At 60.2% G+C, this 54652-nt stretch carries 62 protein-coding genes and 2 tRNA genes (2 of these 64 cut by a window edge); 9 read left to right on the forward strand and 55 right to left on the reverse strand.

Translation table 11 applies throughout. From position 1 onward, the window contains the following. Both AC1DX3_RS04100 and AC1DX3_RS04105 read right to left on the reverse strand, forming a co-directional pair. Positions 1–524 carry the beginning of a glycoside hydrolase family 3 C-terminal domain-containing protein gene (locus AC1DX3_RS04100; protein ID WP_476987956.1) on the reverse strand. 1750 nt of this gene lie to the left of the window's left edge, so only the first 524 of its 2274 coding nucleotides appear in the window; the start codon lies at positions 522–524; its stop codon lies beyond the left edge, outside the window. A 71-nt stretch (positions 525–595) separates the two neighbouring features. Further along, the gene (locus AC1DX3_RS04105; RefSeq protein WP_476987957.1) at positions 596–2338 is read right to left on the reverse strand and encodes a beta-L-arabinofuranosidase domain-containing protein; all 1743 of its coding nucleotides are present in this window, start codon (positions 2336–2338) and stop codon (positions 596–598) included. A gap of 309 nt (positions 2339–2647) precedes the next feature. Here AC1DX3_RS04105 and AC1DX3_RS04110 point away from each other — a divergent pair, with 309 nt between their 5' ends. Beyond that, positions 2648–5494: a TIM-barrel domain-containing protein gene (locus tag AC1DX3_RS04110; RefSeq protein ID WP_476987958.1), complete on the forward strand. Its 2847-nt coding sequence runs from the start codon at positions 2648–2650 to the stop codon at positions 5492–5494. A 119-nt stretch (positions 5495–5613) separates the two neighbouring features. After that, on the forward strand, positions 5614–7629 hold the full coding sequence (locus AC1DX3_RS04115) for a Sip1-related alpha-galactosidase (RefSeq protein WP_476987959.1): 2016 nt from the start codon (positions 5614–5616) through the stop codon (positions 7627–7629). Between the two features lie 379 nt (positions 7630–8008). Here AC1DX3_RS04115 and AC1DX3_RS04120 read toward each other — a convergent pair whose 3' ends face one another. Further along, complete coding sequence (locus AC1DX3_RS04120; RefSeq protein WP_476987960.1) at positions 8009–8605, reverse strand: YdeI/OmpD-associated family protein; 597 nt, start codon at positions 8603–8605, stop codon at positions 8009–8011. A 33-nt stretch (positions 8606–8638) separates the two neighbouring features. Further along, positions 8639–10174, reverse strand: a complete 1536-nt coding sequence (locus AC1DX3_RS04125; RefSeq protein WP_476987961.1) for an alpha/beta hydrolase family protein — start codon at positions 10172–10174, stop codon at positions 8639–8641. 155 nt (positions 10175–10329) lie between these two features. Here AC1DX3_RS04125 and AC1DX3_RS04130 point away from each other — a divergent pair, with 155 nt between their 5' ends. After that, positions 10330–11097, forward strand: coding sequence for a MerR family transcriptional regulator (locus AC1DX3_RS04130; RefSeq protein WP_476987962.1), 768 nt, complete (start codon positions 10330–10332; stop codon positions 11095–11097). 138 nt (positions 11098–11235) lie between these two features. Here AC1DX3_RS04130 and AC1DX3_RS04135 read toward each other — a convergent pair. The 3 genes from AC1DX3_RS04135 to AC1DX3_RS04145 all read right to left on the reverse strand — a co-directional run bounded on the left by AC1DX3_RS04135 (position 11236) and on the right by AC1DX3_RS04145 (position 13618). Next, positions 11236–11323, reverse strand: a tRNA-Leu gene (locus AC1DX3_RS04135). A gap of 59 nt (positions 11324–11382) precedes the next feature. Then, positions 11383–12816 (reverse strand): M20/M25/M40 family metallo-hydrolase, encoded by a 1434-nt coding sequence (locus tag AC1DX3_RS04140; RefSeq protein ID WP_476987963.1) that lies wholly within the window; start codon positions 12814–12816, stop codon positions 11383–11385. Positions 12817–12823: 7 nt separating this feature from the next. After that, positions 12824–13618 carry a competence/damage-inducible protein A gene (locus AC1DX3_RS04145; RefSeq protein ID WP_476987964.1) on the reverse strand — a complete coding sequence of 265 codons (795 nt, stop codon included), beginning with the start codon at positions 13616–13618 and terminating at the stop codon, positions 12824–12826. 12 nt (positions 13619–13630) lie between these two features. Here AC1DX3_RS04145 and sfsA point away from each other — a divergent pair, with 12 nt between their 5' ends. Beyond that, positions 13631–14338 (forward strand): DNA/RNA nuclease SfsA, encoded by a 708-nt coding sequence (gene sfsA, locus AC1DX3_RS04150; protein ID WP_476987965.1) that lies wholly within the window; start codon positions 13631–13633, stop codon positions 14336–14338. Here the strand turns inward: sfsA and AC1DX3_RS04155 are convergent. Beyond that, positions 14335–15042 (reverse strand): SPOR domain-containing protein, encoded by a 708-nt coding sequence (locus AC1DX3_RS04155; protein WP_476987966.1) that lies wholly within the window; start codon positions 15040–15042, stop codon positions 14335–14337. The genes sfsA and AC1DX3_RS04155 overlap by 4 nt on opposite strands. A 66-nt stretch (positions 15043–15108) precedes the next feature. Here AC1DX3_RS04155 and panC point away from each other — a divergent pair, with 66 nt between their 5' ends. Continuing rightward, positions 15109–15975 (forward strand): pantoate--beta-alanine ligase, encoded by an 867-nt coding sequence (gene panC, locus AC1DX3_RS04160; RefSeq protein ID WP_476987967.1) that lies wholly within the window; start codon positions 15109–15111, stop codon positions 15973–15975. Positions 15976–16224: 249 nt separating this feature from the next. Here the strand turns inward: panC and AC1DX3_RS04165 are convergent, their stop codons facing one another. Then, complete coding sequence (locus tag AC1DX3_RS04165) at positions 16225–16608, reverse strand: DUF1489 family protein (protein WP_476987968.1); 384 nt, start codon at positions 16606–16608, stop codon at positions 16225–16227. A 141-nt stretch (positions 16609–16749) separates the two neighbouring features. On the opposite strand from AC1DX3_RS04165, the gene AC1DX3_RS04170 reads away from it, so the two are divergent. Continuing rightward, positions 16750–18579, forward strand: a complete 1830-nt coding sequence (locus AC1DX3_RS04170; RefSeq protein WP_476987969.1) for a patatin-like phospholipase family protein — start codon at positions 16750–16752, stop codon at positions 18577–18579. Positions 18580–18601: 22 nt separating this feature from the next. Here the strand turns inward: AC1DX3_RS04170 and AC1DX3_RS04175 are convergent, their stop codons facing one another. The 4 genes from AC1DX3_RS04175 to AC1DX3_RS04190 form a co-directional block, all read right to left on the reverse strand. Further along, positions 18602–21052, reverse strand: coding sequence for a lysozyme (locus tag AC1DX3_RS04175; protein WP_476987970.1), 2451 nt, complete (start codon positions 21050–21052; stop codon positions 18602–18604). 120 nt (positions 21053–21172) lie between these two features. Further along, positions 21173–22699, reverse strand: coding sequence for a magnesium transporter (gene mgtE, locus AC1DX3_RS04180; RefSeq protein WP_476987971.1), 1527 nt, complete (start codon positions 22697–22699; stop codon positions 21173–21175). Positions 22700–22786: 87 nt separating this feature from the next. Beyond that, a tRNA-Leu gene (locus AC1DX3_RS04185) sits at positions 22787–22871 on the reverse strand. Positions 22872–22925: 54 nt separating this feature from the next. Further along, positions 22926–23183, reverse strand: a complete 258-nt coding sequence (locus AC1DX3_RS04190; protein WP_476987972.1) for a FliM/FliN family flagellar motor switch protein — start codon at positions 23181–23183, stop codon at positions 22926–22928. Between the two features lie 123 nt (positions 23184–23306). Between AC1DX3_RS04190 and lipB the strand changes: the two genes are divergently transcribed. Next, positions 23307–24011 (forward strand): lipoyl(octanoyl) transferase LipB, encoded by a 705-nt coding sequence (lipB, locus tag AC1DX3_RS04195; RefSeq protein WP_476987973.1) that lies wholly within the window; start codon positions 23307–23309, stop codon positions 24009–24011. On the opposite strand, the gene AC1DX3_RS04200 is transcribed toward lipB, so the two are convergent. The 15 genes from AC1DX3_RS04200 to AC1DX3_RS04270 form a co-directional block, all read right to left on the reverse strand. Beyond that, positions 24008–24415, reverse strand: coding sequence for a DUF805 domain-containing protein (locus AC1DX3_RS04200; protein WP_476987974.1), 408 nt, complete (start codon positions 24413–24415; stop codon positions 24008–24010). The two genes, lipB and AC1DX3_RS04200, sit on opposite strands and share 4 nt — an antisense overlap. Positions 24416–24520: 105 nt before the next feature. After that, positions 24521–25753 (reverse strand): vWA domain-containing protein, encoded by a 1233-nt coding sequence (locus AC1DX3_RS04205; RefSeq protein ID WP_476987975.1) that lies wholly within the window; start codon positions 25751–25753, stop codon positions 24521–24523. Positions 25754–26153: 400 nt separating this feature from the next. Beyond that, entirely contained in the window at positions 26154–27857 is a 1704-nt protein-coding gene (locus AC1DX3_RS04210) for a pilus assembly protein TadG-related protein (RefSeq protein WP_476987976.1), read from the reverse strand. 253 nt (positions 27858–28110) lie between these two features. Further along, on the reverse strand, positions 28111–28941 hold the full coding sequence (locus AC1DX3_RS04215) for an RluA family pseudouridine synthase (protein ID WP_476987977.1): 831 nt from the start codon (positions 28939–28941) through the stop codon (positions 28111–28113). 39 nt (positions 28942–28980) lie between these two features. Then, positions 28981–29481, reverse strand: a complete 501-nt coding sequence (locus AC1DX3_RS04220) for a DUF805 domain-containing protein (RefSeq protein WP_476987978.1) — start codon at positions 29479–29481, stop codon at positions 28981–28983. 15 nt (positions 29482–29496) lie between these two features. Further along, a complete protein-coding gene (locus AC1DX3_RS04225) occupies positions 29497–30783 on the reverse strand; it encodes a replication-associated recombination protein A (protein WP_476988033.1) in 1287 nt (428 codons plus the stop codon). A 95-nt stretch (positions 30784–30878) separates the two neighbouring features. Then, positions 30879–31520: a TlpA disulfide reductase family protein gene (locus AC1DX3_RS04230; protein WP_476987979.1), complete on the reverse strand. Its 642-nt coding sequence runs from the start codon at positions 31518–31520 to the stop codon at positions 30879–30881. 117 nt (positions 31521–31637) lie between these two features. Then, complete coding sequence (locus tag AC1DX3_RS04235; protein ID WP_476987980.1) at positions 31638–32234, reverse strand: hypothetical protein; 597 nt, start codon at positions 32232–32234, stop codon at positions 31638–31640. Continuing rightward, the gene (locus AC1DX3_RS04240) at positions 32180–33613 is read right to left on the reverse strand and encodes a Do family serine endopeptidase (protein WP_476987981.1); all 1434 of its coding nucleotides are present in this window, start codon (positions 33611–33613) and stop codon (positions 32180–32182) included. Before AC1DX3_RS04240 ends, AC1DX3_RS04235 begins: the two co-directional genes overlap by 55 nt. A 117-nt stretch (positions 33614–33730) precedes the next feature. Further along, a complete protein-coding gene (locus tag AC1DX3_RS04245) occupies positions 33731–34105 on the reverse strand; it encodes a DUF1801 domain-containing protein (RefSeq protein WP_476987982.1) in 375 nt (124 codons plus the stop codon). Continuing rightward, a complete protein-coding gene (locus AC1DX3_RS04250; protein ID WP_476987983.1) occupies positions 34083–35390 on the reverse strand; it encodes a TCR/Tet family MFS transporter in 1308 nt (435 codons plus the stop codon). The genes AC1DX3_RS04245 and AC1DX3_RS04250 overlap by 23 nt, the downstream gene beginning before the upstream one ends. A gap of 129 nt (positions 35391–35519) precedes the next feature. Further along, positions 35520–36155, reverse strand: a complete 636-nt coding sequence (locus tag AC1DX3_RS04255) for a LysE family translocator (RefSeq protein ID WP_476987984.1) — start codon at positions 36153–36155, stop codon at positions 35520–35522. Positions 36156–36205: 50 nt separating this feature from the next. Then, entirely contained in the window at positions 36206–36628 is a 423-nt protein-coding gene (locus AC1DX3_RS04260; RefSeq protein WP_476987985.1) for an SgcJ/EcaC family oxidoreductase, read from the reverse strand. Between the two features lie 56 nt (positions 36629–36684). After that, a complete protein-coding gene (locus AC1DX3_RS04265) occupies positions 36685–37974 on the reverse strand; it encodes an alkaline phosphatase family protein (protein ID WP_476987986.1) in 1290 nt (429 codons plus the stop codon). Between the two features lie 114 nt (positions 37975–38088). After that, the gene (locus tag AC1DX3_RS04270; RefSeq protein ID WP_476987987.1) at positions 38089–38238 is read right to left on the reverse strand and encodes a hypothetical protein; all 150 of its coding nucleotides are present in this window, start codon (positions 38236–38238) and stop codon (positions 38089–38091) included. 247 nt (positions 38239–38485) lie between these two features. On the opposite strand from AC1DX3_RS04270, the gene AC1DX3_RS04275 reads away from it, so the two are divergent. Continuing rightward, positions 38486–39373, forward strand: a complete 888-nt coding sequence (locus AC1DX3_RS04275; protein WP_476987988.1) for a class I SAM-dependent methyltransferase — start codon at positions 38486–38488, stop codon at positions 39371–39373. Positions 39374–39485: 112 nt separating this feature from the next. Here AC1DX3_RS04275 and rplQ read toward each other — a convergent pair whose 3' ends face one another. The 27 genes from rplQ to rpsJ all read right to left on the reverse strand — a co-directional run bounded on the left by rplQ (position 39486) and on the right by rpsJ (position 54011). Beyond that, positions 39486–39902 (reverse strand): 50S ribosomal protein L17, encoded by a 417-nt coding sequence (rplQ, locus tag AC1DX3_RS04280; RefSeq protein ID WP_476987989.1) that lies wholly within the window; start codon positions 39900–39902, stop codon positions 39486–39488. Positions 39903–40147: 245 nt separating this feature from the next. Next, positions 40148–41164 carry a DNA-directed RNA polymerase subunit alpha gene (locus AC1DX3_RS04285; protein ID WP_476987990.1) on the reverse strand — a complete coding sequence of 339 codons (1017 nt, stop codon included), beginning with the start codon at positions 41162–41164 and terminating at the stop codon, positions 40148–40150. A gap of 71 nt (positions 41165–41235) precedes the next feature. Next, on the reverse strand, positions 41236–41625 hold the full coding sequence (gene rpsK / locus AC1DX3_RS04290) for a 30S ribosomal protein S11 (protein ID WP_476987991.1): 390 nt from the start codon (positions 41623–41625) through the stop codon (positions 41236–41238). 15 nt (positions 41626–41640) lie between these two features. Continuing rightward, positions 41641–42009 carry a 30S ribosomal protein S13 gene (gene rpsM / locus AC1DX3_RS04295; RefSeq protein ID WP_476987992.1) on the reverse strand — a complete coding sequence of 123 codons (369 nt, stop codon included), beginning with the start codon at positions 42007–42009 and terminating at the stop codon, positions 41641–41643. A gap of 336 nt (positions 42010–42345) precedes the next feature. Next, entirely contained in the window at positions 42346–42906 is a 561-nt protein-coding gene (locus AC1DX3_RS04300; protein ID WP_476987993.1) for an adenylate kinase, read from the reverse strand. After that, positions 42903–44288, reverse strand: coding sequence for a preprotein translocase subunit SecY (gene secY / locus AC1DX3_RS04305; RefSeq protein WP_476987994.1), 1386 nt, complete (start codon positions 44286–44288; stop codon positions 42903–42905). The genes AC1DX3_RS04300 and secY overlap by 4 nt, the downstream gene beginning before the upstream one ends. 192 nt (positions 44289–44480) lie before the next feature. Further along, entirely contained in the window at positions 44481–44966 is a 486-nt protein-coding gene (gene rplO / locus AC1DX3_RS04310) for a 50S ribosomal protein L15 (RefSeq protein WP_476987995.1), read from the reverse strand. 130 nt (positions 44967–45096) lie between these two features. Continuing rightward, positions 45097–45300: a 50S ribosomal protein L30 gene (rpmD, locus tag AC1DX3_RS04315; protein ID WP_476987996.1), complete on the reverse strand. Its 204-nt coding sequence runs from the start codon at positions 45298–45300 to the stop codon at positions 45097–45099. 3 nt (positions 45301–45303) lie between these two features. Next, a complete protein-coding gene (gene rpsE / locus AC1DX3_RS04320; protein ID WP_476987997.1) occupies positions 45304–45873 on the reverse strand; it encodes a 30S ribosomal protein S5 in 570 nt (189 codons plus the stop codon). Between the two features lie 11 nt (positions 45874–45884). Then, positions 45885–46238 carry a 50S ribosomal protein L18 gene (gene rplR / locus AC1DX3_RS04325; RefSeq protein ID WP_476987998.1) on the reverse strand — a complete coding sequence of 118 codons (354 nt, stop codon included), beginning with the start codon at positions 46236–46238 and terminating at the stop codon, positions 45885–45887. A gap of 3 nt (positions 46239–46241) precedes the next feature. Further along, positions 46242–46775, reverse strand: coding sequence for a 50S ribosomal protein L6 (gene rplF / locus AC1DX3_RS04330; RefSeq protein ID WP_476987999.1), 534 nt, complete (start codon positions 46773–46775; stop codon positions 46242–46244). A gap of 39 nt (positions 46776–46814) precedes the next feature. Then, positions 46815–47213 (reverse strand): 30S ribosomal protein S8, encoded by a 399-nt coding sequence (rpsH, locus tag AC1DX3_RS04335; RefSeq protein ID WP_090650561.1) that lies wholly within the window; start codon positions 47211–47213, stop codon positions 46815–46817. Positions 47214–47229: 16 nt separating this feature from the next. Continuing rightward, entirely contained in the window at positions 47230–47535 is a 306-nt protein-coding gene (rpsN, locus tag AC1DX3_RS04340) for a 30S ribosomal protein S14 (protein ID WP_476988000.1), read from the reverse strand. An 18-nt stretch (positions 47536–47553) separates the two neighbouring features. Beyond that, entirely contained in the window at positions 47554–48117 is a 564-nt protein-coding gene (gene rplE, locus AC1DX3_RS04345) for a 50S ribosomal protein L5 (RefSeq protein ID WP_476988001.1), read from the reverse strand. Further along, positions 48110–48433: a 50S ribosomal protein L24 gene (gene rplX / locus AC1DX3_RS04350; protein WP_476988002.1), complete on the reverse strand. Its 324-nt coding sequence runs from the start codon at positions 48431–48433 to the stop codon at positions 48110–48112. Before rplX ends, rplE begins: the two co-directional genes overlap by 8 nt. Next, entirely contained in the window at positions 48434–48802 is a 369-nt protein-coding gene (rplN, locus tag AC1DX3_RS04355) for a 50S ribosomal protein L14 (RefSeq protein WP_006273901.1), read from the reverse strand. A gap of 14 nt (positions 48803–48816) precedes the next feature. Continuing rightward, positions 48817–49056 carry a 30S ribosomal protein S17 gene (rpsQ, locus tag AC1DX3_RS04360; protein ID WP_476988003.1) on the reverse strand — a complete coding sequence of 80 codons (240 nt, stop codon included), beginning with the start codon at positions 49054–49056 and terminating at the stop codon, positions 48817–48819. An 11-nt stretch (positions 49057–49067) separates the two neighbouring features. Further along, the gene (rpmC, locus tag AC1DX3_RS04365) at positions 49068–49277 is read right to left on the reverse strand and encodes a 50S ribosomal protein L29 (RefSeq protein ID WP_476988004.1); all 210 of its coding nucleotides are present in this window, start codon (positions 49275–49277) and stop codon (positions 49068–49070) included. A 5-nt stretch (positions 49278–49282) separates the two neighbouring features. Next, positions 49283–49717, reverse strand: a complete 435-nt coding sequence (gene rplP / locus AC1DX3_RS04370; protein ID WP_018083969.1) for a 50S ribosomal protein L16 — start codon at positions 49715–49717, stop codon at positions 49283–49285. Between the two features lie 5 nt (positions 49718–49722). Beyond that, positions 49723–50478 (reverse strand): 30S ribosomal protein S3, encoded by a 756-nt coding sequence (gene rpsC / locus AC1DX3_RS04375; RefSeq protein ID WP_476988005.1) that lies wholly within the window; start codon positions 50476–50478, stop codon positions 49723–49725. Further along, positions 50478–50861, reverse strand: a complete 384-nt coding sequence (rplV, locus tag AC1DX3_RS04380) for a 50S ribosomal protein L22 (protein WP_476988006.1) — start codon at positions 50859–50861, stop codon at positions 50478–50480. Before rplV ends, rpsC begins: the two co-directional genes overlap by 1 nt. 2 nt (positions 50862–50863) lie before the next feature. Beyond that, complete coding sequence (rpsS, locus tag AC1DX3_RS04385) at positions 50864–51142, reverse strand: 30S ribosomal protein S19 (protein ID WP_476988007.1); 279 nt, start codon at positions 51140–51142, stop codon at positions 50864–50866. Between the two features lie 3 nt (positions 51143–51145). Next, the gene (gene rplB, locus AC1DX3_RS04390) at positions 51146–51982 is read right to left on the reverse strand and encodes a 50S ribosomal protein L2 (RefSeq protein WP_476988008.1); all 837 of its coding nucleotides are present in this window, start codon (positions 51980–51982) and stop codon (positions 51146–51148) included. A 15-nt stretch (positions 51983–51997) separates the two neighbouring features. Continuing rightward, complete coding sequence (locus AC1DX3_RS04395) at positions 51998–52294, reverse strand: 50S ribosomal protein L23 (RefSeq protein WP_476988009.1); 297 nt, start codon at positions 52292–52294, stop codon at positions 51998–52000. Between the two features lie 4 nt (positions 52295–52298). After that, positions 52299–52931 carry a 50S ribosomal protein L4 gene (rplD, locus tag AC1DX3_RS04400; RefSeq protein ID WP_476988010.1) on the reverse strand — a complete coding sequence of 211 codons (633 nt, stop codon included), beginning with the start codon at positions 52929–52931 and terminating at the stop codon, positions 52299–52301. A 2-nt stretch (positions 52932–52933) separates the two neighbouring features. Continuing rightward, entirely contained in the window at positions 52934–53692 is a 759-nt protein-coding gene (gene rplC / locus AC1DX3_RS04405; protein ID WP_476988011.1) for a 50S ribosomal protein L3, read from the reverse strand. 10 nt (positions 53693–53702) lie between these two features. Continuing rightward, complete coding sequence (gene rpsJ, locus AC1DX3_RS04410; protein ID WP_006273890.1) at positions 53703–54011, reverse strand: 30S ribosomal protein S10; 309 nt, start codon at positions 54009–54011, stop codon at positions 53703–53705. A 386-nt stretch (positions 54012–54397) separates the two neighbouring features. On the opposite strand from rpsJ, the gene AC1DX3_RS04415 reads away from it, so the two are divergent. Further along, positions 54398–54652, forward strand: the 5' portion of a protein-coding gene (locus tag AC1DX3_RS04415; protein WP_476988012.1) for an META domain-containing protein. Its footprint extends 168 nt past the window's final position; the window shows 255 of its 423 coding nt (coding positions 1–255); the start codon lies at positions 54398–54400; its stop codon lies off the right edge, out of view.

Below are 54652 nucleotides of genomic sequence, written 5' to 3' on the forward strand. Positions count from 1 at the left end.
AGCAGATTGACCCCACCCGCCAACATCACATTGAAACCGGACAGGCGTGCTTCCGAGCCGATCATCCTGCCCCCGGCTTCGGTCACCTTCGGGTCCCAGGAAGCCGCCGTGGCCAATGACGATGGTAGCGATGTTCGCTCAAGATTGGGATTGCGCACGCCCATGGAGGCGTCCGTCTGGAACTGGGCTGGTATGCCTAGCCTTTTTACGCCCGGGACATAGCCGGCCGAACCGGGTATAACCTTGGCCACGATTTCCTTGGAATTAATGCCGGGAATGACCGTCGGATCGATTTGAGTCAACTGGTCGCCCGAGGCATAGCCGAAGACCATCAGCAACTTTTCGTCCTCTGTCATCGCGTTCAGCAGCAACCCGGCGCGCTGGTCCGAAGACAGGGCGGTATCCATCCAAGGCGATCTAGCCGGAGTCGCGCCCACGGCCGGAACCGTGACAAGAAAGGCGATCGCCGCAACCGCCAGCCCGCTGCGCAAAGCGCTTTTGAGGCCGGATAGGGGTTTGGTCATGGTCGTCGCTCCTTTTTTGTCGTTGGCCTCACCAACGACATTGCGTTAGCCTCAATCCGGCTTTCTAAGATTCAGGACTGTAATTCGGTATAGAGCCGATACGGCTCGTCTTCGATGTGCATAAACGGCTTCAGCACGAGGTCCCCGCTCCGCCATTCGTCCGCGCCGTGACGCTTCGCTGCCATCAGGTTCTCGCGACTGAGGCTGGTATTTCCTCCGATCGGCATCAGGACCAGCGGCCCTGTCATCAGCGCCACGACATCCGGATGCGCGGCGTTCAGCGCCTCAAGACGCAGGTCCATGTCGAACGAGACCTCGACCACATCGCCATCGCGCCACGTCCGGCGCAGCTTAAGGAATGTGCCCGGCGTCACGGCGCCCGTATGGGCACGTCCATTGATCGTGATGCGGGTTGCTTTACCGGCCCATGCCGGAATGCGCAGTTGCAAGCCGAAGGCCGTAGGCTTTTTGACATTCAAAGCTAGGCGACTGGTGTTCTCCAACGGATAAGCGGTCGTCTGCGCAAGCGTCACGGCCTGCCCGGAAAACTCCGCGGACACCGTCGAGGGAATGTACAGGTTGACGTACAGATCGCGGCTGTCCAGCATATAGGCCGAGGTACCGTAGTCGGCCGTCAACTGAATAAAGGTGCCCGAACAGCACGGCCATTTTTCGTCACGGAAAAATTTGTGCGCCGCCATGTTGTAGTCGGAATAATAAAAGGTGCTGCCATCCGGCAGGGTCGGCTTCGCACCGAGGATGGTGTTGTAGAGCACTCTTTCCATGCTGTCGCCATAGCGGCTATCCCTGGTCAGGCAGAGCAGATGGCGCGCGACTTTGAAGTGGCCATAGGCGCCACACGGCGTCTCGAACGACCGGTGCGTCTCCGTCAGCATCTTGTAGAGTGTTTCGGTGTCGTCCGCCGCCACCAGTTCTTCATTCGGCCCCCAGCCTCCGGTCGCGTAGGATTGCGCCAATACGAAATCGAAGCCGTTTTTGGCGGCCGCCAGATATTTGGCGTCACCCGTCACATAATAGGCCTCGATGGCGGAATTGAGCGCGTTGACATGGCTGTAGGCATGCTTGCCCTTGAAGGGACTTATTCCCTTGGCGAGTGGATCGAACAGCGCCTCGTCCTGCATGTAGCGCAGGGCCAATGCCTTGTAGCGTTCCCCCATGCCGAGTTGCCAGGCCAGGAACAGGTTTTCCGGCAAGGTATAGGGCTCATCCCATATGTCGGCCTCACTGGTATAGGGCCTTGCACGGCGCTCTTCGCGGGTCAGGGCCTTTTCCGGCAGAAACGGCAGCACGGCGTCCGTCAACTGGTCGAGCACGTCCACGGCCTCGTTGAGGCCGGCATACCGGTAGGCGTCGATCAGCCCGATCGCCAGCTTGTCGTAGGTATAGGCCGGCAGGTAATAGCCCTTGAAGAAATCCGGTCCGACGGTGGGCGCATAGGCGCTGACCAGTCCCCTTACCTTTTGGGCCAAAGCCGGATCGCCGGTGACAGCATAGCCGCGCGCCAGTCCGGAGATATATTGCCCGAAGCTGTGGCCGGGAATATAGCCGTGCCAGTTGGCGGTGCTCCAGTCGTTCGGATCGACATGGAAATCGCGCGAGTCGTCGTACCAGCCGCCCATATCCTCGCCCGGCGCCGGCAGCCCGGCCCGCAGACGAAAAGGTTTCAGCAGCTTGTCATCGTCAAGGTTCAGGAAGAGGTCGCGCTGATACTCGAACTGGTCCAGCAACGGCCCCGCGCCCAACTGCACCTGAGACCGTTCGAACAGACGCAAGTCGGGCTTGGCGACCGGCATGTTCAGCCCGGCGCCATGCGCGGACCCGCAAACACAGAGCGCCGCCCCGCTACCCGCCAAAAACGTTCGTCGTGAAAAAGAAGCCATGTCCGCCCAGATTTCTTATTTGCTTTTTATTTAATCAGGAAAGCAGGTTTGTCAGACAATTTCAAGGCCTTTAAACCCGCGATGCCCATCATTGCCTGCGCAATTGGCGGCCCTATTGTGGCGAAGGGGAATTATCACCCAAGCTCGCTTGTGATTTAAATATTTTTGTTTTACTTATTCCTTAAGGGTCGCCTCGAGAGCTGACGTACAGGGAAACGCAAAATGATATCCAAAATTCGTCCAAGCCGCCGCATGGTGGTTTCCGCCGGAATTGTCGTACCTTTGACGGCAACGGCCGCCGAAGCGAAAACGACGCGGAAAAAGCATAAACTCATCACGTTCGGCGACCTGAAGGCGGTTAATGGCGGGGCGAGCTTCACCGCCGGCGACCTGACGGTCGACATTCTGTTTGCCGCCTCGGGCACGGTCAGTATCGTCAAATATGCCACGGGCAGTTCTCCGGACAGAGCGGGCTTTTTTCTGTCCCCGGAATCGCTGGCCGAGAATGTCAAACTGTCGCAAACCGCCGCCGGCGCCAGCCTGCTAAGCGACGACCTTGAGGTCCGCATCAACAAGCGGACAATGAATATTGGATTTTATCGCGCCGGCATACCTTACCTCAGCGATACCTCTTCACGGCTCGACACGCAGACCTTCGACCTCCCCGCCGCCAGCGATCTCTATGGCCTGGGGCAGTTTCGCGATGCTATGCCCAATTACCGCGATAAGGCCATCTACCTGGCGCAGGCCAATATGGACGCGGTCAACCCGTTCCTGTTCAGCCCGAACGGCCTCGGCCTTCTGTGGGATACCCACACGGATACCCACCTGAAAAACGCCGGTACAGGCTTGACCTACTCCAACACGGCGCCCCTGATCCGATACCACGTCTGTCTTGGCAAGGATGCCGACGCCGTTATCGCCGGCTACCGCCGTCTCACGGGTCATGCGCCACTCCTGGGCAAATGGGCTTACGGTTTCTGGCAATCCCAGGAGCGCTATAATTCCCAGGCGGAACTGACCGGTATTCTAGACGGCTATCGCGACAGAAAGCTGCCCATCGACGTCATCGTGCAGGATTGGCACTATTGGGGCGACGATGCTTATTTCAGCGGCATGGTGTGGGACAAGGTGAGTTTCGCCGATCCCAAAGGCATGTGCGATCACGTCCATGCACAACACGCCCACGTCATCGCTTCGGTCTGGCCCGCCTTCGGTCCCGCCAGCGAGGTGTTCAAGGACCTCGACGCCGAGGGCCTGCTCTTCAAGGGAGCGCATTGGAGCGGCGGCAAGGTACTCGACATCACCTCGCCGCGGGCGCGCGACATCTACTGGAAGCATGTCAATGATGGCCTCTTGTCGGTCGGGCTTGACGGGTTGTGGACCGACGGCAATGAGCCGGAATTCATGGCGACCGGCAGCCGGTACGTTACCGCCAAATCCTATGCCGAAAACGGCGACTGCGCGGCGGGTCCGATCAAGGATCACCTTCTGACCTTCAGCTACTATCAAACACGGCTGTTCTACCAGAACCAGCGGACCCAGACCGATGCGAAGCGGCCACTGACACTGACCCGCAAGGTCTATGCCGGCCAGCAGGCCTTCGGCACGGTGAGTTGGTCAGGCGATATCTTTGCCGGCTGGCAAACCCTGAACTACCAGATCGTTGCGGCCCAGCAAATCGCCCTGTCCGGCCTGCCCTACTGGACCAATGATATCGGCGGCTTCCTTGTTACCCACCGTTTCCCTGGTGGTCTGGACAACAAGGCCTATCGTGAACTCTACGTCCGCTGGTTCCAGTTCGGCGCCTTCATGCCGGTCTTCCGGGCGCACGGTACCCAAATTCGCCGTGAGCTCTGGGCGATGGGCTCCGACGGCGATCCGCACTATGAAGCCCTAAAAAAGGCGCTCAATCTACGCTACACGCTGATGCCCTATATCTATAGCCAGGCAGCGGCAGTGACCTACAGAAACGAAAGTTTCCTGCGGCCGCTGGTCATGGACTATGCCGCTGATGGCAACATTGCTGACTATCCAAATCAGTATATGTTTGGCCGCAACCTTCTCGTGGCCGTGGTCAATACCCCCCTGGAAGCGGAGCAGGAGAACTATTTCGAGTTCATTCCGAACTATGCCGCCGTGGGTATCGACGGACCGGCCCCTGAAATCACCTTCTACGAAGGCGCCAATTTCGAGAAACGGGTCGACACGCGTCACGGTGACGATCTGAAGATGAGCTGGTTCGGCGATATTCCGTTCAGCCTGAGAGGAAAACCTTACAGCGCGCGTTGGAAAGGCAAGATCATTGCCCAGGAATCAGGATCGCACCGGATCCAGATCACTACCCAGGGCCTGATAAAATTCTCGCTGGACGGTGTGACGAAAATCGCCAGTAAAGGGACGGATACCGGCACCGCGACCCAGGCCAATGGAGGCGTCTCGTTCGGCGGCCACGATGGCGACGATGTCTATGGCTTCGACATGGTGCTAAAGGCCGGCCAAGCCTACACCTTCGAACTCACACAGAGCCTGCCCACGCCCGACATCGTCAGTCTGTGGGTCGAATGGATAAGACCTTCGCGCAAGGCAGATTTGCAAGTCGGTCCGGACAAGACACTCGATGTCTACCTGCCGGCCGGTTCGGATTGGTATAGTCTCATGGACGGCCAGCGCCACAGCGGCGGACAGACGCTGAAAGTCCGGCCTGCGCTCAGCGACATTCCTGTATATATCAAGGCCGGGTCGATCCTTCCGCAAACGCCCGGCATTCAGTATGCCACGCAGAAATCCGAGCAGATTGAATTACACATCTATGCCGGAGCCGATGGCGCCTTCACACTTTATGACGACGAAGGTGACGGTCACGACTATGAAAAAGGGGCGCGCCGCCACTGGCCGCTGACCTGGAGCGATGCGGCGCGCAAGCTGACCTTCGCGCCGGCCGATGGTACCTATCCGGGTGCCGACGCGACGACGACCTTCGCCGTGACCGTGCATGACGGCGACAGCACATTACTCCCCAAGTCTGTCACCGTGTCACCGTCACAGACCGTTACCCTGGACCTTTGACCATGCTGCGGCGTACCTTTATTACCGCTCTTTCCATAGGCGTTTTCGCCGGGTCGCCTGCCTTGGCAAAGCGCCGATCCGCCAGGCCTGTCGCCTTTGTGCATGGCGGAAAGACGCGCTTGCGCGGCATAACAGCCTATGCTTCTGAAGCGGCGATCAAGCCTGTACTTGTTCAGATCACCGGCAAGAACGGCAGCCATGTCCTGTCGCTCAAATCGGCCAGCACCGCTACCTTGCCCTCACAAGCGGTCGTTGGTCTCAGCTTTGGCGACCTGCCCGGTTTCAAGCAAGGCGTCGCCTTCTGGCGTTACGCCCCGTGGAAATCGTGGACCAAGCCGATGGCCATGACGCACGCCGCCGACCTGCAAACGGATGACGTCCAGTTCGCCTACTGGCAATATGACGACGGCACTTATGGCGTTGCCCTGCCACTCGGTGGCGGCGGCTTCCGCGCCACGCTCGGCACGGACGGCCACACGCTCATGACGATCGGCCGGGCACTTGGCCCTGCCCGCCCGACGCGCCCGATGCCGCAAGTCGCCATAGCCTTTGGCGCCGATCTCTACGCCACAATCACCGCGGTTTTTGAAGACGCCATGGACGCGCTCGGCACGCCGGAAAATCTGCGCAAGCATAAATCCCTTCCCGACGCCCTGACCAATCTCGGCTGGAACACCTGGAATGCTTCAAATCTCGGCAAAAATCTGTCGGGGGATTGGGTACTGGCCCAGGTCGAAACGATCAAGGCGGCTGGCGCGCCGATCCGGACGATCGTGCTCGATGATGGTCACTTCCAGGCGGTCGACAGTCAGTTGCAATCCCAACAGCCCGATACAGCCAGGTTCCCCGGCGGCTTCAAGCCCCTGGTCGACAAGCTGATAAACGATCATGGGTTCAAGCATGTCGGCCTATGGCATGCCTTTGACGGCTATTGGAATGGCATTGACCCCAATTCCGAACTCGGCAGGCAACATAACGGCGATCTGTTTTCCTGGACCCAGACCACGTCGCCCACCGACACGTCGGGAAAGCTGGTGACCTACAGCTTCCTCAAACCCGATCCCGCAATTTTAGGTCCCTATTTCGATACCTATTACGCCGATCTGAAAGCCGCCGGCATCAGCCTTCTGAAGGTCGACAACCAACTGGTCGCCGAACGGATGGCCAAGGACAACTACCCGGTATGGGACCTGGCCACCGCCATTCACAATGCCATCAATAAGGGGGCGGCCAAGCATTTCGATAACGCCCTGATCAATTGCATGGACATGACCAATGACGCCTTCCTAAACTTCGGAACAACGGCCGTTGCCCGTTCGGTAGAGGACTACTTCCCCTATAAACCAGGTGAGACCTACGACCTGCAGGAAGGCAACGCCGCCGCCCACTGTCTTCAGGCCATGTATAACGCTCTGTGGTTCGGCGAGATGGTCTTTCCCGATTTCGACATGTTTGAATCGACCAACCCAAATGCAGCACTGCATGCCTCCGTGCGCGCCGCCAACTGTGCGCCGATCTATATCACCGACAAGGCCGGAGAGCATGACGTATCCTTGCTTAAATCGCTGGTCGATGCCGAAGGCCTGACGCTACGCGCTGACACCCCGCTGCGCCCGACGAAAGACTGTCTCTTCCAACTCCAGTCGCCGGCTGCCTTCAAGGCGTCGTCGTTGACCGGAGGTGGCGCGCTGCTGCTGCTGGCCAACCTGGCCGATGCCGACATGGTTTCGGGAGAATGGCGTCTCTCGGATATTACCGGGCTGCCGCAGGGCGACTATGCCGGCTATGGCCATTTCGGCGAGACGGTCTACACCGTCGACTGGGACCAGGCCCAACCCATTCGCTGCAGCCGCCTAAAGCACGAACTGGTCCGTGTCGCGCCACTTCGTCACGGTAAGGCCGTATTCGGGTTGAAAGAAAAGCTCAACGGACTGGCATCGGTCGGCGACCTGACATGGGACGGCGACAGGCTCAGCCTGATCGTACGCGATGAAGGTGCTCTGCTGATCTATGCCGTCAGCGCTCCTGCATCTGTACACATCGACAACCAGACCGCACCGTTCACTTACCGGGACAATTTGCTGACCATCCCTCTGACAAACGGCCCGCGCACTTATCGCGTCACCGTGGCTTAAGAGAATTTATCTGTCGCGTCCGGGCAGAGACTCTACACACCATGCCCCCGCCGATTCATTGCATTGCGGGGAGGCCTTACTGAATCCCAAATATCCGAGTCGCGCCCCCTCCTCCTCCCCCATCGTCACGCTAAATGGGTGTAAATGGGTGACTAAGAGCGCCATTCGCCCGATAAGGCAAACCGCTACCCCGCTAAATGGGTGTAAATGGGTGACTAAGCGCGCCGTTCGCCCGATAAGGTCCCGACAGCTGGCCGCTTTTCGCGCCCAACCTAGCTGGTTTGAAATCAGCCATGCCGTTTTCAAGCCCCGCCAAGCCGCCCCAACCGGCGAAAACCAGGGTCATAAGGCCATGCGACACCCGTAAACAGCCCCCTTTTCACCCCTTCTGCGGATAAATCGTCTCGCCGCGTTTCAACATGGCCACGAAATCGGCAATCTTCTTCTTCCGCCCCGCCTCCGTCTTCAGATTTTGCACCCGAAACGCCAGGGCAAAGCGATTCTGCTTGCTGAGCTTCGCCAACATGGCCTTGGCATCCGGTTCGGCATCGATCGCCGCCTGCAAGTCGTTCGGAAACTCCATGGTCGCGCTGCCGGCATAGGCGCGGTCCCAGCGCCCGTCGGCCTTGGCCGCCGCGACATGTGCCAAGCCGTGCTCGGTCATCCGCCCCTCTTCGATCAGCCGCGCCACATTGTCGATATTGATCCGGCTCCACGTGCTAGCCTTGCCGCGCCGGGTGTAACGCTGCAGGAAACTCTTGTCGTCAAAGCTTTTGCGGATCCCGTCGATCCACCCCCAGCACAGGGCCACCTCGACCGCCTGGGCCCAATTGACCGAAGCCATCCCCGACGCGCCCTTATGCATCTTGATCCACACCTCGGTTTCACTGGCGTGATGCTCAGCCAGCCAGGCATAAAACGCCTCGGCGTCAACGAATTCCCGCACCTTGTCGGGATCAACGTAAAACGGTGCCATCCTGACTCCTCATAAGTATGTCTGTCGCCTGGCCTATCGCGTATGGGCCTTGATCCAATCGACGATCAGTTTGAGAAACTCCGGATCCGAACCCTGAGCCTCCTTCAGTTCGCTCCATTCCTCGACCGTGCCGGTCTTGGCGTGCTGGAAAAGGTGATTATACCCCTGCAATTCGACGACGGTCACGTCCGGATTGTCCTCCAACCCCTGACGCCAGGCCGGCATATTGTCCGCGGCCGGAACCTGCCGGTCGACCGAACCGAAAACCGCGAGGACAGGCACATGAACCTGACGCAGCACCGCCTGCGGATCGTGTTTGGACAATTCCCGAATGCCGCGCGGTGCAAAGCCCTTCACCACACCGTCGACCTGCTCGGCGGTTATTAACCCGCTCACCACATAGGGCGCCAGGGCCGCGCGCAGATTGGCTTCAGCCTCCGCGTCACTGTTGGCCGTCTTCAGCGACGCCAGCCCGGCCCGATACATGTCCAGCACCTGGGTAATTTGCGCCTCGGGCGCGCCGGCGCTTTTCATCTGCAATTCCACTTGGGTCAGCAGTATGTGGTCGGACGACACCGCCGGTCCGGCCAGGGCGACCACGAAACTGACCGACGAATTGCCGGCAGCGACGGCCGGCGCGATCAACCCGCCTTCGCTGCCGCCCAGCACGCCGATATGTTTGGGGTCGGCCTCGGGCCGGGTCTGCAACCACGCTGTGACCTTGGCAGCATCGTCGATCAAGTCGCTGAGCGCCGCGTCGTCGTAATGTCCCGTTGAAGCACCCGTACCGCGCTTGTCATACTCCAAGGTGGCTATACCATTGGCGTTCAAAGCCCGCGTCAGGACGGAATCGTTATTGCGCGTAAAAGGACCGTGCCCAGAGAACAGGACAACGGTCGGATAAGGCCCCTGGCCTGCCGGCATACGTAAGGTCGCGGCCAGGGTTACGCCGGCAGCGGCATTGTCGATCGTGAAATCTTCGACACTGCCAACGGCGATGTCCGCCAGCCGGCTTTCCAAAGCCATGTCGCGATTGGCCGTCGGGCCGGCCAAAATATAGACCGGACCGAAGTCCAGGGTCTGTTTCTGGCCGGCCACCTGCAGATTGAGATCGACATGGCCGGCCGCAAAGTCGCCCGGCGATGTGCCTTCGAGATAGTGCAGCCGCCAGTTTTCATCGATGTCGACCGTGGCCGCGGCAACATCCGGAGAACCGTCGCTGTCGCCCCGGGCGCCGGCGTAAAAATGGACTGGGCCGCTTTCCGACCGCGCCCAAAAGGCGATCACGACCGGATCGGCCTTATGGATATCGGCACCGGTCGGGGTATGGACGCCGATATCCCACGGGTGGCCGTCGGCCGGCCGCGTATCAACTTCAACATGAAAAGCCGAACCGCCGGGCACCCCTGTATCGCGGATAAAGCCGTGATGTTCGCCCTTGCCCCAGATCGTCCAATTATAGGCGGCGGGGTTGTTCACCAAAGGCGGATCGGACGTTTCCGCATGCGCGGTCCCAACCGCCAGCGCCAACAGACAAGCCCCAAAACTCGCGATCCGGCTGATGGTCATGTTACCCCCGATTGTTTCCGGACCTTCGCCCGCTCCGGTGTCCCGGTCAATATCGATGCAACTTTTTTTGCCCGCCCCGCCAAGCACGCCTTGACCCTCACGTGGCGTGAGGGACTATGCCACCGTCCTGCGTCCCCGGATTAAGCGAATAAGGCATGACACGCTATACCGTCAAACAACTGGCTGACCTGGCGCGGGTTTCGATCCGCACCCTGCATCACTATGACGATATCGGCCTGCTCAAACCCGCCTGGCTCGGGGACAATGGCTACAGGTACTACGAAAAGCCGCAGCTTTACCGGCTGCAGCAGGTCCTGCTGTATCGCGAATTCGGTCTGGCCCTGGAGGACATAAAATCCGTCCTCGACGCCCCCGGTTTCGATATTGCCAACGCCCTGCGCGGTCACCGCAACCGTCTCTTCCAACGCCTGGAGCACCAACAGCAACTGCTCGGCGTCATCGATGCGACGCTGGAGCAAATGGAAAAGGACACCGTTATGGACAACAATAGGCTCTACAACTGGCAATCCCCGGCCAAACAGGCCGAATACGAACAATGGCTGGTCGAACGCTACGGCCCCCAGGCCGAAAACTGGATCGCGAACAGCCGGCAACGCTTCGACAACCTGTCGCCGGCCGATCAACAGGCCGCCATGGACCGCCTGAAAACCATCGAAAGCGACCTGATCGAAGCTTTCCGGCGTGGTCTCGCTTCTGACGCCGCGGCCCTGGCGCCGGTGCTGGAACGCCACCGCGAATGGGTCGGCTATATGTGGAACACGCCCTGCCCGCCCGGCGCCTATGCCAACCTGGCCGACATGTATCTGGAACATCCCGACTTCATTGCCCGTTTCAACAGCATGGCTGATGGCTTCGCCCCCTGGTTGGGCGCCGCCATGAAAGCGCACGTTGCGGCATCATGATACCAAAGTCATCCACTCATTCGTGAGGCAAAAAAGTCAATAAATTCAATAAAAGCAGTGGGCGGAATGAGTGCTCGTCTACTCATTCGCGGCGGTGCAAAAATGTGCTCACAATCCTCGCGGAGCCTTGGCGAAATGTGGTGCGGCCGACCGGGGTCGAACCGGTATGGGTGTTAAGCCCGACGGATTTTAAGTCCGTTGCGTCTACCAATTTCGCCACGGCCGCATGCTTCGGGCAGGTAGAGGACACGCCTTCTGCCTCAATTGCCCCTCCCCGTAAAGTACTTACTGAGCCGGCTTAACCTCCGGCCGTGTAAACGTCACGTCCGTGCCGGCGATCATCCACAGGGTCGCCGACCATGCCGCCACGACCTGGTTCAGGTTCTGCGGATCGATCCGGTCCAACACGTCGTCCGGCGTATGGTGGGTGTTGAAATAGGTATAGCCGTCCTGCTCCAGGGTCAGGCACGGCACACCCAATTGATACAGCACGTCCGTGTCGGAATCCCCGCCCTTGGACGGGTCCTTCTTGATGATCACCCCAATCGGCGTCAGCAATTCCGCCATGGTCTTGTTGAACTGAGGGTCGGCGGTCGCCGGCAGGCTGGCGGCATAGACCTTGTCGGCACCGAAATCGGCCTCCATGGCCGCCACCATATTGCCTGCCTCGCCGCCATGGGCCTTGGCATAGTTGTCGCCGCCTGAGCCAAAACCCGCGGGCTGGGACATTTCTTCCGAGCCCCACAGCACCACGCGGATCGTCCGCTTCGGTCGCAAACCGTGATCCAGTATGGTCTTCGCCGCCGCCAGGGCTATGGCGTGCCCGGCCCCGTCGTCGATGGCACCCGTCCCCAGATCCCAACTATCCAGGTGCCCGCCGATAACCACGACCTGTTCCGGATGCTCGGAACCCTTGATCTCGGCCACCACATTGACCGAGGTCCCCAGACCCGGGAAGGTCGCGCCCGACGCCATCTTCAGCCGCACGGGCCCAAGCTTTACCAACCGGCCCAATTGCTCGGCGTCGGGCGTTGAGATCGCCATGGCCGGAATACCGTTACCGTCCGACCAATTGGTCGCCCCGGCGTGTGGAAAACGGTGATCGTCGGTGCTCAAAGACCGCAGCACAAAGCCAACCGCGCCGCGCTTTTGCGCTTCCACCGGCCCCTGCCAACGGATCTGCCCCGACATGGCGCCATAACCCGCCCCGTCCGAGGCCTGCGGCATGGGTTGCAGGATGACGACAATCTTGCCGGTCACATCGGCCGTCGAATCGGCAAAGGCCGCCCAGCTGTCGAATATGGCCGCCTCGGCTTCGACCGTGCCGCCGGTCGATCCGCCCAGGGCCACACCGACCAGCTTTTGCGGAAATTCACCCGTCACCTCGATGGAGTCATTGGCGCCGCGTACCCAGGGATAATAAGGGAAAGTCTCCACCGTCGCCGTGTCAAAACCCATGGCCTTCAGCCGCGCCGCCGCCCAATTGGCCGCCGCCTTTTCCCGGGCGCTGCCGGCCGGCCGCGCGCCAATCCGCGTGGTCATATCGCTGACCCATTGATAGGCGGCATTGGACTTCAAGGCGTCGTCGCGCAACACCGCCGCCTGAGCCGCCGGCGCCAAAACCGGTGCCGGCGCGGGCGCCGCAGGCTTCGGCTTGGCATAGGCACTGGTGGCCATCATGGCCGCAGTCGTCAGCAATACGATTTTCAAAAGCTTCATAACGGCCTTACCCCATGACTTCTTCAAAATTGGCCAGCGCATTGCGCGTCCGGCTTTCGGCAACGATCGGCTCCAGGGCCGCAACCAGCTCAGTGACGGCAGCATCGAGCTCCTGGGCGTCCTGCCCCCGCACCACCAGGTGCGTACCGAACTCGCCTGGCGTCATGCCGTAAGGATAGCTGCCCAAAGACAGCCCGTCGTACTTGGCGTCGATGGCCCGCAGCACATCGGCCGCCCAGCTTTCACCGACATAAGAAAGCTTGATGGTGCGCGACAACACCTTGTGGCCGGTGCGCAGCCGCGGCGCCACGTCTTCCAACATGCCGGCCATGATCTTGGGCACCCCGGCCATGACGAAGACATTGCCGATCTGGAAGCCCGGCGCCGCCGACACCGGGTTCTTGATCAAATCGGCGCCGTGCGGGATGCGCGCCATGCGCCGGCTATTGGCATTGAGCTCCCAGCCCATCTTGGCGGCGCGCTCTTCCAGCAGGCGCAAGGCCTCCGGATTCTCCGAGATGTCGACGCCGAACGCATGGGCAATACAGTCGGCGGTGATGTCGTCATGGGTCGGCCCGATGCCGCCCGTGGTAAAGACATAGTCGTAAGCTTCGCGCACCGCATTGACCGCGGCGATGATCTGGGCCTCGATATCGTGCACCATGCGCACTTCCATCAGATCGATGCCCATGGCCGCCAAAAACTTGGCGATTGTGTTGACATTGGTGTCGATGGTACGTCCGGACAGGATTTCATCGCCGATAATCACAATGGCGGCGGTCGGGTTGGCAGACGTAGTCATGAAGGCATTCCGGTGCAGATCGTAAATTTCAACGGCCTGATCAAAGGCCGATTGCGCGGGCGTTACAAGCGCTTTTTTGCCGACATCGAATTGGATACCGGTGAAACCATTACAGCACACTGCCCCAACCCGGGCAAGATGCTGGGCTTGCTCGATGACGGCAAACAGGCCCTGATCACCCACATAAACGACCCGAAAAAGAAGCTGCAATACCGCCTCGAAGCCTTGCAGAGCGGCGACATCTGGGTCGGCGTCAATACGCAATGGCCCAACCGCATTATATTACAGGCGATCGCGCGCGGTCTGGTCCCGGAACTGTCCGGTTATGCCACCCTGCGCCCCGAAGTGAAATACGGCCACAATTCCCGCATCGATATCCTGGCCTCGGACCACGTTAGCCTTCCCAATGCCTGGATCGAGATCAAGAACGTCCACCTGTCGCGCTCGGCGGGTTTGGCCGAATTCCCCGACTGCGTCACCGAACGCGGCGCCAAGCACCTTTATGAACTCATTGAGATGGTGAAGGCCGGTGACCGTGCGGTCGTGATCTTCTGCGTCCAGCGCCACGACACCACGGCGTTTCAAATCGCCCGCGATTGCGACCCCGGTTTCGCCAAGGCGTTCGACGCCGCGCGCGCCGGCGGCGTAGAATTTCTGGCTATCGCGTTTGAATTCAGTCCCGAAGGCCTGCGCCTGGATCGCTCTTTGACGGTGATTTAACCCGCCTTGGAGCACCAGGCGTCGGTGATATCCAACTGTCCGCACAAAGCCTTGGCCTGGCCGTCCGTGCTGACAGGTCCGACCTTCAGCCGCACCATCGGCTTGCCGGCGGCCGTCGTGATCTTCTGATAGGACGGATTATAGCGTGCAATGCCAGGATAACGGCTTTGCAAACTGCTCCATGCCTGTTGCGCCGCCGCCGTCGAACCGAACGATCCGACCTGGATCAAGCGACCGACGCTGGTATCGGCAACCTTGACGACCGCGACCGGCTTGGGCACCGGCGCAGCGACCGGGGTTTCCTCAGCCATCTGTGCGATCGGCACATCCGGCAGGGCCCGCATGGCTTCCAACTGAGCAATGGTAAAGGTCCGTACACCCGTGCGTTCATCCAGGCGCGAACCATCGTCGGGCGGTGGCACCTTTAACGGGTCGACCACCGATATCTGTAAATTGCCCGAAGCGTCCTTTTGTAACAGGCCGTTCTTGCCCACCGTCAAGTCCTTGGCGGTGTTGACCGCCAGCTCGACATCGGCCTTGGTCAGCTTCTTGTCGGCCGGCTGGCCGCTGTCATCGACCTGGATGGCCTTGATTTTGGCGAAGGTCTCCCCCAGATTCGAGTTATCGCAGGCGCTAAGACTGGCCGTAGCCATTACGGCGGCGCACAAAATTACGGCTTTACGAAACAGGGCGATCTGGGTCATAGAGCGATTATCCCCCCGCCCACTTAAATCAGGGTTAGGGACTATGGTTAACGACGGACGAAATCGATGCCGGACACCGTAATTTCTGCTGATGCCCTGAGCCGCGTGCGTACGCTGTCGGGTTTACGCCATGCCGTGGCCGCCCTGCGCGCCGACGGCGCCACCATTGGCTTCGTACCGACCATGGGCGCCCTGCACGAAGGCCACCTCGCCCTCGTCAAGCAGGCCAAGGCCCTGTGCGACAAGGTCGTGGTGTCGATCTTCGTCAATCCGCTGCAATTCGCCCCGACCGAAGACCTCGACCGCTATCCGCGCACCGAAAACGCCGACCTCGCCCTGTTGAACAGCGTCGGCTGCGACCTCGTCTATCTGCCGACAGCCGACATTCTCTATCCCGCCGATTTCGTCAGCCGCATCGACATGCAGGGCCCTGCATTGGGCTTGGAGACCGATTTCCGCCCGCAATTCTTCTCCGGCGTCACCACGGTTGTGATGAAGTTGTTCAACCAGGTCCAGCCCGACCTCGCCGTCTTCGGTGAAAAAGATTACCAGCAACTGGCCGTCATCCGCACCATGGTGCGCGATTTCGACATGGCGATCGACATTGTCGGCTATCCGACCGTCCGCGAAGACGATGGCCTCGCCCTGTCGTCGCGCAACGCCTATTTGACGCCGGCCGAACGCGCCGTGGCACCCAAACTGAACCAGGCTCTCCGCACCATCGCGGCTTCCGCCGATCCCGAAGCCACCATCGCCCAGGCCAAGCTCGAGCTAATAGCGGATGGTTTCGGCCAGATCGACTATATCGCCCTGCGCGATGCCGATACGCTGGGTCCCGTGCGCGATGGTCAACCCCGCCGCCTGCTGGCAGCCCTATGGCTCGGCAAAACCCGCCTGATCGACAACATCCCGGCCGAGGCCGTAAACTCATAAATATGACTGTCGTGGCGGCTGAAATGGCAAGATCATGCCAGGAAGTGGCCGATGGCCATAGCCTACTGTGGCCGAGGTCACTGACGCCGCAGGATGAAGCCATTTCGCCGTCCGAAGGATGTGGCCCCTTTGCACGGACTACAGCGTCGAAAAATCTTGAAAATGTAGGCATTTCCAGCGATTTTTCTCCTTGTATCCGCACAAATGGACTCACATCACGGCAGCCATATTTATGAATTTACGGTCCATCTACCAAACGCCGGCTTCCTTCAACGCCTTCATCATATCCGGCGGCAGATCGGCCTCGGCTTCGGTCAGGTCGCGCGGTACATCCGACGCCTTGAGATAGCGCCAGCCCTGGAAAGGCCGACGCGGCTGCGCCTCGGTCAGGATATTTTTCGACCGCAGCCCGACAATCCAGTGATTGGCCTTTTCATCAAACTCGAACGACACAATCTCGCGCCGACACAGGATAACGCCCTTGATCACCCAATAGAGCGAGCCGCCATTGATCAACTCCTCCCAACGCGTCGGGCGATGCCGGGTGTGAATATAGGACATGTCGCCGGTGCGTTGCCGCTCCCAGGCCAGCAGGTCCTCGAGGCTGTCGGCGCCGACAGCCAATTTAACCAAATGAATGTCACTCACGGCGTTTACTATTTTCCTGTCGAAATCACTTTAAAACTTTAGAAGCATATCGGGCGCAACCCTATATGTAACCGCTCTGAGTCGATATAACAGAGCCCAGAGGAAATGTGATCCGAGTTGGCGACCATGGTTAAGCAAAGTCCGTCCCTACAGGAGGCCCTGGAGGCCCTATTCGGCACCACTTTGGGCCAGAGCGCCAGTTTAATTTCCCTGCCCGGCGGCTCGCGCCTGTTCAGCGCCGGCGACGAATCCGACCATCTCTACCTGCTGCGTTCCGGCCGTCTCGGTGCCTTCAAACACGACGAAGACCATGACGAACTCAGCCTGATCGGCATTATCCGCCCAGGCGAGCCGGTCGGCGAAATGTCGCTGATCGCCGGCACGCACCATACCTCGACCGTCATGGCCCTGCGCGACTCCGACCTGCTGGCCATGCCGCGTGACGAATTCCTGGCCGCCATGGACTCACGGCCGGAACTGCTGATGGCCCTGTCGCGCAAGATGATGGAACGCGCCCGCCGCGACGTGCCGACCGTCACGCCCAATGTCTTCGCCTTTTTCGCCCTGGGCGAAAAGCCGATCCGTCCCCTGGTCGAACGCATCGCCGTCCAGATCCGCGCCCTGGGCTACAAGGTTGCCATTCTTGACAAGACCTTTCACGGCACGACCCCCGAAGCCTTCACCAATATCGAGGCCGGAAACGACTATGTCCTGCACGTCGCCGAACGCCACGAAAGCCATTGGCGCCTGCTGAGCTCGCGTCAGGTCGACCACGTCTTCCTGCTCGCCGATGCCGATGTCAAACCGAACCACGCCGAAACCGAAGGCGACAAATCTCTGCTGCATCGCGCCCCCGACCTGATCCTGCTCTATCCGCCCGGCGTCAAAAAGGCCCATCTGCCTGGTCGGACCAAGACCTGGCTCGACGCCATCCAACCGACGCGCTGGTTCCACATCAATGACGACGACGTCGGCGACGCCGCGCGGCTGGCGCGCATCGTTACCGGCCACAGTGTCGGCATCGTCTTTTCCGGTGGCGGCGCCCGCGCCTTCTCGCAGATCGGCGCCATTCAGGCCTTGCGCGAAGCCCATATTCCTGTCGATTTCGTCTGCGGCTCGTCCATGGGCGCCATCCTGTCGGCCAGCCTGGCACTCGGCTGGGACGAAGCCGAGATCGACAGGCGCATCCGCGACGCCTTCGTCGATTCGTCGCCGCTCGACGACATCACCTTCCCTTTCATCGCCATGACCAGCGGCCACAAGGTCGATAAACGCCTGGAAAAGCACTTCGGCGACACGATGATCGAGGACATGCCTCTGCCCTATTTCTGTCTGTCGTCGAACCTGACGACCGGCGTCCTCAAGGTGCACAAGACCGGCATGTTGCGCAAAGCCTTGCGCGCCTCCATCTCGCTGCCGGGCGTTATGCCGCCTGTCGTCGAAGACGGTGAAGTCCTTGTCGACGGCGCCGTCATGCGTTCCTTCCCGGCGACCATGATGCGTAATATGCATCTGGGCACGGTTATCGGCGTCGACGTCACCCGCACCCGTGGACTCGACCCCAAGGCGCTCAGCGTACCGACCAATCTCGCCAGCTGGTTCGCGCGCGGCGATTGGCGCCGCGGTCCGCCGATCGTGTCGGTCCTGATGCGTTCCGCCACCATCACCACCGCCGCCGATTTGGCACTGTCGCGCGCCGCCACCGACCTGTTGATCATCCCGGAACCCCAAGGCGTCGAAATCCGCGATTGGAAAGCCTACGACCTGGCGGTGGAGAACGGCTACCAGACGACGGTCGCCACCCTAGCGCAACTCGACTCGCCGGTAACCACCCTGCGGAAGCTGGGCCACAGCGTCCACCCCAATATCCCGGCTTTCACGCCCGACGATTCCTACATCGCCGCGGCCTCGGAACCGCCCAATAAAAAAGCCGGCAACGGTAACGCTGCCGGCTGATATTTTCGAACTGGGTCGCGAGCTAATCCTTCAGGCCGCCCAGGCGGCGCATGATCAGCCAGACCGACACCGACACCAGAAGGATCCCGACCGTCGCCGTGATCACCGACAACATCATATAGTCGTGGAAGAAACCGTTGCGGATGACGGTCATGTCCTTGGATTTGTAATAGGCGGCCGCGGCGACACCGAGGCTGGCCAGACCCAGGACGCTGATGAATATCCACCAGAAGGTCGAGACGATCATCGTCCACCAGCTGGCGCCCTCTTCCTCCATCACCTCGGACGACAAGGCGATGCGGCCGCCGTCCATGGTCCAGTCCTCGTTGTCTTCGTCGTACATATCGTCGAATCGGGTGGCCTGGCTGGCGCGCAGCAGGCTGGCCTGCTCGGGCTGGGAAGACGCTTCCGGCGGCTTGTAGTCGCTGGGCAGCGGACGCTGCAGCTGCTCGCGCCAGTTCAAGGCGGCTTCCGGCTTGGCCGCCGTTAGTGCCGCTGCCTGAGCCGACGCCGACGATGACAGGTCGACCGGGGCCGGACGCGGCACTTCGACAACCGTCTCCACGGGCAGCGGACGGGCATAGGGATTGAGCGCCGTAATCACGGGAGCGGGCATGGACGAGGCCGATACCACCGGCGCAAACGGCAAGACGGTCGGACGAGGCTCGGGCTCCGGCTCCGGCGCAGGGCGAACAATCGGTGCGACGTCTTCGGCGCGGGCAGAGATGTCGATTGGCGTCGATTCGGCCGCGGACGGCGAAATGACGCTGTGGTTGCTGAATTCTTGCGGTTCGGGTTCGGGGACCGGGACAACGATCGGTTCCGGCTTCGGCGCGGCGGCCGGCGTCAGCGGGCCGCCCAAGGGACGACCGAGAGCGCCGCTACCATAGGGCGAATAGAGCCGCATCAGGGCGGCGGCCGCCTCGGCCTTGCGAGCCTTTTCGGCGTCTTCGGGGCTGATCGCCGGAGCTGCTACGGCCTGCGCGGCCTTTTCGCGTTCCACACGCTCGGCCTCGAGACGGGCCTGTTCAACACGGGCCTGTTCGGCGCGTTCGCGTTCCATCCGCTCCTGCTCGAGCCGCGCCTGTTCCTGGCGCTCCTGTTCAAGGCGCTCTTGCTCAAGCCTGGCTTGCTCGGCACGTTCCTGCTCAAGACGGGCCTGCTCAAGACGGGCCTGCTCCTGACGCTCCTGCTCGAGGCGTTCTTGTTCCAAACGGGCCTGCTCACGCTGGAAGGCCTCCATACGTTCGGCTTCGGCCCTTTCTTGTTCAAGTCTGGCTTGCTCAAGTTTGGCTTGCTCAAGTCTGGCTTGTTCAGCTTGGTTCTGCTCGGCGCGCTGGGCGTCCAGGCGCTGTTGCTCATGCATCCGCGCCTCTTCCTGAAGGCGGGCGGCTTCGCGCAGACGGGCTTCCTCGGCGGACCGGGCGGCCGCCAGAGCTTGCGACTGCCGCAGGGTTTCCTCACGAAGGCGCTGTTCTTCCTGGGCGCGCGCCAGCGCGGCCTGGGTATCGGCACTCATCACCGGTTCAGGCTCGTAGGCAGGGGCAGCAAACGCCGTCGGTGCCGATTCGACCGGCGTTTCGCGGATGGCCGATGACGACATCAGGCCTTGCGGCAGCTGTTCGACGACGGTTTCGGCGGGTGCCTGATATGGGGGCTGATATGGCGCTTGATAAGGGACCGGTTGCGGCGCGGGTTCCTGTACGACCGGCTGAGGTGCGGCCGGCTGGGGCGCAAACTGAGCCAGGTCGATCATCTGGCGCTCTACCGGCTGGGGCGCCGGCTGAACAAGGGGCTGCGGAGCGATCGGCGCCGCATAGGGCGAGGCGTAGGGCAACGGCACTTGCGCATGTGCGGGTTGCGGCTGCGGAGCCGGCTGCGGCTGGCCGACCGGATAGGCCGACAAGATGCCGCCACGGTCGGGTGCATTCAGTTCCGACGGACTGTTGGTCAGGGCTTCGTTGCGCCCATCTTCGACCGGGCGAACCAGCAGGGTCGGCGCATTGCCCGCCGCGTCTTCCGGCGTCAGGAACAGGTTCTTTTCGGCGGCGCGCCGACGGATCAAGGGCGCCAGGACATAGGTTTGGCCGTTGAATTCGGCGCTGCGCCAAGCATCCATGGCCAGGGCGGCCTCGGTCATGCGGCCTTCATTGGTGCGCTTCAGCACGGTCGAGGCGGCGAAATTATCGACACCGATATTGAAACAGAAGGACACCAGGGCATCAAACTGATTCTGGTTGATCGGCACCAGGACGAGGTTGTTGAGAGCGTCGACAATCGGCAGCAGGTCGAAACGCAACAGGGCGTCGGCGTCTTCCTGGGTAACGCGCGCCCCTTCGCGAGCTGAAAACGTATGGCCGTAGCCCAAGGTCCAGCGGCCGTCGGGCAAGCGGGCCGCGGTTTGACGCAGCCCTTCAAAACTTTTGATCAGTTCGACCCCGGCGCGGGAAACTTTTTGACGCGCTCTCATCATAACCCCAAACTGTCCGCCCGACTTGATCTGTATCGGGTGAAACTAACCCTACTGTGACCCAAAACAAGACGTTTTGTGCCCTACCGCCCTGATCCTAGCAAACCACAGACCGTTTAATATTTACAAGAGTATTATGGCAGCCAGTCCGAGGAAACTGAAAAATCCGCAGAAATCAGTGACCAGAGTGACGAAAATCGGCGACGCGCCGGCGGGATCGACGCCCATTTTCGCCGCCCCCATGGGGATCAGGGTGCCGGCCAGGGCCGCCATGGTGAAGTTGATCAGGATGGCGCCGGCAATGACCGCGGCCAGCTTCAGGTCATGCCAAAAGACAAAGGTCACGATCGCCAAACCCAAGGCCACGCAGGCCCCGACCAGCCAGCCCGATACGACTTCGCGCCAGATGGTGCGGGCGGCGTTGGTGGCCGTCAGCTCGCGCGCCGACAGGGCCCGCACCGACACGGTCAGGGCCTGGGTGCCGAAATTGCCGCCGATCGAGGCGACCACCGGCATCAGACTGGCCAAGACGACCATCTTGACGATCTCGCCCTGGAAAGCATTGATGACGGTCACCGAAGCGAAGGCCGTCAGCAGGTTGATCAGCAGCCAAGGCAGGCGCGACTTGACCATACCGACAATCCCGGTATCGCGGCCTTCGACGTCCGAAACACCGGCCAGGGCCAGGATATCTTCGCGGTTTTCCGCCTGGATGATGTTGACGATGTCGTCGACCGTGATCTGACCGACCAAGCGGCCGCTGACGTCGACGACCGGCGCCGAGATCAGGTGATATTTCTCGAAAATATAGGCGACCTCTTCCTGGTCCTGGTCGACCGTGATCTCGGTGATCGGCTCCATCAGGCTGGCCAGGGTCGCGTCGCGCTTGGCACGCATCAGCAAGGACACCGGCACGGCGCCGACCGGCTTGTGGCTGGGGTCGATGACGTAGATGTCGAAAAACAGCTCCGGCAGGTCGTCGCCGTTTTCACGCATATGGTCGATGGTATGGCCGACATTCCAGAAACTGGGCGCCGCCATGACCTCGCGCTGCATCAAACGGCCGGCGGTTTCTTCCTCAAAACCGAGCGAAGTAACGATGGCTTCGCGTTCCGATTCGGGCATGGCCGCCAGAACGGCCTTCTGCTGGTCTTCCTCCAGGTCCTCGAACACGGCGGCGGCATCGTCCGAATCGAGTTCCTGCAGCACCTCGGCGATATCGTCGGTGTGCAAAGTCTCGATGACCTCCTCGCGGATATCATCGTCGAGCTCAGGCAGGATGTCGGCCAGGGCATCGGCCGGGATCCACGGAATGATCTCCTCGCGATAATCCTCCGACAGAAACCCCAGCAGGTCGGCGATGTCGGCCGGATGCAGGGCGTCGAGCAGTTCACGCAGGCGCATACCGTCGCCGCGGTCGGCGGCATCGATCACCAGCGAAATATAGCGTGGATTAAGGGCGTAATCGTCGTTAAGGGCGAAGTCTTCGATCTGTTCCGGCGTAATCAGCTCGGCATCGATCTCTTCATTGTCGCGTCGATCCTTGACCGGACTTTCCTTGGCAGGAACGTCGCGGACAGCTTCCTTGACAAGGACTTCGTTATCAGGAGATTCGGCGCCTTTTTGAGGGGTTTCGGACTTCTGGCTCATGGCGCAGGCTCCCCTATAAAAACTCACCTCGAAAATCCGTAGACCTGGCACATTGGTTTGCCAAGCCGCAGCTCACTGAGCGAAGGCTGGTGCGGTCAAGAAGACTCGAACTTCCACGGGTTGCCCCACAGCGACCTCAACGCTGCGCGTCTACCAATTCCGCCATGACCGCAAGCCATCCGGAGAGGGGCGGCAATAGCAAGCCCGCATCCGTTTGTGAAGCCTTTTATGAGCCGATGGCCATAAAATCATACACATTCGCTGGGCGCGTCACCACGATCGAGATCTTTTCTTCGAAAATCTGGATTTCGCCGCGTGCCACCGGGTGGTTATTGGCCAGAATCCACACCTCGTCATGCTCGCGCGCATCCAGCGGAATCACGGCACCGCGGCCCATGCGCAAAAGCTGTTGCATCGGCAAGACCGAACGCCCCAAGAGTACCGAAATTTCGACGGGAACCGATCCCACCTGCGACGTTGTCAAAACCTAAGCCCCTCGGCACTCTACTGATTTCATGAACGCATCCAAAGCTTCGGGTGCGGTCCGGGAAACAAGCCCCCATATTAGGGCCTTGCGTCTTAAAACTTTATGACACATTGAGGCGACATGCTTGACGAGCCGTTAAAAGATACTTCTTTCCACAGCCATGACGACCTGCCCGCACCGGAATGGGTGGTGGCCCGGGGCTTGGTCCCCTACCCCGAAGCCCTGGCCTTTATGGAAGCCCGCGTCGCGGCGATTTCGGCCGGCGAAGCGCGCGAAATGGTCTGGCTGCTTGAACATCCGCCCATCTATACCGGCGGTGTTTCCGCCAGGCCGTCCGACCTGATCGCGCCGGACCGTTTCGAGGTCTTCCAGACCGGCCGGGGCGGCCAATATACCTATCACGGCCCGGGTCAGCGCGTCGTCTATGTGATGCTCGACCTCAACCGCCGGCGCAAGGACGTCCGCGCCTTCGTTCAGGCGCTGGAACAATGGATTATCGCCACGCTATGGACCTTCAATGTCGAAGGGCATATCCGCGACGGCCGCGTCGGTGTTTGGGTGGAGCGCAAGGATAAGGGTTATCCGGTTACCGAAGACAAAATAGCGGCTCTAGGCATCAAAATCCGCCGCTGGGTCAGTTTCCATGGCATCAGCCTGAATGTCGAACCCGACTTGTCGCATTTCGGCGGCATCGTGCCGTGCGGCATTACCGAACACGGCGTCACCAGCCTGCTCGACCTGGGCCTGCCTGTCACCATGGATGACGTCGATTACGCCCTGCGCGTCAGTTTCGAGACGATGTTCGGCCCGGTCGAGGCCGCCTAAACCACGGCCTTTTGACGATACAGCGTGCGGCCGTACCGGTTGTCGCCCCGCTCACCCGGCATCAGCGCCAGGTCGACAAAGGCCCATACCAGCACGACGACTGCAATGAAATCGAAGAAGCCCGACGGGGCCGGCCATACCATAAAGACGGCAACCAGAATCACCGCCGCCCACCAGCCATTGCGGCCACGATCATGCAAGCGTTTGGACAAAACACAGGCACCCATGCCGAGCAGGACCGGATACGCGACCCATCCCGTGACCCATTGCAGGGCYGGCGTGGTCGCCGCCTGATACAAGGCCAGCCCGGCCAGCAACACGGCGGACGCGATGACGAACGGCAGTTGGCGCGCCCGCCCCTTGGCGGAGAAAAACAGCTCGCCCCAGTCGGTCGTCGGGTTCATGCGGAAGTCCTTTAATCACAGCGTGTAACCGTCAGGCTTATAGCAAAATGCGGCGCCGGACCAAGGGATTTTGTCCGGCGCCGCATCGATACTGTCGGAGAGATTTTACGCGGTCAGACGGGTCTTGGTGATCGCCTTGAAGATACCGGCCATGGCCTGGTTCAGCTGGCTGGCGGTCTTCAGGTCGTAGAAGTAGGTCGGGTCGCTGGCGCAAGCGCGCAACATGTTGGAGTCGCCCTGGATCACCTTGACGGTAAAGACCGTGATCCCCTTGGCCTTGGCGTTGGCGCAGGCCATGGCGGTGCGCGCATTGATTTGCGCCGTATTGTTCGTCCAGCCATTGGCGGTATTGTCGCCGTCGGTGACGACGATCATGTATTTTTGCACCGTCTTGTCTTCGAACGGCACGGCGCCGGTGAAGGGCTGGTTGGGCGACAGGACTTCCATACCCCACTGCACGCCCATGGTGATATTGGTATTGCCGTCGGGCTGCAGGGTCTGGATGAAGCCGCGCGCCGAGGAGATGCTGGTGCTAAGGCCCTGGACTTCCTTGCCATTGCCGAAGTCACAATTGCGCAACTGGTATTGCGACAAGGGCACGCCGGTCGTGGCTGGAATGGCAGAGACGTCGTAATTATTGGCGTGGTCGCGGTCGGTAACGCAGCTACCCGAATAGCCTTGCAGGATCCCCAGGCTGTGCATGGTCGAGATGGTGCTGTTGCTCAGGCGGACCTGGGTATTGAAGGGCACGATGGCGACCTTGCTGTTCGACACATTGGCACCGTTGGTCAACAGGCTGGCCAGGGCCGCGTCGACCGATGTCTTCAGGTTCGGCATCTTGCCCGACTGGGCCATGGAGCCGGTCGTGTCCAGGACGAAGGCAATCTCATAGGTGTCGAGCTCGGTCATGGCCTTGGAGACGACGGTGACCGGATAGGTGTCCTTGCCGAAAAAGGCGCCGAAATAGCTGGTGACATTGGCCTTGACGACATAGTTCTCGCTGATCTTCTTGCCATCGACCGTGCGCTCCAGCTTGCGGGTGACGTTGGAAGCATCCTGTTTGGTGAAGTTCTGATCGAAGGCGATATCGGCGGCGATGGAGCGCTGGCTGTCCGAGGCGCTGTTCATGTTCATCGTACGCAGCACGGCCAGGTCGGCGGCGTCCTGCATGGCGCGGCGCACCGAATCGACGCGGGAAAAGTCGACGGCCCCACCGACAAAACCCATCAGTACGAAACTGCTCAAGCCGAAGATCAGAAAGACATTGCCACGGCGATCGTGCCACAGCGACGACAGAAAACGGGTAAACACAGACTGGCGGCCGGACGAGGTTTTCACGACGATGATCCTTGCGGTTGTGCAAATGAGGCTCTGTCCGAAAACGGGACAGATACCCCAACATTGCAAAGCACGGGCCGTGTGTTTGGAGAATATTAACCTTGACCATCCTGCGGACGGCGCAGGAGCGCCCCGCCGCGGTCGTTCCCCGAAAAGGGCTGTGGGCGAGATTCGGAGTAGATGTGGCCTTTTTTAAAGAAAACCGGCGCTCCGAATAGAATGCGGCCAGATACATTAAGCATTATATTACCAATAAGCCGGTGACAAAGCCTTTGCAATCCAAGGCATTTCACAAACCGATGCAGAAGCAGCCGAGCCAAAAAAAAGAGCGCCCCTTGCGGGTGCGCTCTTAAGGTTTCGGCTGGTTTTGGTAAACAGGGCCGGAGTTTCGGAGTGGGGGTTAGTTGGTCAAACGGACCTTCTTGATCGACTTCATGATCTTGCCGAGGGCGCCGCTGATCTGGGTCGAGTTCGACAGGTTGTAATAGTAGCCCGTCTGGCTGGCGCAGGCCGACAACATGTCGGAATTGCCCTGTTCGAGGCGAACCGTGAAGACAGTGATGCCGAGGTTCTTGGCGGCAGTACAGGCGAGCGCCGTGCGGGCGTCGATCGTACTTGAGGTAGTGGTCCAGCGGTTTTGCGTATTCAGGCCGTCGGTCAGCACGATCATGTACTTGCTAACGCTCTTGTCGGTAAACAACGCGCCACTGGTGAGAGGGGCTGTCGGCGTCAGGACTTCCATACCCCACTGGATGCCGATGGTGATGTTGGTATTACCGGCCGGTGTCATCTTGGCAGCGTAGGTACGAGCCGCGGCGATATCCGTCGTCAGGTCCATGAGCGGCAACAACGAGTTGGTGGCGCACTTGGCCGCCGGATACAGGGTCGCCGTATTGGTCGTAACCGGTGCGTCGCTCTGCACGTCATAGGGCTGTGTGCGGTCGATGACGCAGCCCGACCAGTTGTTGGTGCCGACGCCCAGCAAGGTGTCCGTGCTGTTGATCGTGTTGTTGTCCATATAGACGGTGGTCGAACCGCTGCCGTACCCGCCGGCCGTCGGCACACCATAGGTGATGACGCCGTTATAGACGGTATAGGTGCCGTTATAGCCGGCCTGGGACGGCGTATAGGTACCAGCATTTGTGCTGTAATAGCTGCTGGTGCCGTAATTGTTGGTCTGCGTCGCTGTCGAGGTCCCGAGGGTATAGGTCGTCAGGCGATACGAGGTGATATAGTGGTAGCTGCTGTTGTAATAGCAGTTGTGATTGCAGCCCCAGCTCGGATTGACGAAATAGGACGCCGAATAAACGTAATAGGTGCCGTTATTGGTGCGGGTATATTCCTGCACATTGGCGGCGCAGGACGTCCCGGCGGTCGAGCCGAAGGAACTGGTGATCGAGGCGCACAGATCGCTGTTGGAGTCGGTCACGGCGTTACACTGAGCGGCGCTCAGAGTGGTGCAGCTGATGGTCGGTACGGTGACGAAACCGGTGGCATAGCCCGTCATGCCGGCGACATTGCTGAGGGCGACCTGAGTATCGAAGGGTACCAGCGCAACCTTGGTGTGGCCGGCATTATTGCCGTTGGAATCGAGCAGCGAAGCCAGGGTCGTGTCGAGGCTGGCCTTCAGCGCCGTCATCTTGTTGTTGCTGGACATCGAGCCGGTATTGTCAAGCACGAAGGCGATTTCCGCCGAATTGATGCTGACGGCCGCCTTGGCATTGGCGCTGATGTCGACGGCGTCGATACCGACCAGGCCCAGGACGTACATTTTCAGGTGCGCCGTAGCGGCATAATTCACTGTCTGGACGTTGTTGACCACCGACGACGTCAGCAAGCCGCTGGCGCTGGCCAGGCGGGGATCGAGCTGGGTGCAGTCGAGCGCCGAATTGGCGTTCGCCGGTGGCGCCGCGACATTGCACTTGAAGGCCTTGTCGGCGGCGATCGTCTGGTTGGCCAACAGGCCGGTGGGCTCCAGGGCGCCATTGATCGCCGCGCTGTCGGCAGCGTCCTGCAATCGCATCTTGGCGGTGACGATATTGCCGAAATCCACCCCGCCACCGATGGCGGCCGCCGTCGGAATCATGGCCAAGGCTGTAATCATGGTCACATTACCCCGCGACTGCGCGATAAAACGACGGAAGAAACGACTTACAAAAGTCATGGCGAGGGCCTTGGGGCTAATGCGTAAACCCATTACGGGCGTGCAACGGCGATTGCCTCAAAAGTAACAACGATCTGTTAAAAACCAGACAAGAAGACTGGTAAACACAAACAGGCCCTATATTAAGTATAAGGAAATTTAACAGTTACAAGTTGTTAGGCATAGAGCAATTTCAAGTCTGGCTAACAGCCGGTTAACCTTGATCCGATGGTGGAATGGCCAGGCCAAGACCACGACACAACTCCGCCATGTCTTCCGGAAGGAGCGCTGTCAGGGTCTTTTCCCCGCCCGCCGGGTGCGGAAAGGTCAGGCTCAAGGCATGCAGCATCAGGCGCCGTACTGGAAAGCCATCCACGCTGAGCGCGCCGCCATAGCGCGCATCGCCGGCAATCGGCGCGCCCAGGTGCGCCAGATGGACGCGTATCTGGTGCATGCGGCCGGTATAGGGACTGCACTTGACCAGGGCGGCATCCGCGGTGCGGCTTAAGGTTTCGAAATCGGTGCGCGCCCCTTGTGCATCCGGATGGTCGGGCGCGCACACCCGGCTATAGGACTCACGGCCGATCTCGTCGCGACGCAGCGGCACCTCGATCGTGCCTCGGTCGGGCAAGGCTTTGGGATTGGAAACGATACAGAGATAGGTCTTGGCAAACGCCCGCCGCGCCAGGGCCTTGCCGAGGAAAGACGTCGCCGGGTGGTTCTTGGCGACCAGCAGGATGCCCGATGTGTCGCGGTCAAGGCGATGAATGAGATTGGGCCGCTTGCCGTTGGAGCGGGCAAATGCGAACATCATGTCGTCGAGATTGAGGCCATCGCCGCGCCCGCCCTGCGACGACAGACCGGACGGCTTGTTGAAGCCCATGATCAGATCGTCCTCATAGACGATCATCGACTTGACCCAGGCGATATCCTCAGGCGTCAGCGGCTTGACCGGCTGACGCACCATATCCTGCTTGCGCGGTTGCGGCGGGCGGCGGCGCCCGCTTTGCTGGGCCTTTTGATGTTGCGGCGAATGCTTGACCATGGCCCGTGCCTAAACGGCGCGAGCGCTCGCGTCAAAGGGTTAGTTAAAGACTTCAACATAGTCGCCAACGTCCTTTTGCGATGGCTGGAAGAACCAGTAGAGCAGGATGAAATAGCCGAAGACCAGCAGGAGCAACAGCCATCCCCCGCTTTTGTTGACGTCGTGAAGACGCCGCACTGCCATGGACAGGCTTGGAATCACCAGCAACACCGGCGGCATGACGATCATGGTCAGGACAGGCCAAATAGCTGTGCTGTCATTGACAATGAACATGACTGCCAAGACGTAGCCCGCAAAACAAACGGCACCGGCGAAGATCGCAAAGGTCCAGAAATCGAGTCGGCTGGCACGGCCGGTAAAGTTCAGCGCGCGGACAAAACCCGACGCAATGGCCGCCGGAATGGTTTTTGTCGTCGATGCCGGCCCGAAGCGGTTGGCCGTGGCATCGCGCCTGAGGATAAAGGGCAGCGACACCAGGAAGACCACCATGGCAATGCCTCCAGCTATAATGCCCAGAAATGCAAGTCCGAACAGGAACATGCCCCCTCCCCTTGATCAGCGCTTCTGTTTGATGTCGCGCAGTTCCGCCAGATAGTCCAGACGTTGCTTCGTCTTGCCCTCATGGCCGTCGCCCTTCGGATCGTAGAATTTCGGCCGCCTGACGCCATCGGGGAAATAGTTTTGGCCGGAAAAGCCGTCCGGATCGTCCGGGTCATAGATATAACCGGCGCCGTAGCCGATATCCTTCATCAGCTTGGTTGGTGCATTGAGGATAATCGCCGGCGGATCGAGATGACCGGTCTCCCTGGCCAGCTTGGTCGCCGCCTTGAACGCCGTATAGACGGCATTGGATTTCGGCGCCGACGCCATGTGAACGACCGCCTGAGCCAGGGCCAATTCCCCTTCCGGTGAGCCCAGGACTTCATAGGTGTCGCGCGCCGCATGGCACATCAATAACGACATCGGGTCGGCATTGCCGATATCCTCCGACGCCATGCGGATCATCCGCCGGGCTATAAACAGAGGATCGTCACCGCCGTTCAGCATGCGTGCCAGCCAGTACAAGGCCGCGTCCGGGTCGGAGCCGCGCACCGCCTTATGCAGGGCGGAGATGAGATTGTAATGCCCCTCGCGATCCTTGTCGTGATTGGGGCGGCGCTTTTGCAGATGCGCCAGCAGCCCTTCGGAATCGATCGGCTCCTCAAAACCCATATGGTCGAGCGACTCGATCAAACTCAATATATAGCGGCCGTCGCCGTCGCTGAGCAGTTTCAGCGTCTCATAGGCCTCGGGCGTCAAAGGCAGTTTGCGGCCGAGAAAGTCCTCGGCGCGGGCAATGATCTGGTCCAAAGCCTTGTCATCGAGGCGTTTCAACACGAAAACCTGGCAACGCGACAACAAGGCGCCATTCAACTCGAACGATGGATTTTCCGTCGTCGCGCCGATCAGGGTAACGACGCCGGCCTCGACATAGGGCAAGAAACTGTCCTGCTGAGCGCGATTGAAGCGATGAATCTCGTCAACGAACAGAACCGTGCGCGCGCCCATCCGGTGCCGGGTCTGCGCCCCTTCGAAGACCTTTTTCAGGTCGGCGACACCGGAAAATACCGCCGAGATCTGCTGGAATTCATAGCCGGCGGCTTCGGCCAACAAACGCGCGATCGTCGTCTTGCCGACGCCCGGCGGTCCCCACAGGATGAGGCTGGGCAGAAAGCCGCGCTCGATCAGCCGGGCAATCGCCCCACCCTCGGCCAACAAATGATCCTGGCCGACGATATCGCCAAGATTCTGCGGCCGCAGCCGGTCGGCCAGCGGCTTGGCCGCGTCATCGACACTTGGCATGGCATTTTTGAGAACGGGTTCGACATCGCCGAAAAGGTCGGTACTGGGTGCGGGCATGAAACAAATATAGAACGATTGTCGGTCTTTTCAATGACCTAATCCAGGGCACCGCCGGCGATAGCCTTGATAAAGGCGGCTCCCTCGTCCGTCGCCCATTCGGTCATACCTGGCCGCGGGTGCTTTTTGACCTCCTCGGCCTGGGCCTGGGCTTCAGCCACCGTCTTGGCCGTGACCGAGACGATACCGACGCCCTGGGACCGCCCGCGCACTGCGCCCTTGGCGTCGACCAGCAAGAGGCACGGCAGGGTATAGGGGCTGCGACTGTCGCCGCTGAAGGTGCGCGCAATCTTGTCGCCGCCTTTCGGCTCGACCCACAAAGGCAAGGTTTCCGCCTGGGTCTTGGCCAGGGCCTTTCGGGCGCCGGCCAGGTCGAGATGTTTGGCGCTGGCGCTCAGAATGGCGCGGACTTCGAAGGTCGGAGACGCATAGCGCTGCTGCACCATGGCCAGATCGCCAGCCTCGATCAGGCACGGCGTGCACCATTCCGCCCAGATCGACACCAGGCGCACCTTGCCGCTGAGTTCGCCGAACTGATGCTGACCGTCATCACCGATCAACTTTGTCGTCGGCATGACGAACGGCGGCACGGTGTAGAATCGCTGCGCCACGCGGTTGCTGGACAACGGCCCGTCATAAAAGACCCGGACACTGGCGGCATCGGCGGACGATGCAACCAAAGCTGCCAGTCCCGTCGCAAAAAATTCCCGTCTGCGCATCGCTCCCCCTGTAATCCAAGACCTTACGTTCAATCAGCAAATTTACCAGATTCGCAACAGGCCTTGCTGACTATGGCGCTACTTGTCGGCCAAAACCAGGGCCGCAATAGCTTCCGCCTTCTTGAACGCGCTCGCTTCAGTGTCCCCTCCGCGTTGATAGATAACCAGATGCAAGTCTGGGTCGAAGGTGTGAAGCTCGCTACTGGCAGCCGAGAAGTCCCAAACGGCAGGACGCCCCAGAACCTGCACACTGATGCCAGGTTTTAGATGGTCGTTACCGCGCGTGGCTCGCCGGATAGCGTTATACGCCGCGGCATTATACATATTCAGGAAAGGAGGCAGGCGAATCTCCACCATGACCTGTGCGCCAGGATTGTCATCGTTGCCGGGGAAAAGACAGCTCGCACCGTCCGAGCCCTCGCACAGCCCGCCACAAACATCCAGTCTGTCAACGCTTGGGGCGATAAACTTGAGACCGGTGATTTGTTCCAGGTCCGCAGGCGTAACGCTGTCACAGGTCGGCGGCCCCGCCTTGGCTATGGCCGGCACCACGAAAACCGCAAATATAGCCGCCAAGGTCAGAAGAAAGTGGCGCACATGTCCCCCGTTCCGTCCGATCGCTATGAAAACTGCGCCGTAATCACCTGCCCGTTGCGCACGATCGAAATCCGCCACGCCCGCGCCCCGGCCTTCAGCACGCCATCGATATCGCCCGTCGTCGAGATCGTCTTGCCGTTGACGCTGCGGATAATGTCGCCCGGACGCAGGCCGACATTAGCGGCATAGCTTTGGCCCGAATCGATCGACAGGATCATCACGCCCTTCGGCGCGTCGAACGGATCGACACCGATCTCGTCGGCCACTGCCGGCGACAGATTGACGACGTGAGCGCCTGAGAACGGGTTCTCGCCCTTCAAGACCCGTTCGTCTCGTGGCGGCGAACTGGATGGCGCCTGGGCCTTGATATGCAAGTCTATGGGCTTGCCGTTACGCAGGCCCTGGACGTCGACCGTCTGGTTCAACTGCATCAGGTTAAGGCGGTAATCCAGCGAGGCCGCGTCATTGACGGGTGATCCTTCGATCGACAGGATGACGTCGCCCGTCTTCAAACCCGCCTGGTCGGCTGGACCGCCGGCATAGACATCCGAAACCAGCACGCCTTCAGGGCGGTCCATACCCAAACTGCGTGCGATATCGCCCGTCACCGTGTCGCCCTTGGCGCCCAGCCAAGGCCGTTGCAGATGGGTGGCGCCACCGGCGGCGCTGTCGACAACGCGCTTGACCAAGGCCGCCGGAATAGCGAACCCGACTCCCGACGAGCTGCCCGACCCCGACAGGATCATCGAATTAATACCGATCAGCTTGCCGTTCATATCGACCAGGGCGCCGCCGGAATTGCCGGGATTGATCGCGGCGTCGGTCTGGATATAGGAGCCGGTGCTTTGGCCGACATCGGTGCGGTCCAGGGCGGAGATAATGCCATTGGTCACGGTCTGACCGACGCCGAACGGATTGCCGATGGCCAGGACCAGGTCGCCGACCTGCAAATCGCGATCGTCATCCAACTGCAGCGTCGGGAAGGTCTGGCCCTTGGTATCGATCTTGAGCACGGCCAGGTCGGTGCGCGGATCGGCCAGCAGCAGCTTGGCCGGATATTCCCGGCGATCGTTAAGCACGACCATGAAGGTGGTGCCGCCCTCGATGACATGGTTGTTGGTGACAATGATGCCGTCGCCGCGAACGATGACCCCTGACCCCAACGACTGCTGCATCTGCTGCCGCGGCTCCATGCCGCCGAACATCTGCCAGAACGGATCGACCTGCTGGCGCACCATGCCGCGCGAATAGACATTGACGACCGCCGGAGCGACATTCTTGACGACCGGCGCGAACGACGCCTTCATACCCAGGGCCGAGGACGGCACCTGGCGCGGCTGGCTGGCGGCGTCATTGAAACCGGAGCCGGAGAACTTGTTCGAATCCTGGGAGTGGCTGGGCGAACAGGCCGCCAGCAGGGCCATCATCGACAGGGCAACGGGTGCGCGCAGGTTCATATAAAATTCCCCAATAAATATCAGTAGTGTCAGCTCCTAAATGTAAAAATCAATACGGCCTTATCAAGGCTTACGGGCGACGCGATTCAGCCATATTTTAAGCGTTCCCGGCCCGAATTACATCTGCGCCACCCATTGCCGAACAATGGCCGTGAAGCCGGCGCTTTTCGCCTCGATATCCGCCATGTCCGAAAATTTCACCGTTGCCCGATCCTTGGCCAGCCAGGCCAACAGCCCATCCGGATCCTCGATCGTACCGTCATAGTCGCGGACCTTGGCGCCGCGATGCAGGATTATCTGCACGCCGCCCTTCGCCCGCAGATGAAAGGTCGCGAACCAGTCTCCGTAAAAGAAGCTGGGCGCATTCCATTTGATGCCCTCGCTGATCGCAGGGTCGGCCGTCATGATCACCCTGCGCACGGCCTCAATCTCCGCCTTGGCCGGATGATCGAGCTCCGCCATAAAGGCGTCAGTGTCCTGGGGCTTCGCCATGCTCGTCGCCAGCCGGCGCCGGTTTCAGAGCGGGCTTGACGCCTGCCCCCAACCACAGGGCCATGACCATGAAGGCTGCCGCCAGCATGAAGGCCGCACCGCTGTAAATTACCGGTGCCCCGTCGCGCGTGACATAGTACAACAGACTGCCGAACGCCATCGGTGCAAAGATCGTCGCCGTCGACGACAGGCTCATATTCGCGCCCTGCAATGTCCCCTGCTCTTTCTGGCCGATCTTCGACGTCATTAGCGCCTGGATGTTCGGCGTCGCCAAACCCCAGGCCGCGCCGATCGGCAGGAAGGCGACGAATATCTGCCAGCTCGGCGCCAGTGCATAGCCGACAAAGGCGACCAACCCGCAGGCCAGGCCGATATACATGGTCTGCCGCTCGCCGATCCACTTGACGATGATCCCCGTCAACCCCGCCTGGACGAAGCCCGACAGGATGCCGACGGCGCCCAGCATCAGACCGACCTGGGTCGGCCCCCAACCAAAGCGGTAAGCGGCATAGAGGACCATGGTGGTCGGAAAGACGCTCTGGGCGAACATCATCAGCAGGTACATTGTCGACAAACGCATGACCTCGGCGTTCTTCGACAGGAACTTCAGCGCGCCAATCGGATTGGAGGTGTGGAAGCTGAACTTGCGGCGTTTTTCCGGCGGCAGGGATTCCGGCAGAACGAAGTAGCCATAGGTGAAATTGACCAGGGCCAGAAACGCCGCAAAGAGAAACGGATAGCGCGGATTGCCGACAAAATTGAGGAAACCGAGACCGGCGTGCTCCAGCATGGGCAGGTGCAGACCGCCGCCCAAAATGCCGCCAAGGCTCGGCCCGACAACAAAACCGACGCCGAACGCCGCTCCCATCATGCCGTAGACGCCGGCCCGTTTTTCCGGCGGGGTCACGTCGCTCATATAGGCATAGGCGGTCGAGATGCTGGCGGCGGTCATGCCAGAAATGATGCGGCCGATGAACAACCACCAAAGGGTCGGCGCCCACGCCATCAGCAGGCAATCCAACCCCGTGCCCAGGTTCGACGCCAGGACGACCGGCCGCCGGCCGATACTGTCCGACAATCCGCCCTGGATCGGTGAAAAGAAGAACTGCGCCAGCCCCCAGACCGAGCCGAAAACGCCGGTCCACAAACCGGCCGACGAAATCGAGCCGACAAAGCCTTCGATCAGCTTGGGCAGGACCGGGATAATAACGCCGATAGACAGCATGTCGATAAATACCGTCACCAGGATAAAGGCGGCAGCTGCTTTACGGGGCGTAGACGACATGAAGCGTTTCCTGAGTTTATAAGAATGCCATAAAGGAGTTTCTCCGCATCTCCAAGTGCCTTGAGGCACTTGGAGAGGGCGACTGCCCGTCGCCGCCCATGCGGCGCACCTCTTTACCTGAATACCGCCCTATAACGCTTTCCAGCCGTGCCAGGCGGTCACCACGGCGATCATGATCAACACCGCACCCGCGCATCGGCTTATGTTCGTAATCAGAGCCGGCCGCGCTGACAACCATTGCCGGCTGTGCCCCGCCGCCATGCCGAGAGCACCGTAAACACTCCCTTGCACGACCAAGATAATCAGCGCCATGACGACCGCCTGCCCTGCCACCGAACCATAGACCGGCTTGATAAACTGCGGATAGACGGCCAGCATGAACAGATAGGCCTTCGGATTGAGGACGCTGGTCACCAAACCCTGACGAAAGGTGGCCCAGGTGGTCCGCGACGGCGCCGCCTCGACCGGCCCAAGCGTAATATGCGAGCGCACCAGCGACAGACCGATCCAGGCGATGTAGACGGCGCCCGCCAGCAGCAACAGGTTGAACAGCCACGGCAGGGCATTGATGATCAGACCGACGCCCAAGGCACTCCAGATATTATGGAATATGCCGCCGGCCATGATGCCGCCTGTCGCGGCCAACCCCGCCTTCTTGCCGCCGGCCAGACCGCTGGCCATGACAAAAGCCATGTCCATCCCCGGCACGATGACAATGCCGAAGACCAGGGTGAAAAACAGCAGGAGGTTGTCGCTATAGCTCATGACGGCGTCTTAAAGGCCATGTTGCCAAATTCCGTCAGTGGACGCACAGTTCAAGTGCGCAGACGCAAGGCCCCGGTCATGGGATCGGCCAGTGCCACATTCTCCGCCGCCTGGATTCGCCACTCGCCATCGCGACGGGTGACCACGGCGAGGATCAGGGTATCGATTTGATGCGGTCCGGCCGGGTGCGCGGCCCCGATGCTGAGCCGCGTCCACAAATGCAGAATAGCCGCGTCGTCGGATATCGGGTCGACATCGGGCGCGTCCACCGTAAGGATCGAGTCGCTATAGACTGAGGCATGGATGCCCGCATGGCCGGCGACGATCTGATCGACCCCGCGCCAATAGGTCGCGAAACGATTGACGAAGGTCGCATCGCCATGAAACAGCCGGCCAAAGGCCTCCATGTCGTGAGCGTTCCATGCCTGTTGAAAGCGTGTACCAATCTCCGCCGGACCCGTGCTTTGATTCATCTTGTCCCTCTTATGTGTTGTTTCCTGGCGCTCAACCGGCCTGTTGCCGCGTCTTGTCAGTGGACCATGGCCGGCAGAAAAGGCTTCATCGTCCCATCATTGGGTTCCGGCTTCAGGCCGATCAGCTTCATTTCCAGGTCATAGACATTGACATTGTCAAAGGCCGGCAGTTGCACGCCGGCTTTGAAATCCGGGCCATTAGCGATGAAGATAGCATTCATATCGGCAAAGGCGGGATCATAGCCGTGAGCCCCGGCATTATAGCCCGGACCATTGGCCTCGACATCACCGATCAGCCAACCGAGATCGGCCAGGCAGACGATCGCCGGCACGCGCGGGTTCTTGCCGAAATGCAGCCGCGCCGGAATATCGCTTTTATGCCAGCATTGCATGTGGTCGTAATGCGTCTTGATCAATACCTTATCGAGGGCCGCTTCATAGCCTGACGCCGGATTCAGCATGGCGACCGAGCCGTTATTGACGAAATCGTAGCGCGGATCCTTTTTTGCCGTCAGGTCTAGGCCGTCCGCCCCCAGCAGGTCGGAGACATAATAGGTCCGCGCCTTGGAGATATTGGTCATGCCGTGGTCGGAAACGACGATAATGTCAGGATCGATGCCGCGCGCCTGCAAACCCGCGCGCAAGGTGCCGATGGCGGTATCGACCTCGGTCATGGCGGCATTGACCTCAGGCGAGTCCGGCCCGAAATCATGGCCGGCCGTATCGACCATGTCGAAATAGAGCATGAAAACACCCGGGCGCTCGGCCGCGGGCAAATCCATCCATTGCAATATCTGCTGGACGCGGAAATCGGCAGTCGCCATCTTTTGGTAGGTCAGGTAGTGGCTGGGCCGCGTGCCGTCGATCTCGGCCTCGCTGCTCGGCCAATAGACGACACCAGTCTTGATGCCGGCCTGTTCGGCGCTCACCCACATGGGCTTGGCGCCCTGCCACCAAAACCCGTCGCTGGCCTTGGCCGTACTGAAGCGCGCCGGATCGGCATCGCCGGCAACCGGCGGATGGGTCGGGTCGTACATCTTGTTGGCGACGACGCCGGTTTCATCGGGGCGGCGGCCGGTGATCAACGTGTAATGATTGGGAAAGGTCAGGCTCGGAAAGGACGGATGCATGGCTGCATGGGCTCCGCGCTCGGCCAACGCCTTCAGATTGGGCGTCAGGCCGCGGTCGTAATAGTCGGCGCGGAAGGCATCGATGGAGATCAGGATCAGCGGGTGTGTCGTCCGGTCGGCGACCGGCGCCAGCACGGGCGCGTGGCCGTTCCAGGACGCGCAGGACGAAAGCGTCATGAGCGCAAGTCCGGCCATCAGGGACAACAGCTTTTTCATCGACATCGGCGCCTCGCAGATAGCTGGATATCGCAGTATTCTAATAGGCTGTCGCGACATAAAAAAGAAGCCTCCGGCAGTGACCGAAGGCTTCTTTAATAAATTTTGTACGCTTTAGTCGCTGGTGCGGATGCGGTCCAGGACGGGTGAACAGAAGACAGGCGTGGCCGATGTTTCACTCTCGTCCAGTTCGGTTGTGGTCGTATCGCCGGATGCCTCCTGCATCAGCTCGGGGTCGTCAGTCAGGCTGTCGAATTCAGTCATGCTACCCTCCTATAGTGCGATGGAAAGAAGACGAGACACACAGGGACTCGTCTTCGCCATGGAAGCTAGCCGACAATGCCTGGCAAGGGAAATGACGCCTTATGACTTTATCATCACGCACGTGTTAACACAGGTGTACAAAACCTTACCGCAAGCGAGATGGCAAAAAGGCGGCGAACGCGGTGATTTGTACCTGTACGCCGCAGGCCGGCCCTCCTAAGGTAACTGCAACCCATGGGAGGATTTTATGATGGATGTGGAACAGAGCACCAATTTTTGGCGCGAAAACGCCAAGCGGCGCTACACGGACATCCGTCAGGTTCAAGCCACCAAACTACTTCCGATCCAGCAATTCCTGGCCGAGCACAATTATGACAAGCTCGAAGGCTCCCTGATCGCCGCCGGACAATTGCACGACCCGGTGCAGGATTCGGCCGTCTATCTCGAGAAGCGGCTGAACTACGTCATGCTTCTCGACCAGTTACAATGCCACCAAATGCTCGAAATCGGCTTCAACTGGGGCTATTCGGCCTCCCTGCTGCTGGAAAGCGCCCCGGCCAGTGTCCTTCACAGCATCGATATCGGCTGGCACTGGTACACGCCGCCGACCGGCGATCTCTTGGCCGGCATCTATCCCGGTCGTTTTCGTTACACCTGGCAGGATTCGCGTCAGGCCTTGCTGGCCGAAGTCGCCGCCGGCCACCGCTACGACATGATCAGCGTCGACGGCGCCCACGACTATCCTATTGCGCGGTCCGACATCGTGCTCAGCGTCGAACTCCTGAAGGAAGGCGGCCTGCTCATGATCGACGACACGGACGGTCCCGCGGTCGGGGCTGCCGTCCTTGCCACGGTCGCCGGCCATCCCGACTTCGTCGAGCTTACACCGGGTAATTTCGGCCTTTTCGACTTCGGTAAATCGGAAATACCCTGTTTCGAGCAGCGCTATTTTCTCAAGCGGGCTCAGCTCAGGACCGGCTACACGGCCGAACCGGCGCAAGTTCTCGCACCCGACGTGCCGGCGGCCGAACCTGTCGCCACAGCGCCGGTCGCTATTTCGCCGTCCCCGGTCGCCACGCCGCCCAGCTTGGTGCGTCGTGCCATCGGCAAGTTCAGGCGCATCTCGGGGCTGTAGAGCGCCAAAACTTTAGAGCGGAACGCCGCGTCTGTCCCGCGCACCGGACAGACAGAGAAAAAGGCTCCCGGCATAAACCGGGAGCCTCAAAATCTTGGCGAATGGCCAGATCCTATTCTTCGTCGCCGGCGACTTCGAACACCGGACCAGAGTCCAGGCCCTTGGCGGCTTCGTCGCGATCGACGAATTCGATGATGGCCATGGCGGCGTTGTCGCCGTGACGGAAGCCGGCCTTCAGAACGCGGATATAGCCGCCTTCACGGGTCTTGTAACGGGGGCCGAGCACTTCGAACAGCTTGCCGACCTGGGTGATGTCGCGGACGCGCGAAATGGCGATACGGCGGTCGTGCAGCGTGCCCGACTTGGCCAGGGTCACCAGCTTTTCGACGAAGGGACGCAGTTCCTTGGCCTTGGGCAGGGTAGTGACGATTTGTTCGTGCTTGATGAGAGCGGCAGCCATGTTGGCGAACATGGCGGTACGGTGCGAAGATGTGCGACCGAGTTTGCGATGACCGGAGCCGTGACGCATGAGAAAATCTCCAAAAGACCGGCAGCCCACAGGCCTTACCGATCCCAAAAGCAAGCCTGAACACGAAGGCAAATGACCGATCGGTCCCCTGCCCGTTTCAGACGTCGATCCATGTCTGGACCGAAATTACCGCGACAAGGTTTTGGTCTTTCGCGATAAGTGGAACTGAAAAACAGTTCCTAAAAATAGGAAACCCGGATGATCGCTCATCCGGGTCCCTTATATCACAATCTAACGATCTTGGCTTAGATCTGGTCTTCGAACTTCTTGGCCAGGTCTTCGACATTTTCCGGCGGCCAGTTCGGGATATCCATGCCGAGGCTCAAATTCATGGAAGCCAGGACTTCCTTGATTTCGTTGAGCGACTTGCGGCCGAAGTTCGGCGTGCGCAGCATTTCCGATTCCGTCTTCAGGATCAGGTCGCCGATATAGACGATGTTGTCGTTCTTCAGGCAGTTCGCCGAACGGACGCTGAGTTCCAGTTCGTCGACCTTCTTGAGCAGGGCCGGGTTGAACGGCAGCTCCGGCTTGCCTTCTTCGACAACCGGGGCCTTCGGCTCTTCGAAGGTGATGAAGATTTGCAGCTGGTCTTGCAGGATACGCGCCGCGAAAGCGACAGCGTCGACCGGCGTGACGGCGGCATTGGTTTCGACATCCAGGATCAGCTTATCGTAATCGAGCGACTGACCCTGACGGGTCGGCTCGACCCGATAGGCGACCTTCTTGACCGGCGAATAAAGGGCGTCGACGGCGATCAGGCCGATCGGCGCGTCTTCGGGACGCAGGCGGTCGGCCGGGACATAGCCCTTGCCGTTCTGGATGGTGAATTCCATGCGCACGGACGCGCCCTCGTCCAGCGTGCAGATGACGTGGTCGGGGTTGAGGACTTCGATATCGGCGGGAACGTCAATCTGACCGGCCGTTACCGGACCGGCGCCCGAGGCACGCAGAACCATGCGCTTCGGACCTTCGGCGTGCATGCGCAGCGCCAATTGCTTGATGTTCAGGATGATGTCGACGACGTCTTCACGGACGCCTTCGATGGAGGAAAATTCGTGCACCACGCCGTCGATCTGGACGGAGGTGACGGCCGCGCCTTGCAGCGAGGACAGGAGTACGCGACGCAGCGCGTTGCCGAGGGTCACGCCGAAACCACGTTCCAGAGGCTCCGCGACAAGACGCATCTTGCGCGAAGGGTCGGAACCTGCTTCGACTTGTGGCTTCTCGGGACGAATAAGCTGTTGCCAGTTTCTTTCGATCATGTACGTCCCTCAAGACAGGAAAGGTCGCCCCGCCAGAGCAGCGGAGCGACTGAAAAATAGGATAGGTAAAATTAAACGCGACGACGCTTCGGCGGACGGCAGCCATTGTGCGGGATCGGCGTCACGTCACGAATGGTCGTGATGGTGAAACCGACAGCCTGCAGGGCGCGCAGAGCCGATTCACGGCCCGAACCCGGACCGGCGACGCTGACTTCCAGCGTCTTGACACCGTGTTCGATGGCTTTCTTGCCAGCGTCTTCGGCGGCGACCTGGGCGGCGTAAGGCGTCGACTTGCGCGACCCCTTGAAGCCCATGGTACCGGCCGACGACCACGAAACGGCATTACCCTGCGCGTCGGTGATCGTGATCATTGTATTGTTGAACGACGCGTTGACGTGCGCGACGCCCGACGTGATGTTCTTGCGTTCGCGCTTTTTAACGCGTGAAGGTTCTTTAGCCATTGGTCAGACTATTCCTTACTTCTTCTTGCCGGCGATAGGCTTCGCCGGGCCTTTGCGCGTACGCGCATTGGTGTGCGTACGCTGACCGCGTACAGGCAGACCCTTACGGTGACGCAGGCCGCGATAGCAGGCCAGGTCCATAAGGCGCTTGATGTTCATGGAGACTTCACGACGCAGATCGCCCTCGACCGTATAGTCGCGGTCGATGGTTTCGCGGATTTGCAGCACTTCGGCATCCGAAAGCTGGTTCACGCGGCGGCTATCTTCGATGCCGACCTTCTGGACGATCTCTTCGGCCTTCTTGGGGCCGATGCCATGAATATATTGAAGCGCGATGATCACGCGCTTGTTGGTCGGGATATTGACGCCTGCAATACGGGCCACGTTAGACTTCTCCTGCAACGCGCCCGCAACGGACACGTATAAAAACGAAAGGTGACACGTATGCCTCCCGGCTACCCTGATCTCAGGCCAGCCGTGATCCATACGCGTGATTTCGCGGAAGCTGCCCTTATAGAAGGGTTTTGGCTCCCGTCAATGGTTTAGTTTTAAAAAAGCAAGCGCAAAACAAGTTTGCTCATTGTTTTTTAGTGTTTCGCTCAAGCGCCGCGAAGGCTACCTCGCAACGGCTCGGGCGGGCGGTCGCCCTTGCCAAATATCGAAGGCGATATTTGGAGGTTTGACCAAGTTACTCGATCGGCATTTTACTGCCGAAATATCCTAGGCCAAGGCCCCGGCGATGCGTTCGGCGATATCTTCCACCGGCCCCATGCCGTCGACTTCGTAAAGCTTACCCTGCGCCGCGTAGTAGGGCAGCAAGGGCGCCGTCTGGGCATTGTAGACCGCCAGGCGCTCCCGGTAGGTCTCCGGGTTGTCGTCCGGCCTGCCCTGCTCCTCGAAGCGCTTGGCGATACGCTCGATCAGCGCCTCGTCATTGACCTTGAGGCGCACGACGCGATCGATCATCGACGCACGGCCGCCCAACATCGTGTCGAGCGCTTCGGCTTGGGCCACATTGCGCGGGAAACCATCGAAGATGGCGCCGCCGGCTGCTTCCGCGGCCGGCAGATTTTCCTGGATCAGGGCGATGACGATCTCGTCGGAGACCAGAAGGCCCGCCTTCATGATGTCCTGGACCTGCTTGCCCAGATCGGTTTGCGCGGCGATCGCCGCCCGCAGCATGTCGCCCGTCGAGAGCTGAACCATGTTGCGTTCCGTCACCAGCCGTTTGGCCTGTGTCCCCTTCCCCGCCGCGGGAGGTCCAAACAGAATGATGTTCATCGACCGAACCTTCCACTGGGCTTGGCTGCGCCGGACTTGCTGCCCGTCTTCAGCTTGGATTTCTTGATCAGACCGTCATACTGGTGAGCCAGCAGGTGCGACTGGATCTGGGCGACGGTGTCCATGGTGACGGTGACGACGATCAGGATCGAAGTGCCACCGAAATAGAAGCTGTTACCAAGGTTGGAAATGAGGAATTCCGGCACCAGACAGACGATGGTGATATAGGCGGCGCCGATGACCGTAATGCGGGTCAGCACATAGTCGAGATATTCCGCCGTCCGCTTGCCGGGGCGAATACCGGGCAGGAAGCCGCCGTATTTACGCAGGTTTTCCGCCGTCTCGTCCGGATTGAACACCAGGGAGGTATAGAGGAAGGTGAAGAAGATGATCATGGCGGCATAGAGCGTCATGAAGATCGGATTACCGTGGGTCAAAATGCCCGTCAGCGATGGCAACCATTGCAGCCATTCCGGCATCTTTTCCGGGTTCTTGCCGACGAAGGCCAGGACCGAGGTCGGCATCAGCAGCAAGGACGAGGCAAAGATCGGCGGAATGACGCCCGACGTATTGACTTTCAGCGGCATGAACGAGCTTTCGCCCCCCATGATGCGATTACCGACCTGGCGTTTGGGATACTGCACCAGAAGCCGGCGCTGCGAGCGTTCCATAAAGACGATGAAGACGATAGCGGCGATCAACACGGCGACGATAACGACCAGCACGGCCGAATTCAGGTCGCCCGTGCTGCTCATCGAGAACAAACGCCCCACCGTACTCGGCAGAACCGAGACGATGCCGGCGAAGATGATCATCGACGAACCGTTGCCGATACCGCGAGCGGTGATCTGCTCACCCAGCCACATCAGGAACAGCGTACCGCCGGTCAGGGTCACCATGGCCGAAATAAGGAAGAACGGCCCGGGGTGCAGCACCATGCCGGAGCTCTGCATCGCCGCGGCGATACTGAAAGATTGGATCAGGGCCAGCAAAACGGTCAGGTAGCGGGTATATTGGTTGAGCTGCTTGCGGCCGGCTTCGCCGCCCTCTTTCTTCAGCTTTTCCCACGGCGCATAGACCGAACCCATGAGCTGGATAATGATCGAGGCCGAAATATAGGGCATCAGGTTGAGCGCGAACACGGCCATGCGCTGTACGGCGCCGCCCGAGAACATGTTCATCATGCCGAATATGCCCTTGGAGCTATCGGCGAACGCCTGTTCGAAGGCGATCATATTGATCCCCGGCAACGGCACATAGGTGCCCAGCCGGTAAACGATCAATGCGCCCAGGGTAAATAACAGCCGCTTATGCAGATCGGTCGCCTTAGAAAAGGCGCCGAAATTCATATTGGCGGCAAGTTGTTCAGCGGCTGATGCCATAGTGTCCTCAAAGCTCCCGAGCGCAACCCTCAAGGTTGCGCGATCACTCAAAATGCGCAGGGGCCCGACAAGCCCTTAGTCATAACCCAAAAACGGGGAGGATGGCGCTTCTGTGATTCCACCGAACTCGCCACCCGCAACCCATATGGGGTACGCCTGTCAAAACGTCAACGCGGTCGAAGGACTTGCGTCCTACTCCGCGGCTTCGGCCTTGACGGGACGCTTTTGCGTGACGCTGCCGCCGGCGGCTTCGACAGCCTTCACGGCGCCGGCCGAGGCCGAATAGACAGTGATGTTGAGCTTGGCGGTCAGGGTGCCTTCGCCGAGCAGACGGACACCGTCCAGCTCGCGGCGGATCACGCCGGCGGCCTTCAGGGCAGCGGCGTCGATGGCGGCTTTGGCGTCGAGCTTGCCGGCATCGATGGCGTCTTGCAGGCGCCACAGATTAACTTCAGCGAATTTGAGAGCGAACGGATTGTTGAAACCGCGCTTGGGCATACGCATGTACAGCGGCATCTGGCCGCCTTCGAAGCCCAGCAGCGACACGCCGGAGCGCGACTTCTGGCCCTTGACACCGCGACCGGCGGTCTTGCCCTTGCCCGAACCCGGGCCACGGCCGACGCGCATACGGCCCTTGGTCGAACCGGGATTGTCGCGGATTTCATCCAACTTGGTCATTTATTGTGCCTTTCAATGACAGGTGCGCTGGCCAGGGGCCAACTCGGCTATGAAACGAATAGAGCGCGCCTGTTACAGCACGCTCCTAAAATTAGCAAGCCCGCGAACCGAGATTCGCGGGCTTGAAGTCTTACTCGACGATCGTCACCATGTGAGCGACCTTGGCGATCATGCCGCGCACGGAAGGCGTATCTTCCAGCGTGGAAAAACGGCCCATCTTGTTCAGGCCGAGGCCTGCCAGGGTGGCGCGTTGATCCTTGGTACGACGGATCGGCGAACCGGTTTGCTGGACGGTGACCGTCTTCGCTTCGGTTTTTGCAGGAGCCTTGGCCATGATTTAGCCCTCCACGGATTCTGGCGAGGACGCACCGTCGGCGCGGCTCTTCAGGAGATCGCCGACCTTCTTGCCGCGCTTGGAGGCAATCTGGCGGGGCGAGGACTGAACCTTCAGGGCCTCGAACGTGGCGCGAACCATGTTGTACGGGTTGGACGAACCGAGCGACTTGGCGACGACGTCGGAAACGCCGAGGGTTTCAAGAACAGCACGCATCGGACCGCCAGCGATGACGCCGGTACCCGGAGGGGCAGCGCGCATCTGGATCTTACCGGCGCCCCAACGGCCGTAACCGTCGTGGTGCAGGGTGCGGGATTCGCGCAGCGGTACGCGGATCAGCGACTTCTTGGCTTCTTCGGTCGCCTTGCGGATGGCTTCCGGCACTTCGCGCGCCTTGCCGTGACCGTAGCCGACGCGGCCTTTTTGGTCGCCAACGACCATCAGGGCTGCGAACGAGAAGCGACGGCCACCCTTGACGGTGGCGGCGACGCGGTTGATAGCGACCAGCTTTTCGACGAACTCGGAGGGTTCCTCGTTGCGGTCACGATTGCGGTTTTCACCAGGACGGGCCATGAACGATTCCCTTAGAAGTTAAGACCGGCTTCACGCGCGGCTTCCGCCAGCGCCTTCACCCGACCGTGATAGATATAACCGCCGCGATCGAAGACGACGTCCTTGACGCCCTTTTCGACAGCGCGCTGGGCGACCAGCTTGCCGACTTCGGCAGCCGAAGCCGCGTTCGAGCCGCGCTTGTCGGCCGTTTCCAGCGACGAAGCAGCCACGATGGTCACGCCGGACAGGTCATCGATGACCTGGGCGTAGATGTTTTTGTCCGAACGGAAGACCGACAAACGCGGGCGACCGTTGGAGAGCTTCTTGAGGCGCGTACGATTACGTTGCGCGCGACGAGCCAATTGTTCACGAGGAGACAGAGCCATGACTTACTTCTTCTTGCCTTCCTTGCGGCGAACCTTTTCGCCGGCATATTTGACGCCCTTGCCCTTATAGGGCTCAGGGGGACGAATCTTGCGGATCGTGGCCGCCAGTTCACCGACCACTTGCTTGTCGATACCGGCAATCTTGATTTCGGTCTGCTTGGGCACCGTGAAGGTGATGCCCGCGGGCGGATCGATGATCACCGGGTGCGAGAAACCGAGTTGCAGTTCCAGGGCGTTGCCCTTCATGGCGGCGCGATAACCGACGCCGACCATTTCCAGGTTTTGCTCGAAACCGTCGGTGACGCCCTTCACCATATTGGCGATGAGCGTGCGCGACAGGCCCCACATGGAACGATGGCGCTGGGTGTCGCCGCGCGGAGCGACGGTCAGCGAACCGGCTTCCTGCTTGACGTCGATCTCTTCAACAACGCTCCACGCCAGTTGCCCCTTGGGGCCCTTGACCGAAACGTCCTGGCCGTTGAGCGTGACGGTCACGCCTGACGGAACTGCGATGGCTTTTTTACCAATCCGGGACATTTTAAAACCTTTTGTGCCTTAATTGTCCTCTGCTTTGTCTTAGTAGACGCGGCAGAGAACCTCACCACCCACGTTGTTTTCGCGGGCGTTGTTGTCAGACATGACGCCCTTCGGCGTCGACAGGATCGAGATACCCAGGCCGTTCTTTACCGGCTTCAGGTCCTTGATCGACGAATAGACGCGACGACCGGGCTTGGACACGCGGGAGATTTCCGCGATGACAGGCGCGCCGTCGAAATACTTCAGCTCGATTTCGAACTGCGGGAATTCACCGGGAACTTCCAGGACTTCGTAGCCACGGATATAGCCCTCGTCCTTCAGGACGTCGAGCACGTGGGCACGCAGCTTGGAGGCCGGGGTGAGCACCTTGGAACGCTTGCGCATGGCAGCGTTCTTGATGCGGGCGATCATATCGCTCAGAGGATCATTGACGAACATATGTGTGGTCCTCCCTTTACCAGCTGGCCTTGGTCATGCCGGGAATCTGGCCTTCATTGGCCAGCTTCCGGAGCGCGATCCGGCTCATGTGAAGTTTACGATAATAGGCGCGCGGGCGGCCGGTGACTTCGCAACGGTTGCGAATACGGGTCGCATTCGAGTTACGGGGCAGCTTGGCCAGGGCCAGACGCGCGGCGAAGCGGTCTTCCAGGGGCAGGCTTTCGTTATTGGCGGTCGCCTTGAGGGCCTCGCGCTTCGTGGCATATTGAGCCACCAGCTTCTTGACCATCTCGTTGCGGTTGACAGCGCTTTTCTTTGCCATTGTGTCTCTCTACCCGCCTTAAGCCGTGAACGGGAACTGGAAGTGCTTCAGAAGCGCCTTGGCTTCCTTGTCACTCGTGGCCGTGGTGCAGACAACAATGTCCATGCCCCACATTTGATCGATCTGGTCGTAATTGATTTCCGGGAACACGATGTGTTCACGAAGACCCATGGCGTAGTTGCCGCGACCGTCGAACGAATTGCCGTTGAGACCGCGGAAGTCCTTCACGCGCGGCAGTGCGATCGTGATCAGGCGGTCGAGGAATTCGTACATGCGATCCTTGCGCAGGGTCACCTTGGCGCCGACCACCATGCCTTCGCGCAGCTTGAAGCCGGCGATGGATTGACGGGCCTTGGTTTCGGCAGGCTTCTGACCGGTGATGGCGGCCAGATCCTTGATGGCGCTCTTGACCTTCTTGGAGTCGGCCGTGGCTTCACCGATACCCATATTGACGACGATCTTGTCGAGCTTGGGGACCTGCATCTCGTTGGTATATCCGAATTCCGCCTTCATGGCGTCACGGATCGTGTCCAGATACACCTGCTTGGCGCGCGGTGTATAGGTAGTTTCAGCTTTAGCCATTGATGACATCTCCCGTCGTCTTGGCGTAACGGACCTTCTTGTCGCCCTCAACCTTGAAGCCGACGCGAGTCGCCTTGCCGTTGGAATCGACGTGAGAAACGTTGGAAACGTGAACGGACGCTTCCTTGTTGACGATGCCGCCCTGCGGGTTGCCCTGCGCCGGACGCGTGTGACGTTGCACCATGTTGAGACCGCCGACGAGAACGCGTTCGGCCTGGCCTTCCTTGGTGATGACCTTGGTGACAGTGCCCTTGCGGCCCTTGTCCTTACCGGTCAGCAGAACGACATTGTCGCCCTTTTTAATCTTGGCAGCCATTTAGATGACCTCCGGGGCCAGGGAAATGATCTTCATGTGGTTCTTGGCGCGCAATTCGCGCGGAACCGGTCCGAAAATCCGCGTGCCGATCGGCTCGCTCGACTTGTTGACGATGACGGCGGCATTGGTGTCAAAACGGATCACCGAACCGTCCTTGCGCTGGATGTCCTTGGACGTGCGCACGACGATGGCGCGCAGAACGTCGCCCTTCTTGACGCGGCCGCGCGGAATGGCTTCCTTGACCGAAACGACGATCAGGTCGCCCACCGAGGCGTAGCGGCGCTTCGAGCCGCCCAACACCTTGATGCACATGACCCGGCGTGCACCGGAGTTATCGGCCACTTCCAGGTTAGTTTGCATCTGAATCATGGTTCAAACTTCCCTTAGTTGGCTTGACGCGGGAGAACTTCCCAGGTCTTCAGCTTGGATTTCGGCGCGCATTCGATGATACGAATGGCTTCGCCGGTCTTGTAGTCATTGGCTTCGTCGTGGGCATGGTAGCGCTTGGACACACGAACCGTCTTTTTCAGGACGGGGTGCAGAACGGTACGCTCCACTTTCACAACCACGGTCTTGTCGCCCTTATCGGAGACAACCAGACCTTCAAGAATGCGCTTGGGCATGGTCTATTCCTTTAAGCGGCCGACTTGGCCGCGGCGCGTTGCGCCGTCAGCAAAGTCTGGATGCGGGCGATATCCTTGCGGATTTCATTGACGCGGTGAGTCTTTTCGAACTGGCCGGTCGCCTTTTGAAAACGCAGGTTGAACTGCTCCTTCTTCAGGTTCAGGAGCTGTTCGTGCAGTTGGTCGGAGCTGAGGCTCCGCAGGTCATTGATCTTCGTCATGTCAATTACTCCGCAGCCATGGCGACGCCAGCGTCGATACGAGTGACGACGCGGGTCGAAACCGGCAGCTTGGCGGCGCCGAGACGCAACGCTTCACGCGCGATGTCGTCGGGCACGCCGTCGATTTCAAACAGGATGCGGCCGGGAGCCACGCGGGCGGCCCAATGGTCGACAGCGCCCTTGCCCTTGCCCATACGGACTTCGGCAGGCTTGCCCGTGACGGGAAGGTCCGGGAAGATACGGATCCACACGCGGCCCTGGCGCTTCATTTGGCGCGTGATGGCACGACGGGCGGCTTCGATCTGGCGAGCGGTCAAACGCTCCGGTTCAACGGTCTTAAGACCATAGGAACCGAAGTTCAGCGTGTAACCACCCTTGGCGTTACCGTGGATACGGCCTTTGAAGGCCTTCCGGTATTTGGTACGCTTGGGAAGCATCATGGGAGTTACGCCTCCTTATTGTTGCGATCGCGGCGCGGGCCACGGTTGTTACGGTCACCACGTTCCGGACGCTCGTTCGAGGACTGGCCCGAGGCTTCAACAGCCCAACGCTTGTCCTGCGCCATCGGATCGTGCTCGAGGACTTCACCCTTGAAGATCCACACCTTGACACCGATGATGCCGTAGGTGGTCAGGGCTTCGGCGAAACCGAAGTCGATGTCGGCGCGCAGGGTGTGCAAAGGCACCCGGCCTTCACGATACCATTCCATACGGGCGATTTCGGCACCACCGAGACGGCCCGACAGGTTCATCCGGATGCCCTTGGCGCCGAGACGCATGGCCGACTGGATCGAACGTTTCATGGCGCGGCGGAACGCGACGCGGCGTTCCAGCTGCTGAGCGATGGATTCGGCAACCAGTTGGCTGTCGACTTCCGGCTTCTTGATTTCGACCAGGTTGAGGAAGACTTCGCCTTCGGTCAACGCCGCCACGTCCTTACGCAGCTTGTCGATGTCAGCGCCCTTCTTACCGATCACGACGCCCGGACGGGCGGCATAGATGGTGACGCGGCACTTCTTGTGGGGGCGCTCGATGATGATGCGCGACACGCCGGCAGCGTTCAACTTTTCCTTCAGTTCCTTGCGGATCTTCAGGTCCTGATGCAGCAACTTGGCATATTCCTGACGCGCGGCGAACCAACGCGAATCCCAGGTGCGGTTGATGCCGAGGCGCATGCCGATCGGATTAACTTTCTGACCCATTACGCAGCCTCCTGGCCGAGTTCACGAACAACGATCGTCAGTTCGGAGAAAGGTTTGATGATACGCGACGAACGACCGCGGGCCCGCGAAGCGAAACGCTTCATGACAATGCCCTTACCGACATACGCTTCAGCGACAACCAGGTTGTCGATGTCGAGATTGTGGTTGTTTTCGGCATTCGAGATCGCCGAGTAGAGCGCCTTGCGGACGTCCTTGGCGATACGCTTGCGCGAGAACTCGAGCTCGTTCAGAGCGCGCTGGACCTTGAGACCGCGGATAGAGGCGGCGACCAGATTCAGCTTTTGCGGCGAGATGCGCACCGAAACCAGCTTGGTGCGGGCTTCGTTGGCTTCTACGCGGCGAGGATTCTTTGTCTGCGACATGGTTACTTCCTCTTCGCCTTCTTGTCGGCAGCGTGGCCCGGGAAGTTCCGCGTAGGCGAAAATTCACCGAACTTCATGCCGACCATGTCTTCCGACACCAGCACCGGCACGTGCTTTTGACCATTATAGACGCCGAACGTGATGCCGACGAATTGCGGCATGATCGTCGAACGGCGCGACCAGGTCTTGATGACCTCTTTGCGGCCAATGCTTTGAACGTTTTCCGCCTTCTTGAGAAGGTGGCCGTCCACAAAGGGGCCTTTCCATACGGAGCGTGCCATGACTTAGCGAGCCTTCTTCACGTGACGCGAACGGATGATGTACTTGTCCGTCGCTTTGTTGGTACGAGTCTTGCGACCCTTGGTGGGCTTGCCCCACGGGGTCACAGGGTTACGGCCACCGGAGGTCTTGCCTTCACCACCACCGTGCGGGTGGTCGACCGGGTTCATGGCGACGCCGCGGACGTGCGGGCGGAAGCCCATGTGACGCGTGCGGCCGGCCTTGCCGAGGCTGATGTTCATGTGGTCCTGGTTCGACACGGCGCCGACCGTGGCCATGCAGGTGTCGAGAACCATGCGCAGTTCGCCCGAACCCAAACGGATCTGGGCATAACCGGCATCGCGGCCGACCAGCTGAGCATAGGCGCCGGCGGAGCGAGCCAGCTGGCCGCCCTTGGCAGGCTTCATTTCCACGTTGTGGATGATCGTGCCGATCGGCAGGCTGCGCAGCGGCGCGGCATTACCGGGCTTCACGTCGACCTTTTCCGAGGCGATGACGGTGTCACCGGCCTTGAGGCGTTGCGGGGCCAGGATATAGGCCTTTTCGCCGTCGCTATAGGTGATCAAAGCGATGAAGGCGGTACGGTTCGGATCGTATTCCAGATGGTCTACGGTCGCGGGCACGTCCCACTTGCGGCGCTTGAAGTCGACGATGCGGTACAGGCGCTTGGCGCCGCCGCCACGGAAACGGACAGCGATGCGGCCTTGCGCACCACGGCCGCCCGACTTGGTCAGACCTTCGACCAGGGCCTTTTGCGGCTTGCCCTTGAACAGTTCCGAGCGGTCGACGAGGACCAGACTGCGGCGGCCGGGCGAGGTCGGATTAAATTGCTTTAAAGCCATTTTCTGAGCCCTTCCTTACAGACCGGTCGTGATATCGATCGACTGGCCTTCGGCCAGGGTCACGATAGCTTTTTTGATGTCGGAGCGACGGCCCTTGATGCCCTTGAAACGCTTGGTCTTGCCCTTGGTGACGATGGTGTTCACCTTGGTGACCTTGACGTTATAGATGGCTTCGACGGCGGAAGCGACTTCGTCCTTGGACGCGTCGAGCGCGATCTTGAAAACGACCTTGTTCTGCTCGGACAGCAGAGTGGCCTTTTCAGTGATGTGCGGCGACAGCAGGACGTCGAAATTACGGAGGGTAGCAGCCATAATCTTAGGCCTCCACTGCGAAGCGAGCTTCGATGGCTTCAACCGCCGACTTCGTCAGTACCAGCTTGTGGCGGCGCAGAATGTCATAAACATTCAGACCGGCCGTCGGCAGGACGTCGATATTGGGGATGTTGCGCGAAGCGAGGGCGAAGTTGGCGTCAACTTCGGGACCGGTGATGAACAGGGCGTTGTTCACGCCCAGCTTTTCGAAGGAAGCCAGGAGACCCTGGGTCTTCGGGCTGTCGATCACGGCCTGATCGATAACGATCAGCTGGCCGGAATTGAACTTCGACGACAGAGCATGACGCAGACCGAGCGCACGAACCTTCTTGGGCAGGTCGAAAGCGTGCGAACGCACGACCGGACCGAAGGCGCGCGAACCGCCGACGAATTGCGGGGCACGGCGCGAACCGTGACGAGCGCCGCCGGAGCCCTTTTGCTTGTACATCTTCTTGCCGGTGCGGGAATTTTCATTCCGCGTCTGCACCTTGTGCGTACCGGCGCGGCGCTTGGCCAGCTGCCAGTTGACGACGCGCGACAGGATGTCGGTACGAACAGCTTCGATTCCGAAGATGAAATCGGAGAGTTCAACCGAACCGGCCTGGGCCGCATCGAGATTGAGAACGTTGAGTTTCATAATTATTCAGCCCCTTCTTCTGCCACGTCAGCCACTTGGGCTTCCGGAGCGGCTTCGACGGGAGCAGCATTGCCCTTCGACTTGATGCCGGCCGGGAACGGCAGGCCAGCCGGAGCGGCCTTCTTAACAGCGTCGCGGATCTTGACGTAGGAACCTTCGGCACCTGGAACGGCGCCACGGATGAAGACCAGACCACGTTCCGCATCGACGCGGGCAACGGTGAGGTTCAGCGTGGTGACGGTTTCGACACCGAGATGGCCGGCCATGTGCTTACCCTTGAAGGTACGGCCCGGATCTTGACGTTGACCGGTCGAACCCAGCGCGCGGTGAGACACCGACACACCGTGGGTGGCGCGCATACCGCCGAAGTTCCAGCGCTTCATACCGCCCTGGAAGCCCTTACCGATCGACACGCCCTGAACGTCAACGCGTTGACCAGCAACGAAGTGGTCGGCGGACAGTTCGGCACCGACATCGACGAGAGCGTCTTCAGTGACACGGAACTCGGTCAGGACAGCCTTGGGCTCGACTTGAGCCTTGGCGAAACGAACGCGCTCGGGATTGGAAGTGTTCTTGGCCTTCTTGGCGCCGGCGCCGAGTTGCAGGGCGACATAGCCGTCCCGATCCTTCGTGCGTTGCGCCACGACCTGACAGCCTTCCAGCGACAGGACGGTGACCGGGACGTGGACGCCGGCTTCGTCGAAGAAGCGCGTCATGCCCAGTTTCTTGGCAATTAAGCCTGTGCGTTGAGTTTGGCTCATGGGGCGCGACCTAGATCTTGATTTCGACGTCGACGCCGGCCGACAGGTCGAGCTTCATCAGCGCGTCCACGGTCTGCGGGGTCGGATCGACGATATCGAGCACGCGCTTGTGCGTGCGGATTTCAAACTGTTCGCGCGACTTCTTGTCGACGTGCGGCGAACGGTTGACGGTGAAACGCTCGATCAGCGTGGGCAAGGGGATCGGTCCCCGGACGGTAGCACCCGTGCGCTTGGCCGTATTGACGATCTCGCGTGTGGAATGATCCAGGACGCGGTGATCGAAGGCCTTCAGGCGGATGCGGATATTCTGACGATCCATATCGCTCGTATTCCCAAAGAGGTGCGTTTAACGCGTCCAGTGAACCATTTCAAAGACCAACTTCGTCCCCACAAACGTGAGCACGAACGCGATATCCGCAAAAACAAAGCCCCCGCGGTTTTATCCACGTGGGCCGTTGAACAAACGGGCCAAAGCCTCTTTAAAGAGGATGCAAGTCCCGTCTTGCTTTATGCTTGCAGACCGCGTTTGACGTCAACGACGCCACAGCCGATCTAACAGAGTGGCGCTTATGCCGAAACGACTCGCAAAGGTCAAGCCTCAATTTTCGCAAACGGAGAGAAAATAAGCGGCGGCCGCTATTCACATATCATTTTTACGTCCCGCGCCGGATATAGGCGCGTCACTCTCACAAAAGGGCCGCCCCAATGAAGTCAATCCTCCCTGCCCTCTTGTTCGCGGGCTTCGCTCTCTCCGCCTGTGCGACGGCTCCGGATCCCGCCACAGGCAATCCAGCGGACCTGACCGGCCGCCACTGGTCCCTCGTCGAACTGAACGGCATCGCGGTCGTTGCCGGCCAACGCGAACCCTATATCGCGTTCGATGCCGGCGAGATGCGCTATTCCGGTTCGGGCGGCTGCAACGGCATGGGCGGCACTTACGAGCTCAAGCCCGGCAACCAC

It is taken from the genome of Asticcacaulis sp. P2_B1, from assembly GCF_056404915.1.

What these genes read in the sequence shown, in the direction of transcription:
- rplV (WP_476988006.1), bottom strand. Translation starts at nt 50,861, where the DNA reads ATGTCGCAGACAAAGAATCCTCGCCGCGTAGAAGCCAACGAAGCCCGC.
- rplC (WP_476988011.1), bottom strand. Translation starts at nt 53,692, where the DNA reads ATGAGCCAAACTCAACGCACAGGCTTAATTGCCAAGAAACTGGGCATG.
- secY (WP_476987994.1), bottom strand. Translation starts at nt 44,288, where the DNA reads ATGGCATCAGCCGCTGAACAACTTGCCGCCAATATGAATTTCGGCGCC.
- rpsS (WP_476988007.1), bottom strand. Translation starts at nt 51,142, where the DNA reads ATGGCACGCTCCGTATGGAAAGGCCCCTTTGTGGACGGCCACCTTCTC.
- AC1DX3_RS04140 (WP_476987963.1), bottom strand. Translation starts at nt 12,816, where the DNA reads ATGAAGCTTTTGAAAATCGTATTGCTGACGACTGCGGCCATGATGGCC.
- rplP (WP_018083969.1), bottom strand. Translation starts at nt 49,717, where the DNA reads ATGATGCTTCCCAAGCGTACCAAATACCGGAAGGCCTTCAAAGGCCGT.
- AC1DX3_RS04210 (WP_476987976.1), bottom strand. Translation starts at nt 27,857, where the DNA reads ATGATTACAGCCTTGGCCATGATTCCGACGGCGGCCGCCATCGGTGGC.
- rpsH (WP_090650561.1), bottom strand. Translation starts at nt 47,213, where the DNA reads ATGTTCGTCAATGATCCTCTGAGCGATATGATCGCCCGCATCAAGAAC.
- rpsC (WP_476988005.1), bottom strand. Translation starts at nt 50,478, where the DNA reads ATGGGTCAGAAAGTTAATCCGATCGGCATGCGCCTCGGCATCAACCGC.
- rplE (WP_476988001.1), bottom strand. Translation starts at nt 48,117, where the DNA reads ATGGCTAAAGCTGAAACTACCTATACACCGCGCGCCAAGCAGGTGTAT.
- rplN (WP_006273901.1), bottom strand. Translation starts at nt 48,802, where the DNA reads ATGATTCAGATGCAAACTAACCTGGAAGTGGCCGATAACTCCGGTGCA.
- rplF (WP_476987999.1), bottom strand. Translation starts at nt 46,775, where the DNA reads ATGTCCCGGATTGGTAAAAAAGCCATCGCAGTTCCGTCAGGCGTGACC.
- AC1DX3_RS04145 (WP_476987964.1), bottom strand. Translation starts at nt 13,618, where the DNA reads ATGACTACGTCTGCCAACCCGACCGCCGCCATTGTGATTATCGGCGAT.
- rplB (WP_476988008.1), bottom strand. Translation starts at nt 51,982, where the DNA reads ATGGCTTTAAAGCAATTTAATCCGACCTCGCCCGGCCGCCGCAGTCTG.
- AC1DX3_RS04125 (WP_476987961.1), bottom strand. Translation starts at nt 10,174, where the DNA reads ATGACCATCAGCCGGATCGCGAGTTTTGGGGCTTGTCTGTTGGCGCTG.
- AC1DX3_RS04240 (WP_476987981.1), bottom strand. Translation starts at nt 33,613, where the DNA reads ATGAACCTGCGCGCACCCGTTGCCCTGTCGATGATGGCCCTGCTGGCG.
- rpsE (WP_476987997.1), bottom strand. Translation starts at nt 45,873, where the DNA reads ATGGCCCGTCCTGGTGAAAACCGCAATCGTGACCGCAACGAGGAACCC.
- rpsN (WP_476988000.1), bottom strand. Translation starts at nt 47,535, where the DNA reads ATGGCAAAGAAAAGCGCTGTCAACCGCAACGAGATGGTCAAGAAGCTG.
- lipB (WP_476987973.1), top strand. Translation starts at nt 23,307, where the DNA reads ATGCTTGACGAGCCGTTAAAAGATACTTCTTTCCACAGCCATGACGAC.
- AC1DX3_RS04300 (WP_476987993.1), bottom strand. Translation starts at nt 42,906, where the DNA reads ATGAACATCATTCTGTTTGGACCTCCCGCGGCGGGGAAGGGGACACAG.
- rpsJ (WP_006273890.1), bottom strand. Translation starts at nt 54,011, where the DNA reads ATGGATCGTCAGAATATCCGCATCCGCCTGAAGGCCTTCGATCACCGC.
- AC1DX3_RS04260 (WP_476987985.1), bottom strand. Translation starts at nt 36,628, where the DNA reads ATGAATCAAAGCACGGGTCCGGCGGAGATTGGTACACGCTTTCAACAG.
- AC1DX3_RS04215 (WP_476987977.1), bottom strand. Translation starts at nt 28,941, where the DNA reads ATGGTCAAGCATTCGCCGCAACATCAAAAGGCCCAGCAAAGCGGGCGC.
- AC1DX3_RS04245 (WP_476987982.1), bottom strand. Translation starts at nt 34,105, where the DNA reads ATGGCGAAGCCCCAGGACACTGACGCCTTTATGGCGGAGCTCGATCAT.
- AC1DX3_RS04175 (WP_476987970.1), bottom strand. Translation starts at nt 21,052, where the DNA reads ATGATGAGAGCGCGTCAAAAAGTTTCCCGCGCCGGGGTCGAACTGATC.
- AC1DX3_RS04170 (WP_476987969.1), top strand. Translation starts at nt 16,750, where the DNA reads ATGGTTAAGCAAAGTCCGTCCCTACAGGAGGCCCTGGAGGCCCTATTC.
- rplQ (WP_476987989.1), bottom strand. Translation starts at nt 39,902, where the DNA reads ATGCGTCACGGCTCCGGTCATCGCAAACTCGGTCGCACATCTTCGCAC.
- AC1DX3_RS04110 (WP_476987958.1), top strand. Translation starts at nt 2,648, where the DNA reads ATGATATCCAAAATTCGTCCAAGCCGCCGCATGGTGGTTTCCGCCGGA.
- AC1DX3_RS04270 (WP_476987987.1), bottom strand. Translation starts at nt 38,238, where the DNA reads ATGACTGAATTCGACAGCCTGACTGACGACCCCGAGCTGATGCAGGAG.
- rpsK (WP_476987991.1), bottom strand. Translation starts at nt 41,625, where the DNA reads ATGGCTAAAGAACCTTCACGCGTTAAAAAGCGCGAACGCAAGAACATC.
- AC1DX3_RS04265 (WP_476987986.1), bottom strand. Translation starts at nt 37,974, where the DNA reads ATGAAAAAGCTGTTGTCCCTGATGGCCGGACTTGCGCTCATGACGCTT.
- AC1DX3_RS04130 (WP_476987962.1), top strand. Translation starts at nt 10,330, where the DNA reads ATGACACGCTATACCGTCAAACAACTGGCTGACCTGGCGCGGGTTTCG.
- AC1DX3_RS04120 (WP_476987960.1), bottom strand. Translation starts at nt 8,605, where the DNA reads ATGGCACCGTTTTACGTTGATCCCGACAAGGTGCGGGAATTCGTTGAC.
- rpsQ (WP_476988003.1), bottom strand. Translation starts at nt 49,056, where the DNA reads ATGCCCAAGCGCATTCTTGAAGGTCTGGTTGTCTCCGATAAGGGCGAC.
- AC1DX3_RS04225 (WP_476988033.1), bottom strand. Translation starts at nt 30,783, where the DNA reads ATGCCAAGTGTCGATGACGCGGCCAAGCCGCTGGCCGACCGGCTGCGG.
- AC1DX3_RS04275 (WP_476987988.1), top strand. Translation starts at nt 38,486, where the DNA reads ATGATGGATGTGGAACAGAGCACCAATTTTTGGCGCGAAAACGCCAAG.
- AC1DX3_RS04155 (WP_476987966.1), bottom strand. Translation starts at nt 15,042, where the DNA reads ATGACCCAGATCGCCCTGTTTCGTAAAGCCGTAATTTTGTGCGCCGCC.
- AC1DX3_RS04255 (WP_476987984.1), bottom strand. Translation starts at nt 36,155, where the DNA reads ATGAGCTATAGCGACAACCTCCTGCTGTTTTTCACCCTGGTCTTCGGC.
- panC (WP_476987967.1), top strand. Translation starts at nt 15,109, where the DNA reads ATGCCGGACACCGTAATTTCTGCTGATGCCCTGAGCCGCGTGCGTACG.
- AC1DX3_RS04105 (WP_476987957.1), bottom strand. Translation starts at nt 2,338, where the DNA reads ATGCCGGTCGCCAAGCCCGACTTGCGTCTGTTCGAACGGTCTCAGGTG.
- AC1DX3_RS04285 (WP_476987990.1), bottom strand. Translation starts at nt 41,164, where the DNA reads ATGATCGAAAGAAACTGGCAACAGCTTATTCGTCCCGAGAAGCCACAA.
- AC1DX3_RS04395 (WP_476988009.1), bottom strand. Translation starts at nt 52,294, where the DNA reads ATGGCTGCTACCCTCCGTAATTTCGACGTCCTGCTGTCGCCGCACATC.
- rplD (WP_476988010.1), bottom strand. Translation starts at nt 52,931, where the DNA reads ATGAAACTCAACGTTCTCAATCTCGATGCGGCCCAGGCCGGTTCGGTT.
- rplR (WP_476987998.1), bottom strand. Translation starts at nt 46,238, where the DNA reads ATGGCTCTGTCTCCTCGTGAACAATTGGCTCGTCGCGCGCAACGTAAT.
- rpmC (WP_476988004.1), bottom strand. Translation starts at nt 49,277, where the DNA reads ATGACGAAGATCAATGACCTGCGGAGCCTCAGCTCCGACCAACTGCAC.
- mgtE (WP_476987971.1), bottom strand. Translation starts at nt 22,699, where the DNA reads ATGAGCCAGAAGTCCGAAACCCCTCAAAAAGGCGCCGAATCTCCTGAT.
- rplO (WP_476987995.1), bottom strand. Translation starts at nt 44,966, where the DNA reads ATGACCAAGTTGGATGAAATCCGCGACAATCCCGGTTCGACCAAGGGC.
- AC1DX3_RS04250 (WP_476987983.1), bottom strand. Translation starts at nt 35,390, where the DNA reads ATGTCGTCTACGCCCCGTAAAGCAGCTGCCGCCTTTATCCTGGTGACG.
- rplX (WP_476988002.1), bottom strand. Translation starts at nt 48,433, where the DNA reads ATGGCTGCCAAGATTAAAAAGGGCGACAATGTCGTTCTGCTGACCGGT.
- rpmD (WP_476987996.1), bottom strand. Translation starts at nt 45,300, where the DNA reads ATGGCCAAGGCTCCTGCAAAAACCGAAGCGAAGACGGTCACCGTCCAG.
- AC1DX3_RS04220 (WP_476987978.1), bottom strand. Translation starts at nt 29,481, where the DNA reads ATGTTCCTGTTCGGACTTGCATTTCTGGGCATTATAGCTGGAGGCATT.